The 41,232-nt window shown below is 43.5% G+C and carries 33 protein-coding genes; 2 read left to right on the top strand and 31 right to left on the bottom strand.

Annotated features, from left to right (window positions below):
* Positions 1 to 302: 302 nt before the first annotated feature.
* The 15 genes from hypE to E7204_RS04250 form a co-directional block, all read right to left on the bottom strand.
* Complete coding sequence (gene hypE / locus E7204_RS04320; RefSeq protein ID WP_295181917.1) at positions 303 to 1,313, bottom strand: hydrogenase expression/formation protein HypE; 1,011 nt, start codon at positions 1,311 to 1,313, stop codon at positions 303 to 305.
* Positions 1,314 to 1,339: 26 nt separating this feature from the next.
* On the bottom strand, positions 1,340 to 2,458 hold the full coding sequence (hypD, locus tag E7204_RS04315) for a hydrogenase formation protein HypD (protein WP_295181914.1): 1,119 nt from the start codon (positions 2,456 to 2,458) through the stop codon (positions 1,340 to 1,342).
* Positions 2,418 to 2,669, bottom strand: a complete 252-nt coding sequence (locus tag E7204_RS04310) for a HypC/HybG/HupF family hydrogenase formation chaperone (protein WP_021842409.1) — start codon at positions 2,667 to 2,669, stop codon at positions 2,418 to 2,420. The genes hypD and E7204_RS04310 overlap by 41 nt, the downstream gene beginning before the upstream one ends.
* 144 nt (positions 2,670 to 2,813) lie before the next feature.
* Positions 2,814 to 5,099 carry a carbamoyltransferase HypF gene (gene hypF / locus E7204_RS04305; protein WP_295181910.1) on the bottom strand — a complete coding sequence of 762 codons (2,286 nt, stop codon included), beginning with the start codon at positions 5,097 to 5,099 and terminating at the stop codon, positions 2,814 to 2,816.
* Between the two features lie 53 nt (positions 5,100 to 5,152).
* Complete coding sequence (scfB, locus tag E7204_RS04300) at positions 5,153 to 6,592, bottom strand: thioether cross-link-forming SCIFF peptide maturase (protein WP_295181907.1); 1,440 nt, start codon at positions 6,590 to 6,592, stop codon at positions 5,153 to 5,155.
* A gap of 288 nt (positions 6,593 to 6,880) precedes the next feature.
* Entirely contained in the window at positions 6,881 to 7,024 is a 144-nt protein-coding gene (gene scfA / locus E7204_RS04295) for a six-cysteine ranthipeptide SCIFF (protein ID WP_004693318.1), read from the bottom strand.
* Between the two features lie 206 nt (positions 7,025 to 7,230).
* Positions 7,231 to 8,253 (bottom strand): zinc ABC transporter substrate-binding protein, encoded by a 1,023-nt coding sequence (locus E7204_RS04290; protein WP_295181895.1) that lies wholly within the window; start codon positions 8,251 to 8,253, stop codon positions 7,231 to 7,233.
* Positions 8,254 to 8,345: 92 nt separating this feature from the next.
* Complete coding sequence (locus E7204_RS04285; RefSeq protein ID WP_295181892.1) at positions 8,346 to 8,960, bottom strand: ECF transporter S component; 615 nt, start codon at positions 8,958 to 8,960, stop codon at positions 8,346 to 8,348.
* 162 nt (positions 8,961 to 9,122) lie between these two features.
* Complete coding sequence (locus E7204_RS04280; RefSeq protein ID WP_127059020.1) at positions 9,123 to 9,965, bottom strand: hypothetical protein; 843 nt, start codon at positions 9,963 to 9,965, stop codon at positions 9,123 to 9,125.
* Positions 9,962 to 10,369, bottom strand: coding sequence for a hypothetical protein (locus tag E7204_RS04275; protein WP_295181889.1), 408 nt, complete (start codon positions 10,367 to 10,369; stop codon positions 9,962 to 9,964). Before E7204_RS04275 ends, E7204_RS04280 begins: the two co-directional genes overlap by 4 nt.
* Before the next feature lie 85 nt (positions 10,370 to 10,454).
* Entirely contained in the window at positions 10,455 to 12,590 is a 2,136-nt protein-coding gene (locus E7204_RS04270; protein WP_295181886.1) for a heavy metal translocating P-type ATPase, read from the bottom strand.
* Between the two features lie 5 nt (positions 12,591 to 12,595).
* Complete coding sequence (locus tag E7204_RS04265; RefSeq protein ID WP_295181884.1) at positions 12,596 to 12,880, bottom strand: DUF6110 family protein; 285 nt, start codon at positions 12,878 to 12,880, stop codon at positions 12,596 to 12,598.
* A gap of 171 nt (positions 12,881 to 13,051) precedes the next feature.
* Complete coding sequence (locus E7204_RS04260) at positions 13,052 to 13,231, bottom strand: FeoB-associated Cys-rich membrane protein (RefSeq protein WP_127059017.1); 180 nt, start codon at positions 13,229 to 13,231, stop codon at positions 13,052 to 13,054.
* Positions 13,232 to 13,423: 192 nt separating this feature from the next.
* A complete protein-coding gene (gene feoB / locus E7204_RS04255) occupies positions 13,424 to 15,853 on the bottom strand; it encodes a ferrous iron transport protein B (RefSeq protein ID WP_295181880.1) in 2,430 nt (809 codons plus the stop codon).
* A 1-nt stretch (position 15,854) separates the two neighbouring features.
* Entirely contained in the window at positions 15,855 to 16,097 is a 243-nt protein-coding gene (locus tag E7204_RS04250) for a ferrous iron transport protein A (RefSeq protein ID WP_127059015.1), read from the bottom strand.
* 562 nt (positions 16,098 to 16,659) lie between these two features.
* Between E7204_RS04250 and E7204_RS04245 the strand changes: the two genes are divergently transcribed.
* The gene (locus E7204_RS04245) at positions 16,660 to 17,922 is read left to right on the top strand and encodes a DEAD/DEAH box helicase (protein WP_295181877.1); all 1,263 of its coding nucleotides are present in this window, start codon (positions 16,660 to 16,662) and stop codon (positions 17,920 to 17,922) included.
* A 154-nt stretch (positions 17,923 to 18,076) separates the two neighbouring features.
* Here E7204_RS04245 and E7204_RS04240 read toward each other — a convergent pair whose 3' ends face one another.
* On the bottom strand, positions 18,077 to 20,554 hold the full coding sequence (locus E7204_RS04240; RefSeq protein ID WP_295181874.1) for a DNA topoisomerase 3: 2,478 nt from the start codon (positions 20,552 to 20,554) through the stop codon (positions 18,077 to 18,079).
* Positions 20,555 to 20,810: 256 nt separating this feature from the next.
* Between E7204_RS04240 and E7204_RS04235 the strand changes: the two genes are divergently transcribed.
* Positions 20,811 to 22,406, top strand: coding sequence for a peptide chain release factor 3 (locus E7204_RS04235; RefSeq protein ID WP_127059012.1), 1,596 nt, complete (start codon positions 20,811 to 20,813; stop codon positions 22,404 to 22,406).
* 541 nt (positions 22,407 to 22,947) lie between these two features.
* On the opposite strand, the gene E7204_RS04230 is transcribed toward E7204_RS04235, so the two are convergent.
* The 15 genes from E7204_RS04230 to E7204_RS04160 all read right to left on the bottom strand — a co-directional run.
* Positions 22,948 to 23,790 (bottom strand): polysaccharide deacetylase family protein, encoded by an 843-nt coding sequence (locus E7204_RS04230; protein ID WP_295181867.1) that lies wholly within the window; start codon positions 23,788 to 23,790, stop codon positions 22,948 to 22,950.
* Between the two features lie 338 nt (positions 23,791 to 24,128).
* The gene (rsmA, locus tag E7204_RS04225; protein ID WP_127059010.1) at positions 24,129 to 24,989 is read right to left on the bottom strand and encodes a 16S rRNA (adenine(1518)-N(6)/adenine(1519)-N(6))-dimethyltransferase RsmA; all 861 of its coding nucleotides are present in this window, start codon (positions 24,987 to 24,989) and stop codon (positions 24,129 to 24,131) included.
* A 92-nt stretch (positions 24,990 to 25,081) separates the two neighbouring features.
* Entirely contained in the window at positions 25,082 to 25,621 is a 540-nt protein-coding gene (rnmV, locus tag E7204_RS04220; protein ID WP_021842391.1) for a ribonuclease M5, read from the bottom strand.
* Between the two features lie 232 nt (positions 25,622 to 25,853).
* Positions 25,854 to 26,858: a 3D domain-containing protein gene (locus tag E7204_RS04215; protein WP_127059008.1), complete on the bottom strand. Its 1,005-nt coding sequence runs from the start codon at positions 26,856 to 26,858 to the stop codon at positions 25,854 to 25,856.
* Between the two features lie 555 nt (positions 26,859 to 27,413).
* A complete protein-coding gene (locus E7204_RS04210; protein ID WP_295181860.1) occupies positions 27,414 to 29,528 on the bottom strand; it encodes an RNA degradosome polyphosphate kinase in 2,115 nt (704 codons plus the stop codon).
* A 3-nt stretch (positions 29,529 to 29,531) separates the two neighbouring features.
* Entirely contained in the window at positions 29,532 to 31,082 is a 1,551-nt protein-coding gene (locus E7204_RS04205; protein ID WP_295181857.1) for a phosphatase, read from the bottom strand.
* A gap of 10 nt (positions 31,083 to 31,092) precedes the next feature.
* Positions 31,093 to 32,631, bottom strand: a complete 1,539-nt coding sequence (gene ppx, locus E7204_RS04200) for an exopolyphosphatase (protein WP_295181855.1) — start codon at positions 32,629 to 32,631, stop codon at positions 31,093 to 31,095.
* 208 nt (positions 32,632 to 32,839) lie between these two features.
* Positions 32,840 to 33,610, bottom strand: coding sequence for a TatD family hydrolase (locus E7204_RS04195; RefSeq protein WP_295181851.1), 771 nt, complete (start codon positions 33,608 to 33,610; stop codon positions 32,840 to 32,842).
* A gap of 1 nt (position 33,611) precedes the next feature.
* On the bottom strand, positions 33,612 to 35,630 hold the full coding sequence (metG, locus tag E7204_RS04190) for a methionine--tRNA ligase (RefSeq protein ID WP_295181848.1): 2,019 nt from the start codon (positions 35,628 to 35,630) through the stop codon (positions 33,612 to 33,614).
* A 100-nt stretch (positions 35,631 to 35,730) separates the two neighbouring features.
* The gene (gene rsmI, locus E7204_RS04185) at positions 35,731 to 36,591 is read right to left on the bottom strand and encodes a 16S rRNA (cytidine(1402)-2'-O)-methyltransferase (RefSeq protein WP_295181845.1); all 861 of its coding nucleotides are present in this window, start codon (positions 36,589 to 36,591) and stop codon (positions 35,731 to 35,733) included.
* Positions 36,578 to 37,306, bottom strand: coding sequence for a methyltransferase (locus E7204_RS04180; RefSeq protein ID WP_295181842.1), 729 nt, complete (start codon positions 37,304 to 37,306; stop codon positions 36,578 to 36,580). Before E7204_RS04180 ends, rsmI begins: the two co-directional genes overlap by 14 nt.
* Positions 37,296 to 38,141: a stage 0 sporulation family protein gene (locus E7204_RS04175; protein ID WP_295181840.1), complete on the bottom strand. Its 846-nt coding sequence runs from the start codon at positions 38,139 to 38,141 to the stop codon at positions 37,296 to 37,298. The genes E7204_RS04180 and E7204_RS04175 overlap by 11 nt, the downstream gene beginning before the upstream one ends.
* Complete coding sequence (locus E7204_RS04170; RefSeq protein WP_295181837.1) at positions 38,138 to 39,181, bottom strand: hypothetical protein; 1,044 nt, start codon at positions 39,179 to 39,181, stop codon at positions 38,138 to 38,140. Before E7204_RS04170 ends, E7204_RS04175 begins: the two co-directional genes overlap by 4 nt.
* A 61-nt stretch (positions 39,182 to 39,242) precedes the next feature.
* Positions 39,243 to 39,935 (bottom strand): thymidylate kinase, encoded by a 693-nt coding sequence (locus tag E7204_RS04165; RefSeq protein WP_295181834.1) that lies wholly within the window; start codon positions 39,933 to 39,935, stop codon positions 39,243 to 39,245.
* Positions 39,936 to 39,945: 10 nt separating this feature from the next.
* On the bottom strand, positions 39,946 to 41,232 hold a 1,287-nt coding region (locus E7204_RS04160; protein ID WP_295181831.1), incomplete at its 5' end, for an aminotransferase class I/II-fold pyridoxal phosphate-dependent enzyme.

Below are 41,232 nucleotides of genomic sequence, written 5' to 3'. Positions count from 1 at the left end.
CTGTTTTTGATACACCTGCTTGTAATTGCTTTTCAATAAAAAAGCGTTCTTCGTAAGATAAGTGTTTGTTTGTACGTAATGATGTGTTATGATTAATAGAGTCCATAGTGATATCGATACCTCGTGTAAAAGATTTGGTTTAGCGACATTAATCATAACACAAATCGGTATTCACTATGGATTTTTTATATGTTCAATTTCAGTTTACAATTAACCATCAAAAAAGCAGTTATAAAGTAAAAACTTTATAACTGCTTTAGCATATACCTATTAAATTTTATCTATAAAAATATTAGAGCTCTTTAACAAATTCTCGGCACTTGGTCCTCGCCCAACTGATCAAGCAACCTCACGCCGCCCAGCGCTGTTTTAAGGCCTACTTTACCGGCATTGGTACCCAGTACCTCACCGATGCAAGCGGCTTCACGGCCATATTCGTTAGCATGCAAGATTTCAAGCACTGTATCGGCCACATCGGCTTCAACAACGAATACAGCTTTACCTTCATTAGCCAAATAAAGCGGATCGTACCCTAAAATACTGCACACGGACTGCACTTCATCATGAATCGGTAAGGCATGTTCATCCACACGGATACCCACGTTAGCTTGACCGGCAATTTCATAGAGTGTCGTAGCCAAACCGCCGCGAGTCGGGTCGCGCATAACGGCCACTTTATTGCCCACTGCCTCAAGTACAGCCATAACCATATGATTGAGCGGCGCACAGTCGGTTTTAATCGTCGGTGGCAGTGCCAATTCATAACGACTGCCCATAACGGCAATGGCGTGGTCACCGAACGAGCCGGATACAATAATCTTCATGCCCGGCTGCACACGCGTCGGATCGATATTAATGCCGTCCGGAATTATCCCCACACCGGCTGTGTTGATATATAGCCCGTCCACGGCACCTTTTTCAACGACCTTCATATCACCGGTCACAATGGAAACACCTGCTTTTTTAGCCATATCGGCCATAGTCGCCAAAACGGTATCCAATGTTTTAAGAGGCAACCCTTCTTCCAAGATAAGGCCGCAACTCAGATATAAAGGCTTAGCCCCGTTCATGGCCAAATCGTTAACCGTACCGCACACGGCCAATTTACCGATGTTGCCACCGGGGAAAAACTGCGGTGTTACCACATAGGAATCGGTGGTAAATGCCATGCGTCCGGCGGGCACCTCGAATTGAGCACCGTCATGTAATTTTGCCAATGCTTCGTTTTTAAAATGAGGCATAATATATTTTTCCATCAGTTCATGGCTGAATCGGCCGCCATTACCATGAACCAAACGTATTGTTTCATCCATAAATTACTCCTTCGCTGAGGAATTTTTTATTCTTCCCAAGTCATACCGCCGCTGGCACGACCGTATTTATACCAAGCCGCACAGCTGCCTTCTACGGACACCATGCACGCGCCCACCGGATGATCGGCCGTACATAATTTACCGAATAAACCGCATTCATCGGGACGAATTAAGCCTTGCAACACGCGGCCGCATTGACAGCCTTTCGGTACACCGCCGCTTTCAATCGGCCCCAGTAGAATCATGCGTTCCGCATCAAAAGCAGCATATTCACCTTTTAAGCGCAAACCGGACTTCGGAATCACACCGATACCGCGCCAGGTATCATCAATCACTTCATAAAGTTCATCCATCAGCTTCACAGCCACCGGATTCCCTTTTTTAGCGACTACCGACTTATATTGATTGCCCACATAGTACTGGCCGCTCTTGCGCTGCGCCAATAAATCGCGTACAGCCGCTAAGATTTCAAGGCCGTCAAAACCGGCAATACAGGACGGCATATGGCATTCCGTCGGAATAAAACTGTACGGTTCTTCGCCGATAATAACACTTACATGGCCCGGTAAAATAAAGCCGTCAAGATGCCCTTCTTTTTGATTAGCCAACGCCCGAAGAGCGGGCGGTACCAATTTATGAGATACCAAGAAGAACACGTTCTTAAGACCGGACATAGCTACCGCCTTAACAGCCGCCGCAATAACGGCAATGGTCGTTTCAAAACCGATAGCTAAAAATACGATTTTTTTATCCGGATTGGCTTTACCTAGTTCAATAATTTCCAAAGGACTGTAGATAATGTGGATATGGGCACCGGCACTCTTCGCTTCCCACAGATTACTGTGCGTGCCCGGAACTTTGAGCATATCCCCAAAAGTGGCCACAATCACATCATCCATGGCCGCATAGGCCAACGCTTTATCCATATATACCTGGTCGGTTACACATACGGGACAGCCCGGCCCGCTGACGAGCTCGATACCGTCCGGCAACAATTGGCGAATCCCTTCGCGGAAAATCGCCACTGTATGAGTACCGCACACTTCCATGAACCGAACTTGTTCGCCCGGCGTATGAAGCGCTTTTATTTCTTCCAACAGTTCATTAGCGACCTGCGTTTTTTCCTGCAAAGTAATTTTCTTCAAGTTCTTCCAACTCCTTAAAGGCTTCCATTGTTGCATTAGCCTCTTCTTCATCTACGATTTGGACGGCGCAACCGGCATGAACCAGTACGTAATCGCCAACCTTGGCTTCCGGTACCAACATGAGATTGACATCCCTGGTTACCCCCGTAAGCTCAATCGTGCCGATAAATTCATTTACTTTTATTAATTGAGCAGGTACTGCTAAACACATAGTATTTCCTCCTAACTTTCAAACGGAGTTTTAATAACTTCTTTGATCAAAACTGCTTGCTGCCGACAAAATATATGGCTCCATATATTTACGGTTTTATTTATGGTTTTATTAACGGTTTTATTCACGGTTTTCAGAACAAGCTTACAAGTCAGCCAACTTCCGGTGACCCAGCCATAATTGTCCCAAAGCCAAACCGCCGTCATTAGGCGGCACTTGACGCGGCAACAGCATAACTTGATCGTGATTTATACTCATCATTTCTTCGATAAGGCGTCTATTTTGAAAAACGCCACCGCAAAGAATAACTTGCTTAATGTTATATTGGGTGCACAAATGCTCCATCGTTTCCGTAATGCCATAGGCTAAGGTGCGATGGAATGACGCCGCCAAGACACGTTTAGAAATACCATCGCCCAAATGGCCGATAATATCCTGAACCAACGGTTTAAAATCAAGGATTTTGCCGTCAAAAATAAATTCCTTAATTTTGCCCCGCTCACCATAGGCTAATTGTTCAAGGCTCATGGCAATCTGACCGTCAAAGGTATGCTCGTTACCAAGGCCCAACAAGCAACCCACGGCATCGAATAAACGGCCCGCACTGCTGGCGTCAACCATAAGCATATTGTTTTTCATCATAAAATCCAACAATTCCCAATTATCCGGCAGTTGATTGAACCACGGTTCAAGCCAAGCCGGTGTATCATCGCCGAATTTATCGCGTACATACCAAAGCGCCTGACGCCACGGTTCTTTGACGGCCGCTTCACCGCCCGGTAACGGGGCCGTATGAATATGAGCCAAACGCTGCATGGAATGGCCTTGACAGAGTAAAAACTCACCGCCCCATATAGTGCCGTCTAAGCCATAGCCGGTGCCATCGAAACAGATACCCAACACGGGCTCCGAATCCAGCCCGTATTCAGCCATAACCGCCGCTACATGAGCATGGTGATGTTGCACCTGAATAAACAGAATATTGTGCTCTTCACTATAAGTTTTGCCATATTGGGAAGAGAAATACTGCGGATGATAATCGGCCACTACCGCTTCCGGCGTAAGGCCGAATAAATCTTTATACCGATCGATAGTCCAAACCAGACTGTCGTTCATGGCCATGTTCGCCAAATCACCGATATGAGGACCCATAAGGACTGCCTCGTTACGATTCATGGCAAACGCATTCTTTAGGTCGCCACCCATGGCAAGTACCGTCTTTTTACCTTCATTCGGTAACCGAACTTTAAAAGACGTAGGCACATAGCCACGACTGCGACGGATTAGCAAGGTTTCACCCTTAACAACTTCCACCACCGAGTCATCAACGGATGCCACGATGCGACGATTATGTACGAGAAAATAATCCGCCACATGTTTCAACTTAAGAACGGCTTCCTCATCCTTAAAAATCACCGGTTCGCCGCTGCGATTACCGCTGGTCATGACCCATACGGCGCCGGCCGGCAGCCAAACTTCATGGACCGGCGCATAAGGAAGCATAATTCCCACATAGTGATTATTAGGCGCTACCGCCTGCCACGCCACTTTAGCATCGCTCCGTTGCGGTACTAATACTATAGGCCGCGCCGGCGATTGTAAGAGTGCTTCTTCTTCCGGCGTAATATGGGCAATTTCTTTAGCCGTTGCCAAGGAATCCACCATAACCGCTAAGGGTTTATGCGGCCGTTGTTTGCGCTCTCTAAGAGTCATAACGGCCTTCTCATTCGTGGCGTCACACACCAAGTGATAACCACCTACCCCTTTGAAGGCAATAATATGACCGGTCATGACGTAGTCACGGCCCAAAGTGAGCGGATCCAAATCCGGAGAAGTTGCTTCTAATTCACCGTTATTCACTTCATACAATGTATATTGCGGGCCACATACGGGGCATGCATTCGGTTCTGCATGATAACGGCGATTGTCTTCCGACTCATATTCGTTCTTACAAGCCGGACAAAGAGGAAACTCCTTCATTGATGTAAACTTACGGTCATACGGCACTGTCTCTACAATGGTGTAACGAGGTCCGCAATGGGTACAGTTAATAAAGCCGTAATGAAAACGGCGATTCATCGGATCGTGCAGTTCCCTTCGGCACGCCTCACACGGAGCTGTATCGGCGCCGATAAACGTAGCCGGTTGTTTCCCCGCAGGCGAAGGCGCAATGACAAATAGGCTGTCCTCTTTTAAAGGAATCTCATATGCCTTAACCGTATCAATGCGTGCTATAGGTCCCTTACGCTCTTTTACGGCGTCAACAAATTTTGCCAACGCCTTTTCCGTACCCTGCACTTCTACATAAACACCGGCATCGTCATTATAAACAAAACCCGTTAATCCCAGTTCTCGTGCTACAACCGCAATCAGGGGCCGAAAACCGACCCCCTGTACTATCCCTGTAAATCGTATACCTTGTCGCTTCATAAATAGTTCCTTTACTATATACTATTTGCTTACTTGTTATACGGTATTTAGTTTTACATCCAATTGTGCTGTTTGCGTTCCTGGAAGGCCGAATCCTCCTTCGGCTCAATCCCTTGTTCACGCAATTCATCAAGCTCAGCCTGGATCATAATGGCGCATTCAATGCGTTTTTTCTGTAATTCACAACCTAAAGCATATGGTTCATGAATAGTCCCTGTAAAGGTTTCATTATTGGCATGGCAACCGCCGGAGCAGAAGAATTTAGCCCAGCAAGCGGCACATGTCGGCTTCGTAAATACATGAGTATTGCGGAATTCACGAGGAATATCAAAGTTCTTAAGACCTTCGTACACATTCCCCAATACATAGCCGTCACGACCGACAAACTGATGGCATGGGTAAATATCACCGTTCGGTACGATGGCCATGTATTCATGACCGGCACCGCAACCGCGCAAGCGTTTAGCCATACATGGGCCGCGATATAAGTCCATGCGGAAGTGGAAGAAGTTGAACTTCTCACCCCAACCTGCTTTTTGACGTTCCAAATACAAATCAGCAAGCTTTTCGTATTCTTTCATCAAAGTCGGTAAATCTTCTTCACGAAGTACATAGTCTCCTTCTTTACCAACTACCGGTTCCATGGATAAATGTTCAAAACCGAGGTCGGACATAGCAATTACGTCCTTGGTAAAATCAAGGTTATTATGTGTATAGGTACCGCGTGCATAGTATTCAAGACCATGACGCTGTTTAACCGCGTTAATCAAGTTTTTGGCAACAGTTTTATACGTATCCGTACCGCCGGCACTCGGACGCATGTGATTATGCACTTCTTCACGACCGTCGATGGATAAGACCATGCTCAATTTATGTTCGTTGAGGTAATCGATTTTCTCCTGAGTCAACAACACACCGTTAGTGGTCATGGTCATTTTGAAAATCTTATTGTGCTCAGCGCCTACTTTTTCAGCATATTCGATGGTCTGCTTAACGACTTCCCAGTTCATCAATGGTTCACCGCCAAAGAAATCTATTTCCAAATGTTGACGAGGACCACTCATAGAGATTAAGAAATCAACGGCACGTTTGGCCACATCAAAACTCATGAGTTCACGTTTTACCCCGCCGTAATCGCCCTGGCTGGCAAAGCAGTAACGGCAAGCCAAGTTGCAGTCGTGAGCAATGTTAAGGCATAATGCTTTAACAATCGGTTTTTCAGCAGCCACCAATTTGAAATCTTCAGACATTGGTGCATAAAGCATTTCATCTTTAATCAAAGCATCCAATTCGTCTAATAATTCATTGATTTCTTCCGGTGATTCAACCCCGTCAAAAGCCTGATGAACCGCATCACGATTCGTGCCGTCATAAATGTCGAGCACTTTATCGGTAAATTCGTCAATCACGTGAATAATACCGCTATTTACATCAAGACAGAAATACTTATCCTTCATCTTGAATTTGTGAATCATTGGTTTTAATTCTAACATGGTACCTCCATATATTTAATAGTTACTACTACTTTTATATTATACATCATTTATCTACTTTTAGCTTAAAAAAAAGGTTCTACCATATATGAAATAATGACATACAAGACCTTTCAAAAATTCTGATTTATTATTTTTGCATACCTTGGGTTATTTTAAATATGCCTTGGGTTGTTTTAAATATAGCTTGAATTACTTTAAATTATAAAAATAAAATAAGACCCAATCACTATCACATAATGATTGGATCTTATTGGGTCATTGACGTATCAAAACAGATAAGAAATCTTATTTCTGTTTGCAAACCTGGTTGCCTACAGTGCAGCTTGTTTTGCAAGCGGACTGGCAAGAAGTCTGGCATTCGCCGCAGCCACCGGTTTTAGCAGTTTTCTGTAAAGATTCAGTGTTGATTGTACGAATTCGTTTTGCCATGGTGTTCAACCTCCTCAAAATACTACTATACGTTACACTTATTTTAACATAGTAACGCGGTAATCGGCAATACTTCAGTCAATGCGAAATATCAATACCCCATATGTGGTTGAGAAATACGTTGATAACTCTCTTTTCTTTTCAGCCGCAAGAAGTACTATAAACCACCTAAAACAACCTTTGATATTTTTATAAAATGAATATTATTAAGCACCTAACGCTGTTTTCAGTACCTTCAAATTATCTTCCATTATGGATAAGTACGTAGCCCCTGCTTTCATTTGTTCTTCCGTAAGGCCTTCTACCGGATTTAACATATACACCTTAGCGCCCGTTTCTTTGGCAATAGCCTCGGCGAGTTTTGGATTAACCAATTCCTCACTGAAGATGGCCTTTACTTTATGAGCTTTGACAAAACTGATAATCGACGCTATCCGTTCCGGTGTCGGTTCCGCATCCGGCGCTACCCCCATGATTCCCAATTGGGTAAAACCATAGCGATTGGCCAAATAGCCGAAGGCCTCATGAGTTACGACCAGCTCTTTATTTGGAATCGTTGCTGCAAATGCCCGGTACTGTGCATCTAAAGCTGTCAATTTTTCTTTATACGCTTTGCCATTGGCTTCATAATAGTCTTTGTTGGTCGGATCGGCTTCACTAAAGGCCGCCACTACGGCGTCCACTTCTTTAGCTACATTCATCGGATTGAGCCAAATATGAGGGTCCACCGTACCATGATGATGGTCATGACCGTCATCGTCATGATGTGCTGCATCGGTATGATGATCGTGATCATGGGCAACTTCCGTTTCATTATCAAGCTCTACGGTTTTAATCGGCATGAGCTCAACCGACTTTGCCAACTCCACCGGTTTAGCCTCTTTTAAAATATCCGGAGCCAATAATTTTTCACTTGGTTCCAAACCGGCGCCGTTATAAATAAATACTTTCGCCTGTCCCACTGCCTTCAAATCTTTTACGGTTGGTTCCCAATCATGAGGTTCTGTGCCCGGCGGCACCAATAAAGTTACATTCACCTTGTCGCCACCGACTTGCTTTGCTATATCATAGGCAGGATAAACCGTCGCCACTACAGGTAAGCCCCCTTTGCCGGCATCACCGGTGCTATCACCCAGACCACAGCCTCCCAGTATGGCGGCGCCCGCTACCAAAACGGTAGTCAACACAGCTGTAAGACGCCATTTGCGCCAATTCATTTGAATATTCATTTCATCGCCTCTCTTTCATCAATATCTATTCATATATCAATATATACATTCAAAAAGCCCCGACATGACGTCGAGGCTAATGGTTTAACATATTATTTATCTGTTTTAAGTTTAGCCCTGAGCGCCATGACTACCGGCGTACCTACTACCACAGCCGCCAATGCTTCAAGCGGTCCGTGGAATACGGCTACACCAATTACAATATTTGCCACATGGTCTACAGGAAACCCTTTAGCTGCTGCATATGGTTCTGCATAGATAAGGTAAATCAAGCCCATTACCATTACGGTATGCACGATAGTGCCTACGAATAAAGCAAGCATAACACGCCATACCGGTCTTTGAATCGGCAAATAACGATATACATAGTAAGCAATAGGTCCGATTAACATACGTGGTAATATGGAAATAATCGGGTTTAAAAATACAAAAGACATAATGTTTGGTTGTACCATGTTTTGAACCAAACTGTAAGACCCGAAAATGAAACCGATAACCATACCGATTTTAGGACCTTCTAAAAGTGCGCCGATTAAAGTCGGAATATGCAAAATAGTCGCATAAATCGGTGGAATCGGAATAAATCCTAACCCGCTGACCCCCAGTACTACGGTTAATGCGGACAACAAACCGATAACAGTTAATTGTCGCAAGCTGAATCGCTGACGCGGATACGGACTTTTCGTATCCATATTATCTTTTTCCATGTAAAAAATCCTCCGTTCTCATTCCTATTCGGATATAAGTCGAATACATATTTAATTCTAAAGCCTCAATTTTTCAAAAAAGCCGATGCTGAAAATTGCACAAAAACTATTATACCATATAGCAGTACATAGTACGACATATTATATAATGTGCCGTACAGGCTATTTCGCCTGTCTTTTCAAAATAAAATCTTCTAAAAGTAAACCTAGACCAACAGACATGCCAAGTACAATGAATTCAAGCAAGCCCGGGGTGATGTACACCAACCAATTGCCTTGGAATACCGGCATCAGGAAGTATAACAATTCCATAAAGAAGTCCGGCTTCCAGCCATACATCAAGTGGCCGTTGATTGCAAGCCATACCAAGGCGGTTACCATAATACGAGCCAAGCGAAGGCCTTGTTTTTGCCCCATGCGAGGATGCAAATAGATGGCAATAACACCCATGGTCCAAATTACAAAACCATAGAGCCAAAGTTGTAAAAAGGTAAATACTTGCGGGCTGAGTTGCGCTGCCAATATTGGATCGGGCACATTTAAGAATAGCACATCCCCTAATAAAAGCATCGGTACCGGCAAGGAATAGACAGCCATATCCAAAGAATCATCGAACCAGCGATTAAACCGTGGTCGCTCCGCAAAAAGTGTCAAAATAACGGCCACAATAGTCATGGCCAATAGACAGACCGTAAATACCACAACCCAGCCAAGCATAATCATACCCATGCTGCCAGATGCAATGGCATAAGGAATAACACTGTCACCTAAGAAGAAAAAGGTTAAGCACCAAATCCAACTATACGCATATAAACTGTTACGCCACGGATAGGTCAAAAATTGTTGCAACTTATCTTGACGGCGCAACACCATAGGCGTCAAGAATGAAAGTACTAAGAAAGCCACCATGCCCAAGGACACACCTTGTAATGCCAATATAATCATAGTCACCGGCAATACGATAGCAAGATTTAAAACAAACATGCGCAATACATTTTTTATCATTTAGCGGCCCTCCCTCTTACGAGTGAATTTAGTATATAACCGGCCGTCAACGAAAGCGAAACCTGAATATACATAACAATTACAAAGGCTATATCACGACCAAAGCTCGGCAAGCCCCAAAGGAATGAAAAATCGCCTACAAAAAAGGTCTGATACGTGGCCAGCTGAACGATGCCCCAGCCCAATATATAGAAAATACGGCCCACTCGCTTTTCTTCCGGACCGAAACCACTTCGCTTCGAAGATAAATACGCCACCGGTACCAATAATGACAACACAAAATAACTGACAAGCGCCACCATGGCACTGGACCCGTTATGAATAGTGTAGGCACCTAAGGGTACTAATATGATGAAAAAACTCATATATAGCGTGCGTCCTAAAATATCCGCAAGGACTTTCATACTAAAAACCTCCTACATCCTTATCTTAACAGTATAATTTTACTATAGGACGCCTTAAAACTGCTTATAAATACCTTAGTTTCACTTACGCTACAACACGAGCCGTCGTTTCAATTACCGAATCATCATCTTCAGATTTAGCCGGTAACAATGGCGTCATACTGCGTAAACCAATACCTAATGTAAACAGATTATGCATCCATGCCGTCGTGCTTGGTGTCAATACCTGGAATAAACCAAGACCTACCAAAGCGCCGTTAACACCGACAATGGAGTTGTAATTAAATTGAATACGATCCATCAATTGCATAGCAATGCGACGTAAATCTACAAGACTGGAAAGATTATCGGAGGAAACCGTAACATTGGCGATTTTCTGAGCAATCGGTGCCCCTTCATTCATCGCAACGCCTACATGGGCTTCCGACAAGGCCGGCGAATCATTGATACCGTCGCCAACCATCATAACCGTATACCCTTCTTCTTTAGCTTTCTTCACATAAGCCGCTTTATCGCCCGGCAATACTTCCGCATGTACTTCGTCGATACCAATCTCACGTGCAACGCGTTCTGCATTGCGTTTGCTGTCACCGGTCATCATAACGACTTTTTTAATCCCCAATTCGTGAAGTTCTTTGACAACTTGTTTTGCTTCTTCACGTACCGGATCTTTAATGCAAAGAACCGCAGCCAAACGGCCACTGATGGCTAAGTATAAATGAGAGGAGGAATCCGGCAAATTGTCGAATTTTTCCTGTTCCCCTTCCGGAATAACAACCTTTTCATCATCAAAAATAAAGTGCGCACTGCCGATACGGCATTTGCGATTGCCCACTTTCGAGGCAATACCGTGAGCTACAATATATTCAACCTTAGAGGAGTGTTTTTCCTTATGAGGCAAATTATGCTGTTCCGCTGCATTAACCACGGCTTTTGCCATAGAATGAGGGAAATGTTCTTCCAAACAAGCAGCGAGCATGAGCATATCATCCGGATCATGATCTTCAAAGGTAATAATCTGTTCAAATACCGGTTCTGCTTTAGTTAATGTACCTGTTTTATCAAAAACAACCACATCAGCAGCGGCAATTTGTTCCAAATATTTACCACCTTTAACGGTGATACCACGCTTCGACGCTTCTTCCATGGCAGATAACACAGCCAATGGAATGCTTAATTTTAAAGCACAAGAGAAGTCAACCATCAAGAACGATAAGGCCTTCATCGTATTTCGGGTCAATAAATACGTTAAGATAGTGCCGGCAAAACTGATTGGCACTAATTTATCGGCCATATGGAACGCCTTCTGTTCCATACCGGATTTCATCTGTTCCGATTCTTCGATAAGAGCCACAATTTGTTCATAACGCGATGATTTGGAATTACCGCGAACTTCGATTACACAATGGCCTTCTTCTACGACGGTTCCAGCATATACCGAAGTAGCTTCATCACGGCGAACCGGTTCAGGCTCACCTGTCATTGAACTTTCGTTCACAAGGACAACGCCTTCTACTACTACACCATCCAATGGTACCACTTCACCTTGACGGAGTACCACAAGGTCGCCTTCGGCAACTTCGGATACGGGACGACTCACTTCAACACCATCCACTTTAACCCAAACTTTATCCACATTGAGGGACATGCTTTCGGCTAAATTCAGGACAGATTTACGGAGTGTCCATTCTTCCAAGGTTTCACCAATACCCAAGAGGTACATAACGGCGCCTGCCGTGGATACGTCACCACGTAACAAGGATACGGTAATCGCTACGCCATCCAATACTTCTACAGTTAATTTGCGATGCCATAACATAGTTACCGCTTTTTTCGCAAATTTTAAAGCATTAAACCAAGACCACACCATATTGATTGGTGCCGGTAACAATAACTTTTTACCTAAATACATGAGAGTCTGACTAATCATGGACTCTTTGTATTGTTTATTGACAAGTCGCGGTGAATATTCCGTCAATGCCGGTGCATCTTCGAAATTCAAATCATTAAGTGCCACCAATGCATCACGAACAGCTATTTCATCCCCTGTATGGTGGATAATAATGTCACGTGAACGCGTAAAAAACTGAGCTTTTTCAATCGCCGGATTCTGCAGCAACACTGATTCTACATAGGCAGCTTCTGCATCATCAAACAACCGTCCGGTGCATCTAACATGAAGACGTTTCGATAATCTTTGAATAACCGAAAACTTCAACATATTAATTATTCACCCTTTTCTTCGCCTTGTTCTTCTTCAAACAAAGCTTCTTCTTTACGGCGATTTTCGTTGATTTCCTGAGCATCAGCTAAAATGCTGCCGCTGGAAGCCTGTACTTTTTCAGCAGTCTGCATTACGCTTTCTTTAGCGCGAAGACCTGCTGCTACAACATTGGCATACACTTTCTTAGCATCTTTGCTGGTCAACATTTTAAGACCTACAGTACCAAGAGCCAAACCGGCTGCGAATAAATTAGCGTGTTTTACTTTTTCTTTGTTTATGTTGAACATATAAATCTCACCTTTCCTCTACAATATGTAAGGTGCTGAAATGCTCCTTAAAAAAATAAAATAAGCGCCTATTGCTTTATAAAAATAGCCAAGGTCTACCCGAACCTTGGCTACTTTTGCCGTAAATCCATCGAATACACTGTATTCGTCAGTCATTACCCTTATGAAATCCTATTTGTTGCCTCCACAACCGCAGCCACAACCGGAGGAAGAAATTTCTTTCTTCTTGCCGTTACCGCTACCACCGCAACCGCAACTGCAGCCGCTCTTGCCGCTTAAGGTCTTATACGCCTTGCGAGCAACAAATAATACAGCGATTAATCCGATAAGATATACTATTAGGTTCTCCATTATCATACACCATCCTTAATCAATAATCAATAGTGATTTGTAAAAAATTTTGAGAAAACATTGATTGGTGTTATATTCTCAACGATTATCAGCAGTCAATTCTCATTTAGGTTTCCATGGGAACAAGCTAATAACTTAACAGAAAAACGCATTTCAGTTTTGATTCATTTAATAAATAACTGTTTTTTTCAATCAATGGAAACCAAGTAAACGACCGCCATTGTAGACGATAAAGGCTGCTACCCAAGCAAGGGCCGTTGAATAAACAACGAAGAAAATTAACCAGCCCCAACCGCCGGCTTCACGTTTGAATACGGCCATAGCCGCAAAACATGGCGGATAAATAAGAACGAACATCATCAAACCAACTGCAACGAGTGGTGTGAATGAAGGGTCCTGACGTAAGTAAACTTGCAATGGCTGTTCATTATCTTCATCAGCCGCAATAGAGTAGATTGTACCTAAGGTACTTACCATAACTTCTTTAGCAGCGAGGGCTGTAACCAAAGATACGCTCATCTTCCAGTCGAAACCAAGCGGTCTCATAACCGGTTCGATAAATTTACCGATAGAAGCTACATAAGAACCTTCCAATTTTTCAGTAGATTCTTTCTGATCGAGATCGCCAATAGCTTCGTCTTTTTCTTGATTATTCAAGTAAATTGCCCAAGCAACCGGGAATGCATCAGCATTGGCAACTTGAAGATCGTGGAAATAATCAGGAACTTCAGGTACAGCATTTGCATCTTCAGCTGTAGCGGCTTCGTCAGTCGCAGCGGCTTCGCCGTTAAGACCTTCATCACCGATTTCTTCTTCCCCTTCTTCAGCGGCAGCTTCGTCTTGTTCTGTCTGAATAGCTGTCATTTCATCAACCATAGCCATAACCGGCGCTTTTTGTTCATCCGTAGCAAGACCATATTGAGCAAAAATAGCATTGTCACGAGCTTCGTACTCTTGGGTTACTTGTTCGCGAGCCGCATCAAAGTCTTGTGACATCGGTACATCTTGCGGATAGGATGCTAAGAACCAAATCAACACGGACGCTGCTAAAATGAAAGTACCTGCTTTTTTAAGATATAAGAAAGCACGTTCCCACATATGCATTAACACACTCTTAAGAGTTGGCATATGGTATGGCGGTAATTCCATTACGAATGGTTCGGATTCGCCCGGGAATAAGAATTTGCGGAAGATTTTAGCCATTACAATCGCCAATACGATACCGGCAAAGTAGATGGCAGCCAATACATTACCACGTTGTGCTACCGGGAAGAATGCCCCGATGAACAAAGTGTATACCGGCAAACGAGCACTACAAGTCATGAATTGAGAAACAAGAATCGTAATCATTCGATCGCGGTTATTATCCAAGATACGAGCACCCATAATAGTAGGAATACTACAACCATAACCCATAAGGAGGGGAATGAAGGATTTCCCGTGTAAACCGCAGGCACGCATGATACGGTCCATTACGAAGGCCGCACGTGCCATATAGCCCGTATCTTCCAGGAACGCAATGCCTAAGAATAAGAGTACGATAAGCGGTACGAAACTCATTACCGCACCAACACCAGCGATGATACCGTCAACCACCAAGGAATTCAATTGACCTTCCGGAATTACCGCACCGGCCCAGTCGCCAAGGGCCGTAAAAGCATCTTCAATCCATCCCTGTGGATACGCACCGATCGTATTAACGAGGTTAAATAAGAGCCACATTACGAATACGAAAATCGGTAAGCCCCAAATACGATGGGTAAGCACTTTATCGATACGGTCGGAACGGGTTTCGATTTCTTTAGGTGTACCTTTTATAGCATTATTATAAGTAGCAACGGCAAAGCTATGACGGAATTCTTGGAAAATAATTTCTAAATCAACTTTGTCTTTAAGCTCTTCGCGCCACTGTTCTGCTTTTGCCAAAACCGCTTCGGTACGTTCAAAGGCTTTTACTTTTTTAATTACATCAGGATCGGCTTCCAATAATTTAATAGCTACCCAACGCAATGGATATGTAATGGTATCTGCTTTCTCGAGTTCATTAACAATATCTTTAATAGCCGGTTCAAGTTCAGGACCATAATCAATAGTCGCACTTGTTTTTTTTGCTTCTTTGGCTACATCGATAACAGCTTGTAATAATTCGGTAGTCCCTACATTATTACGACCAACCGTTTCGACGATAGTAGCACCGGTCAATTCACTCAATTTCTTAATGTCAATGTGAACACCCATTTCTTTGGCCACGTCGGACATGTTAAGTGCCATAACCAACGGACGTTCCAATTCCAACAATTGAGCTGCTAAATATAAGTTACGTTCCAAATTAGATGCGTCAATAACATTAACGAGAACATCCGGTTCATCATTAATAATTACGTTACGAGCTACTAATTCATCAAGGGAACGAGCTGTTAAGCTATATGTACCCGGTAAGTCAATAAAGAGTAAATCTTTACCGCTAAAAGTACATTCCCCTTCTTTCTTTTCTACCGTTACACCGGGATAGTTACCAACATGTTGTTTGGCACCGGTAATATTATTAAAAATCGTTGTTTTACCACAGTTCGGATTACCGGCCAGAGCAATTCGGATAGACGTGGTACTTTGGTCACTCATTCTAGGCCTCCTGACTCACTTCAATATCAATAGTTTCTGCTTCGCTGACACGCAACGCTAAATCAAAGTTCTTTACTTTAATTTCAATGGGATCACCCAAAGGTGCGAATTTCATAACACGCACGAAAGTCCCCGGTACGAGGCCCATGTCAACGAGACGGTGTTTGATGTTACCGGAACCGCGCAACTGTTTAATTGTGCCCGCTTCACCGGTTTTCATCGACGCCAATGATTTTATCACTATCTACACCTCCTTGTGGCCGAACCAAACAAACTCATCTTCAAAAATTTGCTTAAGAACTGCACTGAAACTGATAAAAAATTACAATTAAATTATAACATAGTCACTGAAAAAATCAATAACCATTTTCAATATTGAATCTTATGAATGTAGATAGATAATCTTCAATTTTCATTATCATTGCTCATCTTTTCAGTATTTTCTCATGAATAACAGCCTCGCCGTTCTCATTCTCATTTGAAACACCTTCTCTTTTATTATCAATTAGAATCAAACTGCAATTATTATCAAAAGATTATCAATTAAATAACTATTCTCAATGAATTATTAAAATATATATTTCGCAAAAAAAGTATGCGCTTAAGTTCAAATTATCCTAAATATATCGATTCTTTTATATAAATCATCTATATATGATATAATAAAAATAGATTTAGCTAATTTAATATCAATGAATCCTATTTATTTTACAAAATTAACGGTAACAGCTAATTTACAAAGTCCCCCTATTCCCCTCCGGGACTCATCACTCAAAGTATTACGAATTAAAAATAAGGAGACATATATGAAATCATTTCAAACTCTCGGTGTTGTGCCCGAACTCATAGACTCCCTGACCAAACAAGGTATTAAGGAGCCTACCCCGATTCAGGAACAAGCCATTCCCCCTGCCTTTAAGGGCAACGACTTAATTGCTATGGCACAAACCGGTACGGGTAAAACTCTGGCATTCTTGATTCCTGTCTTGCAGCGTATCAACATCGAAGTATTCCAAGAACAAGCACTTATTATTGCCCCAACCCGTGAATTGGTAAAACAGATTGCTGACGAAGCCAAGGCTATCGGCGATATTTTAGGCGTCGATATTCTTCCCCTCATCGGCGGTCGCACTATTGAAGGGCAGCTACAACAATTAGGCCGTCGTCCTCATGTTATCCTCGGCACGCCGGGACGTTTATTAGACCACGCCACACGCGGTTCCCTTCACCTCGATACGGTGCGCCGCGTAGTTCTCGACGAGGCGGACCAGATGCTTCACATGGGCTTTTTGCCGGATGTAGAATCTCTTATTGAAAAAACTAACGCCAACCATCAATTATTACTCTTCTCCGCTACCGTGCCGGATCGCATCCGCAGCCTTGCCAAAACCTATATGAAAAAACCAATGTCCGTAACGGTTAAAGGTAATAACGTAACCTTAGATACTATTGAACAAAAGGTTATCATGGTAAAACCGGAAGAAAAGCTGGACCGTTTAATGGCCCAACTAAGAGAAGACAATCCGTATTTAGCCATTGTTTTCTGTAATAAAAAAGAAGGCGCCATTAAGCTTTCCTACGAATTAACGGCAGCCGGTTTTAACATCGGCGAATTACACGGTGATTTAACACAAGGTCGTCGCACGCAAATTCTGCGTGATTTTGCCCGTGCCCGTACGCAAATCTTGGTGGCTACCGACATTGCGGCCCGTGGTATCGACATTGAAGGCATCAGTCATGTATATAACTATGATGTGCCGCATGATGTAGATTACTACATTCACCGCATCGGCCGTACCGGTCGTGCCGGTACCAACGGCATTGCCATTACCTATGCGACTCAAGCAGACGAAACATGGCTTCGCCGTATCGAGCGGGCGATTGAAGCAACATTGACAAAATACACAACCGACGGTCAGGTGAAAACCAAAGGCCGTGCGCAAGCACCTAAGAAGGCAACGGCATCCAAAAAACCGGCCATCAAATCATCTTACCAAGCTACCAAAGCGAAACGACATAAAGCAACAGGCCATAAAGGGGTTAACACAAGACGCCGTCGCTCTCGCTAATAGGATTTAATGTCCTATAACCCAATTTAATAATACAGTGCCTTTCACTATAAGCACTTACCAGCACATATAAATAAAGGACTACTCTCGTAGACACGCCGTTCGTACTTTGAATAGCATGTTCCTACAAGAGTAGTCCTTTTTTATAAGCAACTTACTTAAAAACAACCGGTTTCCCATCTACATCGGCCACGGTAGTGCGACATTTAGGTTGATTAGCACAAGTCCAACTTGTATTGCCATTACGCACAATGGCTACTAAATAGCCTTCGCCGCAACGTGGGCATTTATATTGCAAGGTCCCTTTTTCCTTAGCCGCCGCCAATGCTTGCGCCACCTGTGGGTCAATAGAATCAGCGCTTCCTCTGCCGAAGCCGGTCGGATTCCCGGTCGGATTTCCGCTCGGAGTTCCGGTCCCATTTCCGTTTAAAGGTCCACCTTGAACTTTACCGGCATTCGAAGGGTTTGTCGTGGCAGGCTTAGTAAAATTACATTTTGGGTAATCGGTACAGCCGTAAAACTCCCCGAATTTACCGTTTCTAAGTCTTAATTTCCCCTTGCCGCAACGCGGACAAGCTTCGAGCTTACTGAGCTCTTCGTCCGACAAAGCTACACCGCCTCGATTAACAGCATTACCGGTTCCGCCTGACGAGCGTTTCACCGTACGCACGGTGCTGACAATATTAAAACCGTCTGTATCGAGACCATCCATATTCATGCCGCTATTTGCCTTGTTAATCAAACTTTTTAAAAATTCAATCTGATCGGTCAAAAAAGAATCCAATGTATCCCGACCTTCGCTGATAGCCGCCAAACGTTCTTCCCAAAGAGCTGTTTCATCGGGATAGAGCATTTCCTTCGGTAAAGCATCCACCAAAGTATACCCCAAAGAGGTAGGCTGAATTACTTTCTTTTTGCCTTTTGCTGACATAAACTTACGTGTAATCAACTCATCAATGATGGTGGCCCTGGTTGCTTCCGTACCGATACCGGATACGGCTTTCAATTGCTTTTTCAAATCCTCATTCTTCACATACTTGTGAATTTCTTTCATCGCCTGCAATAACGTGGCGGCCGTAAAACGGCTAGGCGGTTTAGTCTGCTTCGCATCAATAGCCATATTATCTACATCAATAGAATCGCCTTTTTTTACATTCGGCAGTTCACCGCTCTCTTCAATAGGCTGTTTGCGTTTTTTCCCCGCTTCTTGCGAATCCGCCTCTTCATCACCGGTCAAATCATCCCCATCATTGCCGTCATCTGATGCATTATCATCCTTTTTAGCTTTTTGATACAAAGCCTTCCAGCCTACTACCAAAATAACGCGGCCATGAGCGACAAATTCCTCATCACATTGGGTCACTGTTAAACGAGTTTGCTCGTATTCATGTTCCGGATAAAACTGCGTAATATAGGACTGGGCAATGAGAAAATAAATATTTCGCTCCATGTCCGGCAACGTGGCCATGTTACAAGCCACCGTCGTTGGAATAATAGCATGGTGAGCGGTGATTTTCTTATCGTTCCATGCCCGTGATTTAATAGTTAAATCAGCACCTTGAGCCCATTCGCCGATAACGCCGCTATTTTTACTTAAATTCTGTATTATTGCATGACGATCTTCAAATTGATTTGTCGGTAAGTAATCACAATCCGAACGGGGGTAAGTAGTCAATTTCTTTTCATATAATTTCTGCGCCGTATCGAGCACCTGCTGCGGGTCATAACCATACGCCTTCCCTGCTGCAACCTGCAAGGCCGACAATGATAAAGGCAGACGCTGGGCTTCTTTTTTCTTCGTCTTCTCTCGTTTGGAAATGACGCCTGTCTTGCCATCCATCAAGCGCTTCGCTAATTCTTCGGCTACCGCTTTTTTTATTAAACGACCTTCCGGATCGAGGCCGATTTGATCGTCTTTAGGTTGCCACGTGGCCCAGAAACTGCCGTTCGGATGTTTATATAAAACTTTTAAGGTAAAGTAATCAACGGGCACGAAATTTTCCAGTTCCCGTTCACGGCGAACCACCAAGGCCAGGGTCGGGGTTTTTACACGGCCAATCGGAAAGGTCACCTTATTGCCTTGGCGGCGCTGTTGCAAGGTATAGGCTCGGGATAAATTCATGCCTACAAGCCAATCGGCGCGGGCTCTCGCCAAAGCTGATTGCTGTAAATTATAAAAATCCTTATTATCACGCAAATCATTGAGAGCTGCGCGAATCGACTTTTCATCCAGCGCATTCAGCAAAATACGCTGCACCGGTTTCTTATTATTTACATACACTAAAATCTCATCAATAAGGAGCTGTCCTTCGCGGTCCGGGTCACCGGCGTTAACAATTGTATCCGCATCTTCGATAAGCTTTTTAATAGTCTGAAACTGCTTAGCACTGCTCTTCGTCACCAGCAATTGCCATTCGTCCGGCACTATGGGCAAATCGGCGGCATTCCAACGCTTATAGCGTTCATTATAGTCCCCCGGCTGAGCCTGTTCCAACACATGTCCAAAGGCCCAAGTGACTACATCATCGCCTTGCACAATAAAACCGTCGCGCTTTTGCACACTCTTCTGCTCCGGTAAATATTTACTTATTTCTCGCCCCATACTGGGCTTTTCGGCAATAAATAATCTCATAGGCCCTCCTTTGTCTGTTCTATTATACACTAAACCGGGCGTTCATAAAAGGAACCCACTCATACCGGTGGTGCGGATACGCCCCAATGGTGCTTCTCGTCACCAAACATGCACTCCATGATAACGGTCCACCCCTGGCCCACGCCTATACCGTCATCCCTGTGACTATCTTAAATTTAATAAAATGAATTTAATGACAAAACGCCCGTCATTAGTATATAATTTTAAGGATAGATAATTTGTATGAGGTGACAACATGACATTCTTAGAAGAAGTTAAACGCCGACGCACGTTTGCCATCATTTCGCATCCGGATGCCGGTAAAACTACATTAACTGAAAAACTGCTCCTTTACGGTGGTGCTATTCACTTAGCCGGTTCCGTAAAGTCTCGTAAAACTCAAAAATATGCCGTATCCGACTGGATGGAAATCGAAAAACAACGTGGTATCTCGGTAACGAGTTCCGTGCTTCAATTCGATTATGACGGCTGCCGCGTAAATATCTTGGACACCCCGGGTCACCAAGACTTCTCGGAAGATACCTACCGTACCTTGATGGCCGCAGACAGTGCCGTCATGCTTATCGACGTAGCGAAAGGTGTGGAAGCGCAGACAAAAAAACTCTTTGCTGTATGTAAAGAGCGCGGTATTCCTATTTTCACCTTCGTCAACAAAATTGACCATTTCGGCCGCAATCCCTTTGATTTGATGGAAGAGATTGAAAACTCCTTGGGCATTCGCGCCGTTCCTATGAACTGGCCGGTTGGCATCAACGGTGAATATCAAGGGATTTACGACCGTGAAACTCACACGGTTGACCTTTTCGCCAAAGACGAAACACATGGTCAGCAAAAATTGGCATCTACCAAAGAATCGGTAGACGATCCGGCATTTCGTGAGTTATTGGGCGAAGAAGTGCATCAGTCCTTGATTGATGATATTGAACTCCTCGACGTAGCAGGTGACGAATTCGATTTCGACCGTGTTCGTGCCGGTGAATTAACGCCAATGTTCTTTGGTTCCGCTATGACCAACTTCGGGGTTAAACCATTTTTAGAAAAATTCCTCGCCTTGGCCCCATCCCCGGCTCCTCGCCAGGCCATTGAAGAAACTGTAGAAGCGACTTCCGAAGACTTCTCCGCGTTTGTTTTCAAAATCCAAGCCAACATGAACCCTAACCATCACGACCGCATCGTGTTCATGCGTATTTGCTCCGGTAAGTTTGAAAAAGGCATGTCTGTGTTGCATCGCCAATCGAATAAAAGCATTCGTCTCGCGCAGCCGCAACAGTTCTTGGCTACGGAACGTACGATTATCGACGAAGCCTATCCCGGCGATATTATCGGTGTTTTTGATGCCGGTACTATGGGCGTAGGCGATACTCTTTGTGCCTCTAATCACAAAGTAACCTTCGGCGACTTCCCTGTGTTCCCGCCGGAATTTTTTGCCCGCGTCAGCCCAAAAGATACGATGAAACGTAAACAGTTCCAAAAAGGGATGACTCAATTGGCCCAGGAAGGTGCGGTACAGATTTTTGAACAGCCTCATTCCATGGATTCCTTCATCGTCGGCGCCGTTGGTATGCTTCAGTTTGAAGTATTACAGTATCGTTTGCGCAATGAATACGGTGTTGAACCGATTACCGATTCCCTCCCTTACAGTGTAGCTCGCTGGGTAAAAGAAGATGTAGATATTAAACAGCTTAAAGGTCTTGATAATGCCATGGCGGTTAAAGATAATCGAGGCCGAACCGTTATTTTGATAAGTAATGAGTGGCAAATGGGATGGGTTGTGGAACGAAATCCTGATGTGACGTTCTTAGAGACGCCGGCGCTGAATGAGCATATTTAGTGTTTGCTTTAGGCGGGGAAAAGTTTAAATAGCTAATTTTAAAATAGAGATGCTTTATATTATCCATATATAAATTTTCTCTTGGTAAAAAATAATTAATCGATAATTAAAATAGAGATGGCTCATGCCGAAAAGTGACTGCGCTTCGCTTGTAAAACTTTTCTTACATGAGCCATCTCTATTCTTTTATATCATCGTAATCTAAACTAAATAATTACCAAGAGAAAATTACTCTCAATTCAAATTATAAAGCATCTCTATTTTTTATATCAACTCAATTCAATGCTTTTAGCCGCCCGAAAGCAAGCACCTGCGTATTTCCTCTATTCAGCGTCCGGCGGCACTCTCATTCAGTTCACATCAGGATTTCGTGGAAGAGGAGTGAATTAAAAGTTAAAAATGCTGATTCTCTTAATAAGATTCCTAAATTAAGTCTCCAAATGTTTCTCTTAATAAGACTCCACAAAAAAAGAAGGTTCCATGTAAGGAATCCTTTGCTACGTAAATAGCCCGGATTCCTTACATGGAACCTTCTTTTTACTTAGAACAATGGCACTATTGATGCCAAGGTTGGATGGTTATGGGCGAGCAGGAAGTCACGGAGTGACCACAGGCCGCCGATGATTTCTACGTAGTGGAGGCGTAGTTGCATGCTTAGGAGTGGGTTGTCTCCTTCGAATACGGGTACGCGGTCCAGGTTAAAGCGGTTTTCACCACTTCTTACATTCCCTGTATCAACGGTAAATGCTAAGCGATAGCCTGCTGCCTGAGCCAGAGCGTCTACTTGCGGGTTGGTAAAGCCGCACGGATAGGCGATGTATTGCACCGGATGGCCTAGGGTAGCTTCTAATAATGTTTTAGAATGGCTAAATTCATTAGCCACCGCATCGCTGGAGAGTTTCCGTAAATCTTTATGCGAATAGGTATGAGATTCAACTTCAAATATATGGCTTGCTTCCATTTCTTTCAGCTGCTCCGCCGATAAGAATCCGGGCGCGCCAATGGAGTCGCCAATCATAAACAAAGTGGCCTTCATGCCGTATTCTTTTAAAATCGGCATTGCTTCGGTATAGTTGTCTACATAACCGTCATCAAATGTGATTACGACCGGTTTACTTGGCAAAGGCAAATTATTTTGCAGATAGCCGTATAATTCTTCCATAGTAATCGCATGATAACCTTGCTCTTGTAAATATGCCATTTGATTTCTGAAATCCGAAGTTTTCATTGTCAATGGGGAAAATTTTTCATCATTCACTTGATGATAGTTTAAAACGGGAATCCCTCGCAGTGTATACACCGGTGCGGTAAAATAAAACACCAAAGTCGCAAACACAACTAAAATAGCGACTACACCAAAGACTTTACCTGTTAAACGTAACATTACGCTTTTAGCTCCTATGAAACTCTTGCAACTTATATTTTTGAAAACGCAGTCTAACTTTCTAATTACTGCTTACTCTTGCAACTTATATTTTTGAAAACGCAGGCTAACTTTCTAATTATTCCTTGCTATTTCATTATTTCATTGCAAACGACTAAGCTACTATTTTTAATCAAAATAGTAGCTTACTTTTATAATTAAACACCAGCCGAATTTTATTTAAAATTTCAACTGACATCTAATAATACGCCTATACTTTTAAATTTGCAATAGTTATTTTTTGAAAAATAATTTTATACCCTGCTGTAGTGTTTAATCTTTAATTTTGAAAAATAATTTTATGCCTTGCCGTAGAGTTCATGCCAAGCATTAGCCAAAGCGGCAAAGTCATCTAAGGTAAAGGTTTCACCGCGCAAATTGCCGTCAATGCCGGCTTTTTCTAAAATAGCCGCAATCTGTTCTTTAGCGAGACCGGTTGTTTTCATAGTGTTGCTAAATGTTTTACGACGCTGCGCAAAAGCAGCCTTAATAACGCGGAATAAGAGTTTTTCATCAGCCACTTGTACCGGCGGTTCCTTGCGCAAACGACAGCGAATAACTGCACTGGTTACTTCAGGTGGCGGCAAGAAGGATTTAGGCGACACTTCAAATACGATATCCGGTTCCGTATAGTACTGCACGGCCACGGAGAGTGCACCATACGCTTTGGTTCCCGGTTCGGCCACCATACGCTCTGCCACTTCTTTTTGCACCATTACGACGAGTCGCTCAATGGGAAGTTTCATTTCCAATAGGGACATAATAATCGGCGTCGTAATATAGTATGGTAAATTTGCCACTACTTTAAATGGCTTATGGTTCATTAATTCAGGAATATTTACTTTTAAAATATCGCCATGAATTATATTAACATTGTCATAGCCTGCTAAGGTCGTATCCAATACTTCCAACAAACGGCGGTCCAATTCTACGGCCGTCACATCCGCTTTACTCTGCGCCAGACCCTGTGTAAGCGTACCGATGCCCGGTCCGATTTCCAATACTGGCTCCCCCGGTACCAGCTGGGCTGCTTTAACAATATCATCTACCACATGGCGGGAGATGAGAAAGTTTTGTCCCAACTTTTTACTCATGTGAATGCCAAAGCGTTTGCATATGTAATGCACTACTTCGGGACTCGCAATAATTGATTCTAACATATATATCCTTTCAAAAGAGTACTTTAACTCAGTGTATTCGCACTACTGACCGATAACAATACAACCTATTATCATATCATGTAAGCGCCCGACTAGCCGATCATTATGTCGCGCATGGCCTCATTAAAGCCTTCACGGGTAACGCCGTAGTGATTTAAGCGGTATAAAAACTGCTTGCTGTTGCCATAACCGATGCCCAGTTTAGCACCTGCAATGGCGCGATTATCGGCGCTGCGCGGTGAACCGGTTAAGTTATGGGCCACCATGTCCTGCATGGTAAATTCTTCCGACGACTCAAGCGACTGCGTGTGTAATTTTCCTAACGCTTCACGAATGGCTTCCGGTGGTGCTTGCTCAATCCCAATATCATCGTTGGCGGTTGCTAAGTCGCGCGAGATAAATGCATGCTGCGCATCCGGAAACTTTTTGGCCAAGAAACGACGAATTCGTTCGCCCGCCGTGTCAGGGTCGGTAAAAATAATAATTCCTCTTTTTTCATAGGCAACTTGTATTTGCTCCAATACCCCTTTGCGTAAAGTAAATCCTTCGGTAGCAATACAATCAGCCTCTACTGCTTTGGCAATCTGCTGAATATCCGACTTGCCTTCGACTACGATTACTTCTTTTAACATAAGTATTTCCTTTCCACAATGGCCAAACAATCAACTGTGAATAACATAGGCTTTATAGCTACTTAATTTTACCAAATTTTTCAAAAATAATAAAGAAGAGGCTATAACAACATGCGGGTCAAAACGCATTTCGTTACAACCTCTTCTTACGACGAGTTTACATATTTAATTACTGTAAAAATTCAATTACTATGAAGTTAATCAGGCCAGAATTAAGTACTGAAAAACTTCTTTACTGTAAAACATAAACTTCTACAGAACGGCGACCGAATTCCATCGCCTCACCGTAAGATTCCATTAATAAGTCAATTTTGTGACCTCTAATAGCTCCGCCGGTATCCGCTGCTATAGCCATACCATAGCCCGGAATGTAAAGACGTGTACCCAATGGAATCACATTCGGATCCACTGCTACAACGCCTCGTCTGGCCACCATACCGGTAGCCGTGATGCCTCGACCATCACCATCACCCGGTAAATACGCTGACGCTTCCATAGTCAGCACCTCGCGATAGCGTACTACCCCACGAGAGGTTTCTACCACATCTCGTGAACCTTCTTTGATGATTGTCGGTACCATCCGTTTAATATCATTCTGACTAATAATTTGCTTTTTGATTTCCTTACCATCCTGGTACAAGATTTCCTCCTCAACGGCAACTAAACCGGGAGTACCCTCTTGGATAACTTCCTGTTCGCCGATGTGCATGGAGTCGTCTCGCTGACGAATAACCTGTACTTCTACAGGTTGTTCGTAAGTTTTTACAGAACGACCGGTTACATGAGCTATAGCAACCTCACTACCAGCTTGTAAGTGCTGATTGCTATCTCCCAATGGTACGTAATTAGGTGCATGATATCCCAACTCATCAGCTAGACCCTGGGCTGTCGTTTGAACGGTCATAACATCTTTAGCTACGCCGTCAATCGTTACTTTTACAGGAAATGCTCGTAGAACTGTTAATTGAGTTCCGTTTTGCAAAGTCTGCGTATTTAATAATACAGCATCTTTTGGCCCGAGCGTAATCCCGGCATCGTGTAAAATGCCCTCCGCTGAGTTGAGGTGTGTCCTAACAATCTGTGCTTGACCATCAGCTAAAATCGTAACCGATTTCTCATTCCAAGCAAAGCCTGAAATCGTCATAAACACGACCGCTAGGAGTAACAGCAAAAGTGACGTATGGCGTCTCAAGAGGGTCGCCATATTCTTCTTTTGCATTACTAGATATTTTGTCATCTAATCCCTCCTACCGCGCTATTCTACCACAAAGAGATACAGAGCGTCAACAAAACGGCCGGGCGGTATAAATAAATACAGTATCTTCAGATTTCTCTCATGTTTATATTTTTCTTTATTTTTCGTTTATGTCCGTTTACAATGTATGCAAAATAGCTATAATTACATTTATTTATTTTATTTATAATCTCGTCATTTTTATTTTATTCTCTTTAGGAATAATTGTACATGAAAATACACTACCAGCTCTGAACGCCTTTATATAAAGGGCTCACGGGTTTAATGTCAATAATCAAAAAGAAGTATCGACCTGATAATGGAAATCACTTTCTATTACAAGTCGATACTTCAGTAAGAAAAATTATTTGATTTTCTGATAATTACACAAAAATGTGTTTAAATGTTTTTTAAAACCAACCGCTATAATCGGCGCTTTGTTATTAAACGATTCGTGTAATTTTTCACTTCTAATTTCAGGCGTATACATACCTTTATTATGTCGTTTTTAAGGTTAATAACGGCTTATACATTAGCTGAAATCATATATAAGGCTTATTATTCCTTAAACATTGGCTGCATGCGCTCAACTACCGTCATTTTTGGATGTTCACTCGCCTGTTTGGCTTCTTTCATCAACATTTCTTGAGCCGAAACTTTGTCAGTCTTACTTACAAGCTTACGATAGGAGCCATCAGCACGCATTACATGGGCTTTTTGATTATCGTGAAGATATAAATCTAAAATACCGCGAACGCGTTCTTTATGGATTTTATCTTCAATCGGAATCATCAGTTCTACACGTTCATTGAGGTTACGCGGCATCCAGTCGGCACTGGATAAGAATACGCGGTCATTACCGCCGTGACGGAAGTAGAACAAACGATGGTGTTCCAAGAAACGACCAATTATAGAGCGAACCTGGATATTTTCACTCACATTCGGAATGCCCGGACGCAAGGTACAAATACCACGTACAATTAAATCGATTTTAACCCCTTTTGAAGACGCTTCATAGAGTTTAGCCAGTACTTCGCGGTCCAATAAAGAGTTCATTTTAGCTATCATATAAGACGGTTCGCCTTTTTCGGCATAGCTGATTTCTTCATCGATAAGTTCCATTATTTTTTCGCGTAAATTGAGAGGTGCTACGATGAATTTATTCCAAATCGGAGGATCGGAATATCCGGAAATTAAGTTAAAGAAAGCAGACGCATCTTCACCGTATTCATCATTGCAGGTAAAAATACCGCAGTCGGTGTATAAACGCGCTGTTTTGCCATTATAGTTCCCTGTTGCCAAGTGAACATAACGGCGAATAGCATCATCTTCGCGACGCACTACCATGGTAATCTTAGAGTGAGTTTTCAAACCTTTCAAACCATAGATTACATGACAGCCGGATTTTTCCAAACGACGGGCCATTAAAATATTATTGGCTTCGTCAAAACGCGCCTTAACTTCCATGAGGACTGTTACTTGTTTGCCGTTATCCGCCGCTTTAATAAGGGACGAAATAATCGGCGAGTTGCTACTTACACGATACAAGGTCTGTTTAATAGCCAATACCTGCGGATCATTGGCTGCTTGGGCTACAAAGTCTTCAACCGTTTTAAATGTTTCAAACGGATGGTGCACGAATAAGTCGTGACGGCGAATGAGGTCAAAAATATTTTCTTCTTCATGACCTACAAGATCGGCGGGCTCACAAGACTCAAACGGTGCATAGCGCAAGTGATCATAGCCTTCCATGTCGCAGAAGCCAAAATACGTACATAAATCGAGCGGACCTTGTACGATAAATGCATCTTTCGGTTTTAACTGCAAGCTGGTTAAAATGAAGTGCAATAATTCGTCGTCCGGTTCACCGGCTACTTCCAAACGAACCGTAGCACCACGGCGGCGGCGACGTAAGGACTCTTCCATTTCAAGAAGTAAATCTTGTGCTTCTTCTTCATCGATTTCAAGGTCGGCATCACGGGTTACACGGAATGTCATGGTATTTAAAATATCATAACCCACAAAGAACTGCTCTGCATAGAAGGTGATGATATCTTCTAAGTAGATGAAATACCGCTGGCCGTCTTTAGCAGGCACTTCTACGATACGATCGAGTACCGACGGAATTGGCAAAATGGCGTTCTTTGTTTCTTTATCCTCTTCAGTTTCCACAACAGAACGTTTAATTTGAACTACCGTATTCATTGTTTTATTTGCCAAGAATGGGAATGGATGGCCCGAGTCGATGGCAAGCGGTGTTACTACCGGATATACCACCCGTTCAAAGTGAATGCGTAGCCATTCCAACTGTTCCTCGTTCAAATCTTCCGGTTTTACAAAGTGCAAACCCTCTTTGCCGAGCATTTCCATAACATGGTTCAAATAAGTGTATTGAACACGCACCAAGCGCTTAGCGGACTCATCAATAGCACGTAATTGCGCCCGCGCATCCATGTGAGCCGCATCGTATTTAACGATGCCGTTTTCTTCCTGATGGCGCAAACCGGCTACACGAATCATAAAGAATTCGTCTAAGTTGGAACTGGTAATCGCAATAAAACGCAATTTTTCCATCAATGGATTCGTATTGTCTATCGCTTCTTGAAGGACGCGTTGATTAAATTTTAACCATGATAATTCACGGTTAAAGTAATATTTATAGTTTTCAAACATGCCTTATTTACCTCCTATGCGTAAGACCATTTCCAAACCAAAAACTTCACTAAAGTATTCTGCTTCTCGTTCAAAGGTCCATTTTTCCAAGGACAAGTCTTGCTTCGTCGTTGCTTTAACCACGATGCGTTTATCATTGCGTTCAATAGCCAGCTTCGACACTTTCAATTTATGACTTACATCCAAGGCACGCATGCAACGTAATACGGCCACGAATTTTGATACCCATATCTTTTGGACTTCTTTTAAATAACGGAAGTTTTCATCATCATCATCGGGTTTGCCCTTGTAATGGTAGAATACCACATTGGCTACCACTTCTTTTTCACGATCCGACAAGCCGAAAAGGTCAGTCCCCATAATGATGCGATACGCATGTTCACTGTGATTACGGAGACTCACGAATTTTCCCACTTCCGATAAAATAATCGCCGTGCGAAGTACAAATATCATGCGTTCGTTAATACCGAAATCCACTAAATGACGACAAAGCTGTACCGCAAAACGCTCAACCTGAGCAATATGGGTTTCATCAACCTGATAGCTACGCGCAATAGCACGAGCCAATTGTAAGTTTTGTTCGCGCATCACTTCAAGGAACCGGTTATTTTCAAGCTCCGCGCCCTTGTACACAATTACGCCCTCGGCAAAGCCGTAAGGGCTGATTAACAGGCTTTGCGGTCGTACCATTTTTAACAATTCCGAATACAAAACAATGGTCGGCATAAGGATATTAGCACGATATTCCGGAATACCATAGCGGTTAACGAGTTTGGTCGCTGTAACGCCATGGAAGGTGTCAACAAAGTCTTCAAATTGCTGCGGCAGTAAAGACATAGTTTCCTGACCATGCGTTTCAAAACCCATCAAATTTGCAATTTCACGAGGTTCATCGCCGGATAACACGAAATATTTAACGTTAAAACGACGTACTTCTTCCTCTAAAGGTTGCAACATACTGTGCAAATATTCACCTACCGCTGCCGGGAAGGATAAAGATGAGCGTTGAGTACGGTTAAAGGATTCCATAACGCGCAATGTACCTAAATGCACGTTTTCCTGGAATACCAAGGTCCCCTTTTGCCACACCGTAAGCCCTACGCCGCCGGATGTAATATCGATAAATAAGGCTGCATCTTTAGTCTTAGTAAGCCCTTGTTTCATCATATGATAGTACAATCCGAAGTATTTATAATAAATTTCTTTAGGCATGTCCACGACTTCTACTTTGAAGCCGGTCTGCACGAAAATTTGGTCCATAATACTGCGACGGTTTTCAGCTTCACGAACGACAGCCGTAGCATACACGGTATAATCCGTAACTCCGTATTCATCGAGCATTCGTTTATAACCTTTTAGCAGGCGACAAATTTCTTCGATTGTTTGGAATGATAATCGTTTGCTGTGAAACAATTCTTCCCCGAAGTTTACATCACGCGAAGCATAGTCGATTATTTTCACTTCATCGATAGTGGTGTATTCTACGATGGTAATACTCATACTGCTGGCTCCCAAATGGATGGCTCCATAAAGGGGCGGCTTCGATAATGCCATTATTTCCTCCTTATAAGGCTTCGCGCCACTCTACAATTAAATTCTTTCTAAAGTCCTTCTTACACTGCTTAATCAGCTTACCAATGACCACCTCCGCAATGGATGTGTTGCCGCCCGGCTTTTTCCAAACGGTCACATTAATTGTTTTATCAGTAAATTCAGTATTAACCAATACAGCCGATTGTTCATGGCTTTCGTCAATCGCTTCCGCTAAAGCTAATACTAAAGAAACTTGCGCTATCATAACTCGATCGTCCGCCGTCAATAAATGACCATACGGCGAGGCCTTAATAAATTTACTGTTAGTCCCATGAGAATTGGCTGCCACAAAGGCACAAATGGCCTGCTCTTTATGAGATAAACCGTATAAACTGCTGTTAACAATCAGATAGGCACTGTGACGGGCATGACCGTAATAGTTAATGGTCTTACCGATATCGTGGAGCAACGAAGATACTTGCAACAATTCGCGCATGCGCGGCCCCCATTGATATACCTTATCCCATTGATCATAGAGCATCTTCGCTAAATTCGTAATGTACTTGGCATGAATCAAATCGCCTTGTACCATGTTGAGTAATACATTTTCAGCGGAATGAAGCAGGATATCATCAACGATACCGTTTTCATTCATATAATTTCGGCCATAGTAACGATAAAATAAGCCGTCACGCAAACCGCAACCGCTGACACGAATAGTATTGGCATCAACGAACAACATAAGTTCGCGAATCAAAGCTGTCCCGGCTACGATGATATCGGCACGTTCAAAGGAAAGGCCGGAAATCTTACGGCGCTGTTCCAATGTACGGGTACATACATCTTCATAAATCGCATCTAAGCGTTCAAATGATAATTCATAATTATGCAGTTTTTCAATCGGATAATTATGCGCTCTTTGGTCAATTTTAGCCAAATTACGCACTGTGCCGCCAATCCCAACAAGCGGTAACTGTTTATCCTTCAGCCATTTCTCCTTGCTAAGTACATCTTGAATATGGCTGATTAAGTTTTTACGCTCTTTTTCAGACATTTCATCGCCGCTTTGGAATTTCCCCGTTAAAGTAAGGGCCCCCATAGGCAAACTTACACTATGTTTTACAGTTCTGTCTTTAACAAGTGTTACTTCAATGCTGGCGCCCCCAAGGTCAAAGAGGATGAAGTCTCGAAGGCCAATGGTATTCACTACCCCTAAAAATCCCAAATAGGCTTCTTCGGTGCCATCAATACATTCCAGGTCAATACCGGTACGCTCCTTAACCAACTTAAGGAATTCGTTTCCGTTTTTAGCTAAGCGTACGGCAGCAGTGGCTACGGCATATATTTCAAGACTATCCATGGCTTCTGCCATGTGTGCAAACGCCTTAAGTGTCATAATGGCACGTTCCATAGCTTCTTCAGTGAGTTTATTTTTCTCCCACATATTCTCACTGAGTCGAATGCTCTCCTTCTGCTGATAAATCAGCTGATAACTGCCGTTTTCGTTAATTTCAATAATAACAAAACGTACGGAGTTGGATCCCAAATCTATAAATGAAACACGCTTCATAATTCTACCTCTCGTCTAAAACAATATGTTACCTTAATCTTACCGAAACTGAAAGAGTATTTCAAGAATATTACATAATCTTTACACACTTTATACAAAATTTTTCCTTGTCATTACATCATCGATTCACTTCAGTTAAGACTGTAAATAAAAGAGCTCTCTTCGCAAAACTCACGAAGAGAGCTCTTATTGGTTACTAATATTTATACTATTTAATATTAAAAATTCGTTTACCGTTTTCAAGGGTAATGGCTGCTATTTCGTCTGCTTCCATACCGCGTAAAGCAGCAATTTCCTGCGCTACGAACTGAGTCTTGCTCGGATCGTTACGACGCCCTCTGAATGGTGGCGGTGTCAAATATGGCGAATCCGTTTCAATCAATAAGCGATCGAGCGGAACCTGTTTGGCCACTTCTTTCAACTTTGTAGACTTAGGAAATACTACCGGGCCGGCAAAAGAAATATAAAAACCCATTTTAATGGCTTCTTTCGCCATTTCCCAACTGCCGGAATAGCAATGGAAAATTCCATAATTCCCCTTGCCGTCAGTGCGGAGTGTATCCATAATATCGCCGTGCGCATCGCGGTCATGAATAATAATCGGCAAATCCACTTCGCGGGCAAGCGCCAATTGGCGTTTGAATTCGCGCATTTGCGTTTCACGATCGGAAAAATCATAGTAATAATCCAAACCAATTTCGCCGATAGCTCTTACCCGATCATTGTTAAGAGCTTGCTCTTTAAAGTATTCATAATCTGCTTCCGTCACATCTTTCGATTCGTGAGGATGCACGCCTACAGCTGCATACACATAATCGTATTTCTCAGCCAAAGCGATACCGGATTCCGCCGTGCCGCAGTCAACGGCGGGACACATAATATAGCGAACACCTTGCGCTCGACAATCTTCCAACATGGCTTCACGGTCATTGTCGAAACGATTATCGTTAATATGCGCATGCGTATCAAACAATTCCATCTTATTTCACCAAACTTCCCGGAATAAGCGATTCGATATTGGTTACTTCTAAATTATCGGCAAAGTCGGAGGCAGATAAAATCATGCCGTACGATTCAATGCCCATGAGTTTCTTAGGTGCCAAGTTGGCAAGGTAAATTACTTTCTTACCAATCATATCTTCCGGTTCGTAGTATTGAGAAATACCACTAACTACGGTGCGTTCTTCCACGCCCACATCTAAGACAAATTTTAAAAGTTTCTTGGATTTTTTAACTTTTTCACAAGAAATAACTTTAGCTACGCGCAAGTCCAGTTTGGCAAAATCGTCATATTCCACATTGTCTTTAATCGGCGGAATTTCCTGTTCACCTGCTTCGGCAGTTTCATTGGTGCGATCTGTTTCATCCGCACTTTCCGTACCCGTTTTAGCGGCCGCTTTTTCGTCTGCTTTAGTTTCAGTAGCTGCCGGTGCATCTACCATTTCAGGTACTTCGAAACGAGGGTAAATCGGTTCCCCTTTTACTACTTTCGTGCCGCTGGCTAAACCGCCCCACTGACGCACATCGTCAAGTTTGGCATCGGCAAAACCGGTAATGCCTAATTGTTCCCAAATCTTTGGTGCCCCTGTAGGGATTACAGGATCAACTAAAACGGCGATAATGCGTAAAGCTTCCGCCAAATGATACATTACGGTCTGCAATTTTTCAGCATCCCCCGCTTCAGCCCCTTTGGCAAGTACCCAAGGCATAGTTTCATCAATATATTTATTGGTACGACCGATGAAGGCCCAAACAGTTTTTAACGCACGGTTCAAGTCGAAGGCTTCCATGTAAGTTTCGTAGTCTTTAACAGTTGCTTCCGCCATAGCCGCCAAATCTTTGTCATATTCACTGACGGAAGGCATAGCCGTAATCACGCCGCCGTGATATTTTTCAATCATTGCTACGGTACGATTTAACAAGTTGCCCAAGTCATTGGCCAAATCGGAGTTAACGCGCTGTACAAAGTTAGGTAATGTAAAGTTACCGTCATTGCCCAAGTGAATTTCACTCAATAAGTAATAACGAAGGGCATCGGAACCGTACATATTAATGAGCGGAATCGGATCCACCACGTTACCGAGGGATTTACTCATTTTGGTGCCGTCTACAACGAGCCAGCCGTGGCCAAATACTTTTTTAGGAATCGGCAATTCAAGGCTCATGAGCATAATCGGCCAAATGATGGAGTGGAAACGAACGATTTCCTTACCTACCAAGTGAATATCAGCCGGCCAGAATTTTTTGAATAGGCTGTCATCTTCTTCCAATGGATTCAAAGCACTGATGTAGTTCACAAGTGCATCAAACCATACGTACACAACATGTTTAGGGTCAAACGGTACTTTAATGCCCCAGTCAAAGCTGGTACGGGATACGGCCAAATCTTCAAGGCCCTGTTTAACGAATTGAATCATTTCATTACGACGCGCTTCCGGCTGGATAAAGTCAGGGTTTTCATCGATAAATTTGAGCCATTGATCGGCGTATTTACCCATTCTGAAGAAATAGCTTTCTTCTTCTACCTGTTCTACAGGACGACCGCAATCAGGACAAGTATGGTTAGGACCCAATTTCTGTTCGGTCCAGAATGTTTCGTCCGGTGTGCAATACCAACCTTTGTATTTAGCTTTGTAAATATCGCCTTTGTCATAGGCTTTTTGGAATAAGTACTGAACTACTTTTTCATGACGTTTTTCCGTAGTACGGATGAAATCATCATTGGAAATGTTAAGGGCTTTCCATAATTCTTGGAAGCCGGTAACAATTTTAGTTGTATATTCAAGCGGCGTAATCCCCATTGCTTCGGCAGCACGTTGGATTTTTTGGCCGTGTTCGTCAGAGCCTGTCAAAAAGCGCACATCATAGCCGGCGCGGCGTTTGAAACGCGCTACCGTATCGGCAATCGTCGTACAATAGGTATGACCGATATGAAGCTTGGCACTTGGGTAATAAATTGGTGTTGTAATATAAAATCGTTTGTTGGTTGTATCTGACATACAATAACCTCCTCTTATTCTATAACAAGGTGTAGCCTTATAAATTTAATTATTTATCATTCACGGTTTCATCAATCTAAACATTTAATGCCTAATCGATTTATGTGTCCTGTGCCGCTTCAACGGCATTGTACACATCGCGTCTGGCTACGCCCAGTCGTTTGGCAACTTCGCGTATTGCTTCTTTTTTAGCCGTTCCGGCTTCCATAAGCATCATCACAGCACTTACATAATCATCAGTTGACATTGTTTCTGGCGCTCCCGCCTCAGCGTGAACGGTGGCGGCACCGCCTACGACCAAAACAAATTCACCTTTAATGGTAACCAAATCCTCCGCTTTTTGCAAAGCTTCCAAATCGGTACGCACAAAAGTTTCAAACTTTTTAGTCAACTCCCGCCCTAACACAATTGGACGATTGCCTAAGTATTTATATAACTCCTGTAATGAAGCTTGTAAACGATGAGGCGCTTCATAGAACAATAAAGTGCCTTCATAAGTAGCCACACGCTCCAATAATTCTTTGCGGTGGCTGCTTTTCTTTGGTAAAAAGCCCAAAAAAGTAAACTCCCTCGTATCGAGCCCCGACGCAATGAGTGCCGTCAAGGCCGCATTCGGCCCGGGTAATGGAACCACCGGAATTTCCGCGTCTATGGCCGCTAATACAAGATCGGCGCCCGGATCGGAAATAGCCGGCATACCTGCATCACTGATAACCGCCACATCGTGACCACTTAGTAACAACTCCATTAAGGGCTCTTCCTTCGCATCCTTATTATGCTCATGATAGGATATTAAAGGCTTTTTAATATCAAAATGTTTTAACAATAAGCCGCTGTGCCGCGTGTCTTCGGCCGCTATGGTATGCACTTCCTGTAAAACACGGACAGCCCGATAGGTCATATCTTCCAGATTGCCTATGGGCGTAGGTACTAAATATAAAGTTCCCTTAGTCTCTGTCATACCAACTACGCACCTCCTCACTGTACACATTCGGTGTGTCATAAATATATAAAGGGGCTTCTGTAATTAAACCGACCTGCCCCGCCTTACGTGCTTCAATAAGAACCAATTTAGCCGCTTTGCCCGGCATACTGTGGACAAAACGCATTCGCTTCGGTTCTAATTTCACTGCTTTTAACGAACCCAATAAATCCATCAAGCGACTTACCGGATAAATCCAAAAAGCCTGTCCCTGATATTTTACGAGCTTTGCTACTGCCCTTGCAATATCCGTAATATCATACATTGTCTCATGACGAGCTAAACTCACATCAGAAGATTGGGGTATTGCTCCCTGCGAAGCCGTAAAATATGGTGGATTGATAAGAATTGCATCAAATCGCTCCACCCATTCAGGACCTTCAAGCTTACAGTAATCTGCTTCAACCAAAGAAATTTCCGTTTCTTTGTGATTTAATATAATATTACGGCGCGCTAAATCGGCCAGCACCGGATTAACTTCAATGGCCGTAATCTGCTTGGCGCCGAGAGCGGTCATGAGTAAAGGAATTACCCCTGTTCCCGTGCCTAAATCGGCATAGCGGCGCTTTTCACTAAGTTTTGGAAAATGCGCCAGCAACACCGCATCAATAGCAAAACGGAATTGATCGGTCCGCTGCCACAGCTTCATTCCGCCAATCAATAAATCATCAAGTCGCTCTGCATTATTCTTCATCAGGCAATACGATATCAGTCCACGGCAAGTCGATAGTACGACCTTCTTCCAGCTGTACTTTTACCGTTTTCTTGTTGCGATTAATCTTCAATACCTTGCCCATACCTTCATCGGTTACTACATCTTTACCGATGCCCGGCGGTTCTACAATAACGGGCGCCGCTTTCGTTTTCTGCGTATATAAATCGCCGCCCTTGTCATACAAATCATTTTCATAATTTAAGCAGCACATCAAACGACCACATACACCGGAAATCTTCGTTGGATTAAGGCTTAAATTCTGATCCTTAGCCATGCGAATCGATACGGGCGAAAAATCCCCGAGGAATGTGGCACAGCATAAAGCACGGCCGCAAGCACCGATACTGTTTAAAATTTTAGCTTCATCGCGCACCCCTACCTGACGCAATTCAATACGCGTACGGAATACGGTGGCTAAATCTTTAACCAAATCACGGAAGTCAATGCGTCCGTCAGCGGTAAAGAAGAAGATGATTTTGTTCATGTCGAAAGTATATTCAACATTGATAAGCTTCATCGGCAATTTGCGGTTGGCAATTTTCTCCAAACAAATCTCAAACGCCTTTTCTTCACGCTGCTTATTTTTTTCTACTTGTTTGTAATCTTTCGGGGTGGCCTTACGAATTACGCTTTTAAGCGGTTGAATTACCGATTCTTCGTCCACTTGGCGCGGTGCAATTACCACATCGCCGAATTCAAGACCGCGAGCCGTTTCAACAATAACACCGTCACCTAAGTTCAAGCTGGCACCACCGGGAGCAAAATAATAAATTTTACCCGCTTTTTTAAATCTAACACCGACTATGGTTGTCACTGGGTGTCCTCCTTTAAGGCTTGGCGAAGGGCAAGCAATACGCCATCCATAACCAAACCTGCTTTCACATTTAATCGAAGTGCCTCTTCTGCCGCCAGCGTTTCCCGCTCTACGGTCAATAAGGTTTTCACCTTCCATGACGATAAGATTTGCAGCAAACGCTCTTTATGGAGAGGACACTGTAGTACATCATCCGGCGCACCGGCTCTTAGAGCCATCATATCGCGCGCCAAGAGCCGCAACCAGCCCATTAACTCGCGCATGTCATCGCGTTTAAGGGATTCCGTTTGCAGACTCAACTGTGTAAAAAACAAAGCTTTCGGCAGCTGTTCCAACATTTTGACGGCCTGTTCCAATAGTGGCAACGTGCCTCTCAGGACCAGCTCACGAACCAAATCAGGATTGCCCTGACCGGCTCCCAAAGCTTGTTGTAAATCTTCGGTGAAGCCTTCCTTACGCAGTGCCGCCGTAATAATATCATTACTTACCGGCCCGAAAGGAACCAGCATGCACCTTGATTTAATAGTAGGTAACACCGAAGCAATTTGATTCGTTATAATTATGAAAAAAACATCAGCCGGCGGCTCCTCAATAGTTTTTAACATGGCATTGGCCATGACTGCATTAGCCGTTTGAAAATCTTCTACGATAACAACTCGTCGGCCGCCACCGGTACGCCCTAAATAGGAACCTAACAGCTCATACCACTGCTCTACCTTCAGCATATTCTTCATCGGCCGTAACCAAAAAGCCTGACCGCCATCAACGTAAATAGGAAGGCCTTCCGCTTCCGTTTTTTTCTCCGATTCGCCATCCGCTTGACGAGCATTCGCTACAGCTTCTAAAAACTGAGCGCCTCCATCAGCCGAAAAGACTTGTCGACCTATTAATAAAGAAGCTAAGCCAATAGCCGTATTTAATTTTCCCAAGCCCTTTTCCCCATAAAATAACAAACTATGGGGTAAGGTACCGCGCTCTACCAAGATCGTCAAATGGTCGATTATGGCCTTTTGACCGATAACTTGCTCAAAATACGACATGGTGCCTCCTCAATGTATTACAACATATTTATTATATACCGTGAAGCCCCTAAAAAACAACTCAAAGCGAAGGCTCTAAGTCATTCAATACGGTAGCTACTGCGTTATACACATCCTCATGAATAGCTTCTATGGTACGAAGTTTCATATGTTCATCGGCACAAGCTATACGCTGCCAATCATAGCGTGCCACCAATTCATCATAGGCCCCGTGAACACGGCCCAAATACGCATGGTCTTTCTCATGAATATCGCCGGTAGCGCCACCGGTTTTATGTTTGCGCTCCGCCATAAGTGCTTCGCTTACTGCAAGGGGCATATCCAGTAAACATACCGCATCAGGTCGCGGTAAGCCGAATTTTACGAACTCAAAATCTTCCAACCAGTCGAGGAATGCCTTGCGTTCCGCCGGGTCTTCATATTTTACCATTTGATGTACCATATTGGAGGTCGTATAGCGATCGGCTAAAATAATGCCCCCTTCTTCGTAGAAGTTTTGCCAATCCATGCGAAAAGAAGCAAATCTGTCCACAGCGTATAAAGAGCTGGCCACGAAGGGATTTACATCGGACGGTTTTTTACCGAAATCACCGGCTAAATACATCTTTACCGGCATGGCGGCCGGACTGTCGTAATTGGGAAAACTCACGGACTTTACCTTATAGCCTTCTTTGAGTAAACGTTCTTTCAATAGCGCTGTCTGCGTAGCTTTACCGCTACCATCGCCACCTTCAATAATTATTAAACGGCCCACAGGTCACACCTCATTTACTAATAATACGAATTGTTTTTAATGTTTTATCAGCGCAGCCATTTGGCAAAAAGCCCATGGCTTGCCGCTCCTTAATATAGGCCAGCACCGTCGGTGTAATTCGTTCGCCTACGCTGACAAAAGGAATCCCCGGCGGATAATAACTGATAGTCTCACCACTGATTTGCCCTGCCGCTTCTGTAAGGGCTACAGTTTCTGTTTTACTGTAAAAAGCCTCACGCGGCGTCAGCACCACTTCCGGACTTGGTAAACGCGTGCCTGCAGCCAATGGTTTTGCCTGAGAGACTGATTGCGCGCTATCCTTTACAGTAGCGGCCACCTTACTTACCACAACATCCTTACTTACGGCAGCTACCTTACGTACCGCGTCGACCAATCGATTAATGCTATCCTCCGTATCCCCCATCGTAATAAGCACCAACACATGATACGCCTGCACCAATTCAACCTCGATGCCTTCTTTGCGGAGCAGTTTTTCCGCTTCAACGCCGGTCAAACCGAGCTCGTAAAAATCAATGAGCACCTTGGTCGCATCATAGTCATATAAACCGGTAAAATCTTCCGCAGCCGGTACATTAATCCCCGGAATACGGCGCAATTCCCGGCGCAATTCCTGTGCTAATTGTTCCGCCTTGGTAACCAACTCGTGGCCTTCCGTCGCCATTTGCTGACGAGCCATATCAAGGCTGGCCAGGAATATATAATTCGGACTGGTACTCTGCAAAATCTGATGCACCTGCGTGATGCGTCGTTCATTGATGAGCGCCCCCTGTCCATGGAGCATCGATGTTTGCGTCAAGGATCCGATTAATTTATGAGTGCTCTGTGCCACTAAATCGGCACCACAGGCCAAGGCGCTTTTTGGTAACTGTTTGCCAAACGGCAAATGGGCGCCATGAGCTTCATCTACAAGGACAATGACACCTTTCTTATGAGCTAATGATACTATAGCTTCCAAATCAATGGCAATGCCATAATAGTTCGGGTTTACCAAAACGATGGCCTTCGCCTCCGGATGCGCGTTTAAAACTGTTTCTACTTCAACCGGTGTAGTCCCCAAAGGTACACCCCAACGCTCGTCAAACCGCCCTTTTAAGTAGACCGGCTTGGCGCCGCTTAAAATTAAACCGCCCATTACTGAGCGGTGTGCTTCACGGGGAATAATAATCGTATCACCGGGTCCCACCGTGCCCATAATCATAGTTTCGATTAGAGCGGTAGTTCCGTTTATAGAAAACCACGTATGGTCGGCACCATATAATCGGGCCGCCAAATCTTG

It is taken from the genome of Veillonella sp. (assembly GCF_015058545.1).
In the GTDB taxonomy this organism is placed as follows: domain Bacteria; phylum Bacillota; class Negativicutes; order Veillonellales; family Veillonellaceae; genus Veillonella_A.
The sequence above is the reverse complement of the archived record's forward strand: the minus strand, read 5'-3'. Positions and strand labels throughout refer to the sequence as shown.

Coding starts and splice junctions, on each gene's coding strand:
- E7204_RS04210 (WP_295181860.1), bottom strand. CDS start 29,528: ATGTTTGAAAACTATAAATATTACTTTAACCGTGAATTATCATGGTTA.
- ppx (WP_295181855.1), bottom strand. CDS start 32,631: ATGAAGCGTGTTTCATTTATAGATTTGGGATCCAACTCCGTACGTTTT.
- E7204_RS04205 (WP_295181857.1), bottom strand. CDS start 31,082: ATGGCATTATCGAAGCCGCCCCTTTATGGAGCCATCCATTTGGGAGCC.
- E7204_RS04285 (WP_295181892.1), bottom strand. CDS start 8,960: ATGGAAAAAGATAATATGGATACGAAAAGTCCGTATCCGCGTCAGCGA.
- E7204_RS04240 (WP_295181874.1), bottom strand. CDS start 20,554: ATGAGATTATTTATTGCCGAAAAGCCCAGTATGGGGCGAGAAATAAGT.
- E7204_RS04275 (WP_295181889.1), bottom strand. CDS start 10,369: ATGAAAGTCCTTGCGGATATTTTAGGACGCACGCTATATATGAGTTTT.
- hypE (WP_295181917.1), bottom strand. CDS start 1,313: ATGGATGAAACAATACGTTTGGTTCATGGTAATGGCGGCCGATTCAGC.
- metG (WP_295181848.1), bottom strand. CDS start 35,630: ATGTCAGATACAACCAACAAACGATTTTATATTACAACACCAATTTAT.
- E7204_RS04195 (WP_295181851.1), bottom strand. CDS start 33,610: ATGGAATTGTTTGATACGCATGCGCATATTAACGATAATCGTTTCGAC.
- scfB (WP_295181907.1), bottom strand. CDS start 6,592: ATGTTAGAATTAAAACCAATGATTCACAAATTCAAGATGAAGGATAAG.
- E7204_RS04265 (WP_295181884.1), bottom strand. CDS start 12,880: ATGTTCAACATAAACAAAGAAAAAGTAAAACACGCTAATTTATTCGCA.
- rsmI (WP_295181845.1), bottom strand. CDS start 36,591: ATGACAGAGACTAAGGGAACTTTATATTTAGTACCTACGCCCATAGGC.
- E7204_RS04310 (WP_021842409.1), bottom strand. CDS start 2,669: ATGTGTTTAGCAGTACCTGCTCAATTAATAAAAGTAAATGAATTTATC.
- E7204_RS04180 (WP_295181842.1), bottom strand. CDS start 37,306: ATGAAGAATAATGCAGAGCGACTTGATGATTTATTGATTGGCGGAATG.
- E7204_RS04290 (WP_295181895.1), bottom strand. CDS start 8,253: ATGAATATTCAAATGAATTGGCGCAAATGGCGTCTTACAGCTGTGTTG.
- feoB (WP_295181880.1), bottom strand. CDS start 15,853: ATGAGTGACCAAAGTACCACGTCTATCCGAATTGCTCTGGCCGGTAAT.
- E7204_RS04280 (WP_127059020.1), bottom strand. CDS start 9,965: ATGATAAAAAATGTATTGCGCATGTTTGTTTTAAATCTTGCTATCGTA.
- E7204_RS04230 (WP_295181867.1), bottom strand. CDS start 23,790: ATGTTACGTTTAACAGGTAAAGTCTTTGGTGTAGTCGCTATTTTAGTT.
- E7204_RS04270 (WP_295181886.1), bottom strand. CDS start 12,590: ATGTTGAAGTTTTCGGTTATTCAAAGATTATCGAAACGTCTTCATGTT.
- rnmV (WP_021842391.1), bottom strand. CDS start 25,621: ATGTTAAAAGAAGTAATCGTAGTCGAAGGCAAGTCGGATATTCAGCAG.
- E7204_RS04170 (WP_295181837.1), bottom strand. CDS start 39,181: ATGTCGTATTTTGAGCAAGTTATCGGTCAAAAGGCCATAATCGACCAT.
- hypF (WP_295181910.1), bottom strand. CDS start 5,099: ATGAAGCGACAAGGTATACGATTTACAGGGATAGTACAGGGGGTCGGT.
- E7204_RS04215 (WP_127059008.1), bottom strand. CDS start 26,858: ATGACAAAATATCTAGTAATGCAAAAGAAGAATATGGCGACCCTCTTG.
- E7204_RS04235 (WP_127059012.1), top strand. CDS start 20,811: ATGACATTCTTAGAAGAAGTTAAACGCCGACGCACGTTTGCCATCATT.
- E7204_RS04245 (WP_295181877.1), top strand. CDS start 16,660: ATGAAATCATTTCAAACTCTCGGTGTTGTGCCCGAACTCATAGACTCC.
- E7204_RS04260 (WP_127059017.1), bottom strand. CDS start 13,231: ATGGAGAACCTAATAGTATATCTTATCGGATTAATCGCTGTATTATTT.
- rsmA (WP_127059010.1), bottom strand. CDS start 24,989: ATGTTAGAATCAATTATTGCGAGTCCCGAAGTAGTGCATTACATATGC.
- scfA (WP_004693318.1), bottom strand. CDS start 7,024: ATGGCAAAACGAATTCGTACAATCAACACTGAATCTTTACAGAAAACT.